Genomic DNA, 57,671 nt, shown 5'->3' with positions numbered 1-57,671 from the left:
TGCCATTAACCAAATTATCACTCAATGCAACGCATTACTAGCCTCACCTTTAGGGAAAGCAATTGGCAGACCCAGTACATTTTCACCCGAACCTGCTGTTAAGTTTTTTGCCATGAGCGACCTGGGCAACGAACAAGACCAATATTTAATGGCAATTAACGCCCACGCTGCTTGCATTCGCAACGCACTTTCTCACCCTAAAAGCTTATTTATCGGAGACGAACTTTCGATTTTGTTTAAAAAAGATGGATTTGCTGAAGTTGTGGGCGAGCTCTGTGCAGTGGGCAGAAAGAATGGCATTTCAGTGCTCTTGCTATCCCAAGATATCGACAGTATTTGTGACTGTAGTGCGGGAACCATGATTATGCAAAACATGGTGTACCGAATTACCGGAAGATTGACATCAAATGGAGCTAATTCTTGGGTCAAACGTTTGGGATATCCGGCTGAAATTATCAGTCAAAATGCTACAGAAGCTTTCCTCCCTAGAGCGGCTGAGCTTTATTCCAATTGGCTAATTGAAAAAGGAGGTCGTTTCTGGCAAACCCGATACTATCCAGGCGAGATGATTTTAGCAAGTGTGGCTAACAATCAAGCTGAATTAATGGCTCGTGCGCGAGTGATGGCTCAATACCCCAATACATTAAAAGGGCAATTGCTAGCACTCAAACAATTTGCATCTGAATATGTACAAGCTATTAAAGAAGGGCGTTCACTAGCCAATATTGGCAAGAATTCAGTCACAGATATCAAGGAACACAAATCCCATCAAAACTTGATAGTTAGCTAGAACGTTTGAAGCACTAAAAAAGTCAATTACTAATTACCACTCCTCGAATTACTGCACAACGGAGAAACACATGAAATCATCGAAATTTATCGTTAAAATTGCCCTCAGTATTCCTGCACTTGGGCTGAGTTTAATACTAAATTCTGTAGAAGCCAAGGCTCAAACTTCTAACAGCAATCGAACTGCCACACAGATTCCCATATCAAACAATCCTAACAGCAGCACTTTCAACCGCTCCAGCTTCACAGTTCCCAGTCAACAAATAGAAAGCCAAATTCAAGAATCAGCTAACAACTTCTTGAGCAACCCAAAACAAATAGGAGGTTTAGACAACACAATTAGCGGCATAACAGACGAAATTTCAGATAGCATCTCTACCATCTCCGACAGCATCTCTGGCATCTGGGATAATTTGTTAAATAAAGTCGAAAAAATTACCAGTGAAATAGAGTCAACTCTCTCTTCATTCCAGGGAGAACTCAAAGTTCCCGACCTAAAAGAAGCAGTTAAAAGCATAATGGACGGCAACGCATCTGAAAGCGAAGGAACCAAACTATCCGCTGCTTTAGAGAAGAAGCCAGAAAACTCTTACAGCCTCAGAGAAAATACCGCAGAACTAGCAGAAAGAGAAACTGCTGTCAGTGAAGCTAACAAAGCTACTCTGAGCAAAGAAGCTCAACAAAACCAAGCTCAAATGAAAGAAATTGTTCAGCAAAACGTAGAGCAAACTGGTCGCGAAAGCGAAAAATCGATGGAATTGGGTGCTGATTCGGCCAGTCAAGATGTCACTCAGAACATTATGAGAAACATATCTCAACAAAGTGCGATCGCATCTCAACAAGCAGCCTTATCAGCAGAAAATCAAAGTGCCTTAGTCATGCAGGGCCAGCAAGCTCAAATCGATCGCAGTCTTGGCAACATTCTCAACGCTCAACAGGCTGAAGAACTCAACGAAGTTAACACAGCCCAGAGACGGCAGGATGCTGCGGCTGCTACCGCTTCTTCTACTCAAGCCGGACTGTTCCAAATGCCGGGAGGCATCACTCTGGGCGTAACCGAAGACTGAAATCATAATAAGGAAATACCGCGATGCTCATGCAATTTATTGCCCAAACTAGCACAGCAGGACAAGCCCTCGACACTCTATCTGACGCAGTAGAAGTATCTCAAAAAACTGTCGAATCGTGGAATTTAGTTTGGTTTAATACCTTCAACACTCAAGAATCCTCTCTCTGGATTGCCTTAGTCAAACTCGGACTAATTTTAGCTGGAATATCTGTTAGTTACCTCGCTGTCACTACCGGAAAAGAAGTAATTGAAAAACAGTCTTGGTCTGAGTTAGCAGCCATGTTTATCTGGCCGCTCGTAATTGTAATTTTTCTCAGTAACAACGGCAAAGTCTTAGCTGAAAGCGTCAAATTTATCAAAGCTGTAGGCAGCACTCAAGTTCAAGAAATTATGAAGATTCAAGTCGGAGAAATGACCTTCAGAACTGCCCTGAGCGATGTTAACCTCACCAGTGCTGGCAAAGAAGAAATTGAAAAACTCTACAGCGAATGTCAGGGCAAAGTTGGAGAAGCTTTAGTAGAATGTTGGAACAGCAAAAAACAGCCAGCTCAACAAATCCTTCAGGCAGCCGAACAGCAAAATGGAGGCACTCTCAAAAGCTTGCAGCGATTTGTCGAAAACTTAGGCAATGCAACCAATCTTCAAGACATAGGAAATGGCGATTTTGCAGGGCAAGTTTTTAGGTCTACTGTTTTGCCGATCATTCGCTTAATTCTTAGATCGGTACAGTGGGCATTTGTCAACATTTTAGAAGCAGCGTTATTACTAACAGCTTTATTTGGGCCTCTGGCAATGGGCTTGTCGCTGCTGCCGTTGCAAGGAAAACCCATCTGGGCTTGGCTTGTAGGATTTATGTCCTTATTTGGAGTGCAATTGGGCTACAACATTGTTGTTGGATTAGTGGCTGTAGTGATTGTCAAATCCGATGCAGAGTTAGTTACAGATATCGCCTTTTTATTCTTTTTAGCTGTGTTTTCTCCCGTTCTAGCCGTGTTAATAGCCAAGGGAGGAGGAACAGCTTTGTACAGTGCGATCGCCAATAGCACCAAACAGCTTACAGATATTGCCAGTAATGCGATCGGTGTTATGGCCGGAAAGCTCATTTAGAAGTCATTTGTTGAGCCCGAAAATCCCCAAATCAACCAACACTAAACAGTTCAATTATGAATTTTAAATTTCAAAAAACCCAACCTTTACTCCCGGAATCAAAAAACACATTAGCTCTGTGTTTTGTCCTGTTAACAAGCTTTGTTAGCCTCCTAACAATTGCTGTTTTGGTTAACACAGTTAGCTTGAGAGCCTTATCTCAAAAAAAAGTCACCTTTGTCCAGTTAAAAGACGGAACAACAGCCCGAATTGCCGAAGAAGACGGACTGTACAGAGAACCTAAAAATATCCAAACTTTTGTCTCAAGTTGGGTCAACCTAACCTGGGCTTGGTCGGGTAAAATTCCCGGCACAAATGAGCCTGACCTTGGCATAAAAGTTAAAGGTAGTGCCAAAGTTCCTACAACTGCTTGGATGGCTTCTTTGATGATGGAGTCAGAATTTGGTAAAGCTTCACTTATCGAACTGGCCCCACTCGTTCCCAACACCATCTATTCAGGAAAAACCCGCTCAGGAGTCTATATTTCTCATATCTCAGAACCGAGAGAAATCAAAAGAGGAACTTGGGAAATAGATGTCATTGCTACTCGCGTAGTGCTAGAGCAAGGCATTGGAGAAAGCCGAGAACAGTTTAATCGAACTTTCACCGTCAAAGCCGTAGAAATTCCCAAATCCCCTCTCAAAGAAAACGCTAATGAATTAGAGAAAACTGTTCACTCTTTGAGAGCAGCCGGATTAGAAATTTCCCGCATTGTCCAATTCAAACCTTAAAAAGGGAAGGGTTCGGGTTCGGGGAAGGATAAATAGGGTAAAGCGAAGAGATACCGCCCCTACAAAAACCGATTTATTTGTACTTCACTTACCTGAAAAGTGCTGTAGCTGAACTTCAAGCTGTTGTATTTCAACCAACAAATCAGTCCGAATTTTCTGCTATTTCCCACTCACATAAAAGCCAATCATTTGTTAGTCCACCATCGTAATAAACAACAATAGAGGTAGCCATGAGTAATAGACAAGAATCTTCCCAAAATTCTCATCAAACAAAGTTGATATCAGCAGGATTTGAGCAAAATAATTCACTCCCTCTTGAGAGCAAGAGTATCGTTAATAACGATAGTAGCAAGATATCAGAAGATAACTTTTCCCCGAACCCTTCCAAAGATGATAACTTTTTTCCTTCCCCGAACCCGAACCCGAACCCTTCCGAAGAAGAAGATGATGATATTGACGAGAACTTCATTGCCAACTTTGACCCCAATGCACCTCTAACACTTGAAACTCAATATCAACTCGCTCAAGATGACGAAAAACCACTGCCGCCACCTGTTTCCGAAAGAGGCGTTCCTAGAGCAGTGACAATATTGCTGCTGACTGGAGGGATATTATTGCTAGGGCTGCTAATTTGGCAATTTATCAAGCCCAAATCACCTCGCGAGTCGATCGCACAATCAAAATCAAATATTACCCCATCTCCCACCATTAAAGATGAAAAGCCAGAATTGCTGGCGAGATTGGCCTACCAAGACCAGCAAAAACTGCTGACCGAGAAACCGCAAAAAACTGCCAAACCCAAAGTAGAACCATCGCCCAAATCATCACTCGCGAACGCGCGAACTCCCCGCCCCGTGGCTACCCGTCCAACTACACGGCCACCTATTCCCCGAAGCGAACCCCGAAACGAACCCCGAACAGTAGTGCGGACAATAACTGTACCCGCACCCGTACCCTCAAGAACACCTGAAAGAATACCCTCAAGAACACCCGCACCCGCACCCGTTCCCATATCTAAACCGTTTGCACCCTCAACTCGGAATGCAATTCCAACTCCGACATCCGAAAAAATTGATCCGTTTGAGCGGTGGAACCAACTTGCCCAACTCGGACAAGTCAGGGGGAATTTTGACCCTAACCAAATAGCGAATGCCGCTTTTGCAACACCGAACACTCCAGCGACAACAACTGCTACCGCCGCCACTGTGACAAAGCCAACTCCAACAACTGAATTCCTAACAGTGAATATCGGCAACCAAAAGTCGCAACCCTCATACGTTCCTTTCGAGCAAATCCCACAAGAACGAGATAGCCACCCAAATAACACCAGCGGGGAAAGGCTACACCGGGAGTTTCACTACGGAGAGGACAACCTCGAAACCACTGACAACTTCCCAAATCCCACTAACCAATTAACGGAGGCTACCCTTTCCCCACAAACAATTTCCGATTCTACCAATAACCCAATCGAGACTGCGACTCGCCCAACGTCTCGCCAAACATTTTTGCCCGATACAGAATTTCCAACCCTTTCCCCAGAAACCACTTCCATGCTCTCTCCCTTAACAAATTCCCAAACTCTGGAACCAGTAAACTCCCCAGGAGCAAAGGGCATTCTCAACCGCACGCCCCAAACGGACTCCACCTCCCAAACAATTCAAGTTCCCCTTGGAACAAATTTTTCTGGCGTAGTTTCGGTTCCGCTGCTGTGGGATGAAGGCTCAGGCAAACAGCTTTACAACAAATTTGCTGTCACCCTCACGTCGGACGTGACAGTAGATGACGGTTCTATTGCATTTCCGGCAGGGACAGTTGTAATTGCCAAAGCCAACACTGTAAGCATTGCGAATCGCCTGGTGCAAGCTACTGCTGTCGCAATCGTCTACTCAGATAGTTCTGGGCAGATTAAACAGCAGGCTATTCCAGAAAGTGCAATTTTGATTACAGGAGAGGGCGGAGGGCCGCTAATTGCTTCAGGCTACTTTGACCCAGGTTCCGATATTGCTTCGCAGGATATCCTCACCGCACTGCTGTCGGGAGTTGGACGAGTCGGTCAAGTGTTCGCAGAGCCTAAAGTTAGGAGTTCTAGCAATATTAACGGCCGGTTTGGGGGCAGTACAACCACGGTTGAAAGTCGCGACCCCCAAATTTGGTCAGCCGTCCTCGATGGCTTTTTCAGCCCCTTGGCAAAACGGATGGAAAGCCGCTCTGATAGAGCAACTGAGGAACTTTTAAAACGCCCCAATGTAGCTGTGGTTAACAAGGGAACTCCGGTTTCTATTACTGTTAACAGCTTTCTCAACATCCACCGATAACCGAGCCGTGGTGAGCGGGCGAGAGTAGCGTCCCTCCTCCTGACGAGTGTAGGTTTTTTGGTTAAAGCCTTATCCCATAAGAGTTTGAGATTTTCGTGCCAAAGCCTAAAACCGTTGCACTGTCGATTGTTTGCAGGGTTTTACCGAAACTTACACCTGTCAGCGTCCCTCTTCTCCCCCTCTTCCTTGTTTCTACCGCCAACAGCTTTTTTACCATCCACGGATAACAATTATGAATGCTATAATGGTCTTCCCAAAAATTAAAATTTTCAGTTGGTCAATCCTTGTGGCAGTGTTGGCTGCTGCGAGCTGCCCGAACTATGCTTTTTCTCAGTCAGCAGCAACAGGCTATCAAACGGTAGGCCGAGATATTGCGGTTAATAGTGCGATCGATCTTTTAGTGTACCCCGGTCGTGCAACTGCGATCGACTTTAGCTCTACCGACGAGGCTCTCGCCTACGTTTTAATTGCCGACCCCTCAAAAGTAGTTTTCACCACCGACGCACAGTTAGCAAGCGGCCTTGCCAAGACTGTTTTCTTGCGTCCCATTCAAACGCTTAATTTTCCAGGGGCTACCACAGCTACCATCACCAACATCTCAATCAAAACTGTAGATTCAAAAGGCAAGCAGCGACTTTACAACTTCAACATCGTCCCTACCAACAAAAAACCAGAAAACCTAGGAATTCGCATCGCTCCTCTAACCCCTGAAAAATCGCCGACTTTAAACGTTGGTAGAGGCGGCACATTTACAGCATCAGATGTGGAAAAAGGTTTGCTTATTGCCATTCAAAAAGGCTACACAGCAGCCAACGACCCAGTAGTTTACAGCGTGCGGCAATTTTTAGCTCTTGTTAGAAATCAGAATTTATCTGTTACTGAGGCTGCTGCAAAGGCGGGAGTAGATTTGTCAGTGATTGTCGAACTCGGCAAAATACCTCTTGAAGCATCAAACGACTCTGGAACAAAATTGCAGTAGCGACAGACCCCAACAGCTAGAACTACTCGGATTCGTAAGTCGTGACATACTCCTACCTTCATAACCGATTTTTTTACCATTACTGCGGGCTGCAACCTGTGTATTTTCGTTCATCAAACCCGGTGTCTAGCCATCGGTGCGTCTAGGACTGTTCGTGTAGCAGCGGGATAATGAATATTAGACTTGCATTGCATTCATTCGTTCGCTCTTCTTGAAAGGCATCTGCGTTAAGAAGCGTTAAGAAGCGGTTTCCTGTTGTTGTATCAAATATTTATGCAATGCAAGTCTATTGGAAACCTGCTAATTCTGAGGACTTATCCCTTTTGAATGATTCTGATTAGTATGTGGCTGCGCTAGTAATGTCGATACAGTCCTGGACGCACTCACCACCCCCCCCGGTTTTTTTATCCTTCCCCACTCGCTTGAAGAGTCAGCCAATGCTCCCCCCAAAAAACTCTTTTCAGAAAAAGCCTCCCCTCCCGCTGCGCGTTGTCCTCACAGTCCCCAACGCTCTGCTAATTTCGACTTTACTGGGTCTAATGGGATGGCTTTCCTTTCAAACAGGGCGGCAGACAATGAACGACTTAGTTGGACAGCTATTAGGGGAAGCTACCAGCCGCATCTCTGACCGCCTTGACAACTATTTGAGTGAGGGGGAAGGGGAAGGGGAAGGGGAAGGGGAAGGGGAAGGTGTTAACAAGAAAATTCTGATTCCTTCGGTGAACCAAGTTCCCTCCAATCAAACAGCCTCCGTGAGAATCAAACCAAATACGGAAAGAAATGGGCAATCTTCTCCAAAAACAATACTTCCTCAACAAAAAACCAATTCTTCTTTTCCAACCTCAACATTCAAATTGGAAGATTTCCGCATTAGCCCTAACTGTCAGACCTTGATTTTAGACAGTTCGGGACAATTAGTTGCTTTTTCACCAGTAACACAAACAGACGGTTCTGGTTATGTTGACAGCCATTCGCGAGAAACTACCTCGCGTCAACAACAACAAGTAATCCAGCTTTCAACAGAGTATTTGGTTAAACATTTTGGCAATCTCACTGCTATTAACAGCAGCGAAAATCTTAACTTTATCAAGAGTGGCTCCCGATACTTATTGCAAGTCAGACCTTTTGACAACTCCCAAGGCTTAAACTGGCTAATTGTGGCAGTTGTCCCCGAAGCCGACTTCATGGACAAAGTTAATACCAACACCCGCAACAATATGGGGCTCGTGCTGCTGGCACTGATTTTATCAATTGCCTTTTTGCTGTTCATTTCTCTCAGAATAGAACTGCGACTGCGACAGTTCATCTCGGCAACAGAGGCGATAGCTGGCGGCGATTTCGACTCAACAATTTCAGGCAGCGGCGTTGCCGAACTCGAAGCCCTAGCTAGAGCTTTCGAGGGTATGAATCGCCAGTTAAAAGCATCTCGCAAGCGCTTAGAAGAATATTCTGGCGATTTACAGCGCCAAGTCGCACAGAAAACAAAGGAACTAAAACAAGCTAAAATTGTCGCCGTTCGTGCCAATCGCGCTAAAAGTACATTTTTGGCGAATATGAGCCACGAATTGAGAACGCCTCTGAATGCGATTATCGGCTTTGCCCATCTCCTTGTGAACTCTAAAAAAACTGCACCGGAACAGCAGTCGAGTTTAGATATTATCAATCGCAGTGGTGAGCATTTGTTGAAACTAATCAACGATATTTTGTCGCTGTCTAAGATTGAAGCGGGTCAAATTACCCTCGAATCAAATGCTTTTGACTTGTATAGCTTGCTCGATGACTTAGAACGGATGTTCCAACTCAAAGCTCAATCTAAAGCTTTGCAACTTGTTTTTGAACGCAGTTCTGATGTACCGCAATACGTGCGAACTGATGAAAGTAAGCTGCGCCAAGTTTTAATTAATCTGTTGGATAATGCTGTAAAGTTTGCGGAAGTTGGTAGGGTGAAGCTGACTGTCAAACTCCTTCAGTCTATGACTAACAAACGGCTACCCAAATTCTTTCTCCAGTTCTCTGTGAAGGATACAGGTCGAGGCATTGCGCCTGACGAGGTTAGCAGTTTGTTCAAGCCGTTCGTGCAAACTGAAACTGGCCGGAAATCACAAATGGGGACGGGTTTGGGATTGCCAATCAGCCGTTCCTTCGTCAAGTTGATGGGTGGCGATATTCAGGTCAAAAGCCAATTAGGGAAAGGAACGGTTTTTAGTTTTTACATTAAAGTCACTCGTGCAACTAAGAGCGAAGTTTATGGCCAACTGCCCCAAAAACAAGTCAAGGGGTTGGCATCCCACCAACAAAAGTATCGCATTCTGGTAGCGGACGATGAGCCGGCCAATCGGTTGCTGTTAACTCAGATATTGAAGTCGGCTGGCTTTGTTGTGTGGTTCGCGGATAACGGAATTGAAGCTGTTAAGTTGTGGCAAAAGTACAAGCCGCATTTAATTTGGATGGATTTGAGGATGCCGCTTTTAGACGGTTTTCAAGCCGCCCAAAAAATTAGAGCTCTGCCTAACGGTTCTAATACTAAAATTATTGCTTTGAGCGCTAATGCTTTTGTTAAAACCCAGGAACTCGCCATGTCGAACGGCTTCGATGACTTTGTTGCCAAACCGTTCCGAGAGGCAGTAATTTTTGAGAAGATGGCGCTTCACCTGGGTGTTCGTTATATCTATGAGGAGGAGTCGCCGAGGAAGTCCAGAGAGGATGAGCCGGCCCAGCAACTGACTCCTGAATCGCTGTCTGTGCTGCCGAGGGAGTTGATTCACAAGCTTTACAAAGCTGCGGCGTGTGGAGACGAGCAAGTTGTAAGGCTGTTAATTGAGCAGATTCCCCGCTCCCAGAAACAAATTGCTGGGGCTTTGACCAAGTTAGTTGACAGTATGAGCTTAGATATCATCAGCGATTTGACTCAACACTACCTTTGAATGCTAACTGCTGGAGGCTAACTGCGATCGCAGTTATAAAAGGCGGTTCTCAAAGTTCTTTCAAGGATTAGTCTACAATAAGCCGCAGTCCACTAAGATTGTTAAATCAACACGTTGAGTGAGCGTGCTTAAAAATAGATGAGCAAAATTATTGCGCTGTTCAACCAGTCAGGCGGTGTCTCCAAAACCAGTTTGACAATGAATTTAGGCTACCATTTGGCGAAGCGGCAGCAAAAAGTCTTGTTAGTAGATATGGACCCCCAAGCCTCACTTACCGCCTTCATGGGCTTGGAACCATCTGAGTTACAGGAGACTGTCTACGAGTCCATTATGAACGGTTCTGACGCGGCGCTCCGCAAAAACATTCACAACATGGACTTGCTCCCTTCTAATATTAATTTGAGCGGAGCAGAGCTGGAATTGGTGGTGGCTGACATGAGAGATAGTCGGCTAAAAGAAGTCATTGACCCCCTTAGCTCGAACTATGACTTCATATTGATAGACTGCCCTCCTTCGCTAGGCATCCTATCCTATATCAGTCTAGTTGCCTCCACTCACGTCTTAATTCCGATTCAGACTGAATATAAAGCTCTCAAAGGAACCGAATTGCTGTTGCAAACCATTGCTCGCGTCAGGAAACGCGCTAATCGGAAATTGCAGATTGCTGGAGTGATTCCGACGCTGTACGATCCCCGTACTGTACAGGCGTTTCAAAGTTTGCAGTCAATTACTACTTCTCTGGAGAAGATTGCTGCGATTTACCCCGCCGTGCCTCGGACTGTCGCTTTCGCCGATGCGTCACAGCAACACGTACCTCTGACCGTGTACAATCCAAAACATCCAGCCGTCACCGTACTCGATACTATTGCACAAGGACTCTTAGCTCTGCGATGAATCAAAAGCGCGACAATCAGCCTTATCAAATCAAAGGGGTTGAGGCTCTGTTAGGAACCAGCGACAGCGAAGATGCCGCATCCTCCCTAGTCTCCATAGACAAAATTGTCTTGCCCCCGCAGCAACCGCGCCGCTATTTCGATCCGACAGCCATGCAAGAACTGGTGGAGTCAGTCAAGCAGCTAGGGATTCTGCAACCGCTCCTGGTACGCCCAATAGATGGCAACAAGTACGAATTGGTGGCTGGAGAACGGCGCTATCGAGCCGCTTCATCGTTAGGTTTGACTGAGATTCCTGTTGTGATTCGGGAACTGACAGACACAGAGGCTCTGCAAATTGCACTGCTGGAGAACTTGCAGCGGGAAGATTTGAATGCGATTGAGGAAACCGAGGGGATTCTGCAATTGCTGGCAATGAAATTGAACTCTACTTCATCGTCAGTTATTGCTTTGCTCGGAGCGGCCGCACACCCAGAACGCGCCGGTGTGGATAACGTTATCCACAGCTCGGAGTGGCAAATAGTAAGCGATATATTTGCACTCGTCGGGAAGTACACTCCAGAGAGTTTCCGAACCAATCGCCTCCCCTTGCTGAACCTGCCAGATGATGTGATTGGAGCGCTGCGGAAAGGACGGATTGAGTATACCAAAGCCAGAGCGATCGCCCGAATTAAGGATAGCTCAGAGCGCTCCCAATTGTTAGAAGAGGCGATCGCTCTCGACCTCTCTCTGACCCAAATCAAACAGCGAATTGCAGATTTAAAAGCTAAAAGTATAGGTCCGGCGACTGCACCGGATCACTCGCTTAAAAGCCGCGTAGATGCAGCTTATGGCAGAGTGAAAAAGTCTAAAGTTTGGGATGATCCCAAAAAGCAAAAGAAACTAGAGAAGCTGTTAGCTGAACTGGAAGCATTGGTGGGTGAGGGATTGGAAAAATGAAGCGGATCTTAAATTAAAGCTACTGACGATGCAAATTGGTAGATATCCGGCGAGCGTCATCATTTAGGGAGAAGCTTGGCAAAAAGGCAGTCCAAATAGCAATGAGGAATTTAGCCGCTACATGGCCGTGAGTGGCTATTGTGTTAGCAATTGATTACCGCCACGCTTCCCAGTAGCGGTTTCGGACTCAGTTGGAGGACGTAGAAGCCGCTCTGTCGTATATCAAAACCCATGCCGATGAGTGGGAAATTGATATACGACAGGATTGCTCTGATGGGAAGGTCAGCCGGTGCCCATTTAGCATCGCTTTATGCTTATCGTCCAACTACAGTTCCAGTTAGAACAGTAGTGAATTACTACGGGCAAAATAACTTGCTCGGAGGATATTACGATCCACCTTTTCCCGACCCCCTAAACGTCCGAGCCATTCTTCGTGACTTTCTGGGAGGAACCCCCAGCAAATTAGGAGAGCTTTACCGTCAAGCTTCTCCTATCAATTAGGTTAAACCCAACCTTCCCCCTTCTCTACTGGTTTATGCAGGTCGCGACCATATAGTTGAAGCCAAGTTTGGACGATCTCTCTACGAACAATTACGAGCCACTGGAAAACGTGCGGTAATGCTCGAAATTCCTTGGGCTGAAAACGCCTTTAATGCGGTTTTATAATGGTCTGAGCAATCAACTGGCGTAAGGATTCAGGTCTAAAAACTTGCGGCTCCAACGCTTGTCTGGTAAGGGTTTTAGGGCAAAATAATGGTTTTTGTCTTTCGTGGTTAATTGTCAATAAACGAGGAAAAGTGACAGTTTTTCGCGGTTTATTGAGAATAGAGATTGATTTAGTATCAAGCTCCAGATCTAAAGTCTTTGCCCAGCAAGGAGTTCAGTGACCTGAATCCTTACCAACTGGCTTTGTATTACACAGAACGCTTTTTGGCTTGGGCACTGAAGTCTTCTGATTACCAACCAAAATAAAGAAAAATCATCAAAAACTAGCCTAAAAACCTGCTCGACTAAAGTTCAGGGATGAAAGGCACCAGTAGACTTTAAATTATGGCTGCGTAAATTTTTAGCAGGGAGCTGATACGTAAATGAACACGTAACAGCCGTGAGGCTCCCAAAGCTTTATGTCCCCAGCTTCAAGACGCAACAAGAGACGCCAACTTCTGCAACTGTACGGAAACCGCTGCCACTGGTGCAACAAGTCGATGCAGAAATCAGAAAGAACTATCGAACACTTACTCCCGAAAAGCCGAGGCGGGTCTAACGCACTCTCCAACCTGCGTTTAGCCTGCTTCAGTTGCAATAATTCGCGTGGAAATAGCCTGTTCCCTCCTCCCGGCAAGAATTTACGCACACAAGGATCTCAACCACATGAGAAAATAGCTTAGGATTTTCGCACGATCGCGAATTTTCCTAGCTAATAAACAAACTAACTTGCTCCTCAAAAAAGTCGCATGGATGACCTAGATGGACGGTTAAGCGCTCTAATTGCAGAGGTGCGTCAAAATCCAGCTAACAGTAGAAAATGGCGAACAGCCATGCACAAGCTGTTATTGGAAATTCAACAACTACCAGGACTCAAAAAATCAGCCCATCAAGATTATCCTGAAGCCCTCAATCGTACTTTTGAATGGGTTAGTCGCGAACTTGCTAAATTTGAGCCGCCCCAATCTTCTGTTTCAAAAAGTTTGGTTAACTGGATTAACGGCTACCTGGGTTGGCGAATTCAAGATTTGTATTCTCCTGACAAAGATGCTCCTCTTAGTTTAGATGCTCCGCTCGCAGCAGATATTGGGGAAACAACTCGGCTCCAACTATTAGCCGATTTTACGCTCAGTGGGTTGGATGGCATGATCGAAAATGCTCAGAAAGAAACCACTCAGCGAATTGGTCTCGAACTAGAACTTTACATAGAGCAAGATCCAGAAGGCAAGCTAAAAAATAGCTACCCTCGTTCTTACCCGGAGTGCAACTGCCAATTTCTCAGTAAAAGAAGAGTGGTAAAAGACCCTCCCGATAAGTTTCAAGACTTAGCAAAAGAGTTAAACGTTAAGTACACAACCCTGAATTCTCACTGGAAGAGAAAATGCGAACCATCGTTGCAAGAAATAGCCCGCACTCTAGGATATAAACAGGAACCACAACCATGAACATCGCAGAACTACCTCTGTTAACCGTACCGCTAGACTTAAAAGCTCATGAAATGGCGCGACAGTTGGCAGCCGTTCAAAGTACAGTCCAAAAAGGAAAACGAGTTTACTTAAATGCACTGGCAGTTTACGCAGTTCACAGCTATTTAAAATGGCTGCAAATTGAAACAGATTTGAATGGTTCCGATAGCTTCAATCCCGCCAAAACGGCGCTAGCTAATGTCGCTGACTTGGTAATGCCTGGCATTGGCTCCTTAGAATGCCGCCCAGTTTTACCTGGTGAAACAACCATCTTCTTACCCGAAGAAGTAATAGAAAATCGGATTGGATATGTGGGAGTACAGTTTAGCGATCGCCTTGACTCCGTGCAGTTATTGGGATTCGCTCCGATTTTAGATAGCTCAAACCCACTCCAACAAATAGCAGTAGCAGAACTGATGCAGATCGACACTTTAATTGAACAGATTACTCGTTTAGAAGAAGCGATCGCCTTCTTAGAAACTGACGATCCAGTGGCGGTACAGGTGCGATCTCAGATAGAAACTCAATCGCGGAGCAATATTGTTGCCCAATTAGAGCGTATTTATCGAACTTGCGAGGAGTACGAGTGGCGGTATGCAGCGGGAGAGATGTTAGCTGGGAGTACCGCAGCAGGGGAGTTTACTCGTGAAAGTGCAGACAGCGCCGACACTGATTTACAAGATTTAGCGGAAGCACTGCTGGAGAAGTTAGCAGAAATATGGAGAGATGCTGCGTAATTTTGGAATGGATAGCTGATGTGTATATGTAGTCTCCCCTTCGTAACCTGTAAAGAATATGGCAAAAGGATTCGGCCCGAAGACAACTCCCCAAGCGACCAAACGCCAGAAAGCTTATTTCAAGCTGATTCAAGCGCTCCTCAACTGTCCTCGCGGTCGAGAACTCAAAATTTTAAGAAAACACCCGCACTTGCTTGATGTTGGCTTGGTGGAAATGATGGAAATGGTAGCCACAATTCGTGTAGCACAGCGGGAGTTTTCGGGTGCTAATTTGTTGATCGAGCTTGCTGATTTTTTAACGGATAACCTGGAATTGGACAGGAATTTTTACACAGGAAGTGATGGCTCACCAGTAACAGGCACTTTTGTAAAAGCTCCGGCCTTCTTGTGGGAAGTATTGCGAACAATTCTGCTAAACCCAAGTGACCAATTAGCTGCTTACCAAATACTAGCAATTAACTCAGACCAACTGAATGAATATTTTTTGCTGCAATTTGGCCTCTGGATAGATTGTACGCTTCTAAAGTCTGAGCCAAAAATAAAAAAAGCGATCGCGATCGGTATTGTATCTTTCTGCAAAATGCTCTGGCTGTTTCCACTGGGCAATAGGGCAATTAACCTGGAAATTGCGATCGCAGGTTTTGAAGGATCTGCCAAAATTTTCACTCGTGAGGCTTACCCACAAGTTTGGTTGCACATCCAAAGTGATTTAGCCCCTGCTTACCGCAACCGGATTTTGGGCGATCGCTCCGAAAACTTTGAAAAAGCCCTAACGGCTTGTACTAATGCTTTGCAAGTTTTCACTCGCGACACTTCTCCTCAAGAGTGGGCGATGGTGCAAAATAATCTCGGTCTTGTTTACAGTGACAGAATCGTCGGAGATAAAGCTGAGAATTTAGAAAAGGCGATCGCCTGTTTTGAAACAGCCTTGCAAGTTATTAGCCGCGATCGAGATCCTGAACTTTGGGGAACGCTGCAAAATAACCTCGCACTTGCTTACACTCGCCGAGTTGAAGGAGAGCGATCGCAAAATTTCGAGCAAGCGATCGCTTGTTATCAAGTTGCCTTAAAAGTTCGCACTGATTCTGATTGGGCTAGTAGCCAATTTCACCTCGGTCTTGCTTATAGCGAAAGGATTTTAGGGGACAAAATCCAGAACCAGGAACGGGCGATCGCAGCCTACCAAGCCGCATTACAAATTTATACTCCCGAAACCTATCCAGAAAGATGGGCTAAAACCCAGTTAGATTTGGGTTTTGCTTACCGCAAATTGGCACAAATTGCTAATGCTTTAACCTGTTTTCAAGCGGCCTTAAAAGTCTTTACACCTGCTTCCTTCCCTAGAGAGTGCATCGAAACCGGACTTGAGTTAGGAAAGGTAGCATTAGCTACTCGCAAAAAGGCAGAAGCTTTTGAAGGTTTTGAGATTGTAATTGAAGCTGTAGAGATGCTCAGCCGTTGGGGTGATTCTGAATCTTTACATCAAGAAATTCCTGCAAAGATTTCTGCTTACACAAAAATAGTAGCGCTTTGCATGGACTGTGGAGAACTAGAAAAAGCTAGAGAATATGCTGAACGCTCAAGTTCTCCTGTTATTTTAGACATCCTAGAAAATGTTCATATCCAGCAAATAACTTCAACTTCACAGTTTCTTATTAAAGTTTTAGACACCGTTGCCAAAAGCGAAAATAATCCGCAAGCTTTGTACGAGATTCTCGAAGCAAACCTAGATAAACTGGACAACAGTTTTGTAGAACGATTAAGTATAATAAAGTTTGATATATCTCAATTAGGGCCAGGGGAAGCAATCAATTTAGCGGCAAGAGTTCTCAACTTTAGCAGTCTGATTGAAGATTTCCCCAAAGGCAATGCAGAAAACAACCGGAAGATTGCTAAGACAGGCTACGAAGTTGCTGCTACTGTTTTTACCGAAGAAGACTTCCCCGAACAATGGAATTTTATTCAACATAAAATCCGCCCTAATTTACCAGTGGAATTATTGGAACTTATTTCCGAAAATCAAGGTAAAATTCGAGTTGATACTTTACTTGAACACGAGCGAGATAAAATTGAGAAGTATTTTGTTAAAACAGCGCAAAAACTTATATCGTTGACAGCTAACCCAGAACCCATAGACGAACTTTTTATCAAGTGGGTACAGAAAATATTTCTTGATGCTAACCCAGAGCAACTTGACGAAATTTTTGTTGACGAGATGCCAGATGAAGACGATGCTATGCTATCCGAAGTTCTACCTGAAAAAAGAAAAGAAATTGCTTTGGGTATTTGGGTTTTAAGCCGGCGCATAAGCGAATTCAAAAAAGGTAATGAGGCTAATAATTTAGAAATTGCGATCGCAGGTTACAAAATTGCTGCCACAGCCTTAACCCGCGAATCTACTCCTGAAGAGTGGGCGCTTTGTCAGATGCTTCTCGGCATGGCTTATCGTCGCCGTTTTAAGGGCGATCGCGCCGAAAATCAAGAACAAGCCATCGCTTACTGTCAAGATGCCCTACAAGTATATACCCGCGAAGCTTTTCCGATAAAGTGGGCAACGATTCAAAATACATTGACTCTTGCCTATGACCACCGAATTTGGGGAGATCAGTTAGAGAATGCAGAATTGGCGATCGCGGCTGGCGAAGCTGCAATGGAAGTTCGCACCCGCGAAGCAATGCCTGAAGAATGGGCTGAAGTGCAAAACAATTTGGGCATCGTTTACTGCGATCGCATCTGCGGCGACAAGGCGGAAAACTTGGAAAAAGCGATCGCCTGTTATGAAAATGCCCTATTATTCCGCACCCGCGAAGAATTTCCTCAACTTTGGGCGCAAACTCAAATGAATCTTGCCTCTGCTTACCGCCATCGACTTCATGGCGATCCGGTAGAAAATGTTGAGAAGGCGATCGCAGTTAACCTCGAAGCATTGCAAGTTTACACTCAAGACGAGTTTCCCGTAGATTGGGCTAGAGTAAAAATGAATCTGGCTAATGCTTATTTGGCTAATGCTTATTTGCATCGACTTAAGGGCGATCGAAATGAGAATTTGGAAATGGCTATCGCACCCCATAAAGCTGCTTTAGAAATCTTTAACCAGGAGGATTTTCCTAGAGAGTGGGCTATGGGTCAAATGAATCTAGGCAGTTGCTACCTCAACCTCGATCGAACAGAAGAGGCGATCGCTTGTTATCAATCAGCAATGGCCGTCTTCACGCCAACTGCTTTCCCATTTGAATGCTTGAAGGTTGGAGAAATGCTGGGAAACAGAGCATTTGTAATGGGAAATTGGAAATTAGCCATTGAGGGATATAGTATCGCGATTGAAGCTGTAGAAACCAGCCGTACTTGGGCCACTTCTGAATCTCGCCGCCAAGAAATTCTATCAGACGCGATCGACATTTATGCAAACATCGTGCAAGCTTGTATCAATAATAAGCAATTAGATAAAGCTGTTGAATATGTAGAGCGATCGCGCTCTAAACGCCTCGTAGACTTGATGGCAAGTAATGATCTCTACTCAAGTGCAGAAATTCCGGCTGAAATTCAACAGTATTTACAGGAGTTTGAACGACTACAGCAGCAAATTGACAAGGAACGAGGGCGCAATCAACCTAGCAAAGATTTTGATAATAGTAAACTTGATAACAGCCGTGCTGCTGTCAAAGCTTACAATCAAACAATAGCTAATCTGGAAGCTGAAAAACTCCTAATTTGGGAACAACTTCGCCGCCTAGATCCGGTGCTGGCTGGTCAAATTCGAGTCAATCCTCTCAACTTCCCATCCATCCAGCAACTTATCGATAAACCCACTACTGCAATTCTCAGCTTTTACACCACTGTTAGCGACACCTTTATCTTCGTGGTGCGGCAAAACCAAATTACCCTGCAAAGTTGCGCCGATTTAGGATTGGAGGCTTTACACGGGTGGATTTTCCAGCAGTGGTTAGAGCAATACGTTGAGGATAAAATTTACTGGCAAGAGCAATTGAGTAGGATGCTAGCTGAAATCGCCAACTTTTTAAATTTGAATGATTTAATAGTATGGCATTTAGAGGGAATTCATGAACTCATTATAATTCCTCATGTCGCCCTTCACCACATTCCCTTTGCTGCGCTGCCCATCGGAGATAACCGCTATTTAGGAGACAAATTTCTCATTCGTTACGCGCCCAGTTGCCAGGTGTTAGAATTCTGCCAGCAGCGTCCCTCATTCGACAGTAACCTTAATTGTGGCACTGTTGAAGATGCGACGGGCGACTTGCCTTGTGCCAGCTTTGAAGGAGAGCAACTCGCAGTTCTTTATAGAATCCCAGACAATCAACGCTTAAAAGGTCGCCATCAAGCTACAGTTAGTAACTATCGAGAACTGGCGCGAACCGTCCAAATCCTTCACTCTAGCCACCACGCCCAGTCCCGCCTCGACAATCCCTTAGAATCGACATTAATTTTAGGAGATGGCTGCATTACTTTAGGTCAGCTAATGACTCCTGGATGGCGTCTCCCTCTGTTGTCGGATGTATTTCTTTCCTGCTGCGAAACAGGATTGGGATTGACTGAAATTACTGGTGACAGCCTCACCTTTTCTACAGCTTTTTTATCAGCGGGAGCTAGAAGTGTTATCAGTACGCTGTGGGCTGTCGATGATTTAGCTACAGCACTTTTTTCGATTTTTTACTATCAAGAGTGGCACCAGGGAAAGAATCGCCCAGAAGCTATTAGACAAGCTCAAGTTAAATTGCGCTCGCTTACTGGCGATACCCTAGCTGCTAGTTATAAACCCCAACTCACAGAATTTTTGAAACAGAAACTTAAAGAAACCGAGGTACTCCGCAAAAAAACTAAGGCCAATCGAGATGCTTGTTCTGTAGATTCCTCAGACTATCAGCAATACGATGAAGAATACAAAAAGTATAATATAATTGGTAAACAAATTTATCTCTTTCTCAAAAATTCATTAGATAAATCTTGTCAAGAATCAAAGCCTTTTTCTCACCCTTTTTACTGGGCCGCTTTTACCTGCACTGGGATTCGGTAAAATAGACTATTCATTTTGATTCCTAGATACTGTATCGCAGTATTTAAACCATATTTCCTTGGACTAGGAGTGTCAGACGAAAGTTAACAGTTTCGGTGAGTTTCCCCATTGTCTTGTATTCGATTACCATCCGAACAGATTTACAGCGGGAACCGCTGTAATGCGGTACACTTAATGAATCCTCAACATTTAAGAAATTAGTTTGTTAATTGTTGCTACTGTACCTCATAAAAGCGGGAACCGCTGTATCTAAACTTAGCGCACCAAATCAGCCAGCAGCCCCGACGCTTCTCGCTGCAAGCTCTGCCGATTGTCATCGTAGCAATTAAGGACGTTCGAGCTCGTATGGCGGCTCAACTTCTGCGCCATTCGCGTATTGCCGTTGCTTGCATCTAACAGCGTCGTAATTGCAGCGTGGCGTATTCTGTGCGGGCTGATTCTTTTAGGAATTCCCGCAGCGGAGCAAGTTGAGAAAACAAGCTTATAAATAGCGTACCCGCTCAACCTCAACCCGTATTCCCGCTTTGTCAAAGCGATAAATAAAGGCTCTTGGGGCATTGCAGCTCCCCGCACGCTCAGCCAATCAGAAATCGCGTCTGCCGTCGCGTTGTGCAAGTCAATTAGCTGCGCTTGAGTTCCCCTACCTTTGCCGTAAATGTTCAGAGTTCGGGCCAGCGGGTCAAAGTCGCCTATATTGGCACCGCCGATTTCCCCCCGGCGCAACGCATTGTCCCACAGCAGCCGGAGAACTGCATAGTCGCGCTTTCCCTGGGGTGTACTCCGGTCAGGAATGGACAACACCGACTGCATCGCCGCCACATTCTCAGAAGCAACTCGGCCAAACCCTGTAGTATCCCGGTAAGGAACCACCTTCTCTCCTTCAACATCTACTAAACTCCACTCGCACTCGCCCACCTTCCGAGCAAAATTCACCAAACTTTTGATAGCCGCCAGCCGCCGATTAATCGTCGCTTCCTTGAGTCCCTTGTCGATTAGTTTGGCTTTATATTTGAGAACCACCGCGACAGCGGCGAAGCGGTTCAGCCGTAGAAACTCGCGTACCAATGCCGGGTGCGGTTCCTGCCCTGTCATTGTCGCAAAGAAATCGTACAAGTCTTTCTCATAAGCACGCCTAGTGTTGACAGAGCGCTTGGCAGCTAACAGCTCTGCCACTAGGTCGCGCGTCGAAGCTATTTCTCCAAAGGAATTAGCAGCGTGTTCTAAGTCCATAGCCGGCCTGATAATTTGGCTTTCCAGACCAGATTACCCTCATTAGGGGTGCAAATTGACGGTGGAATTGCTTGCTCTGTCAAAAAAGAGGAGAATCGTCAATGAGGAAAGTAGGTGCGCGATCGAGCGCTACCTACGGAAAGCAGCAGGACGATCGCGCCTATCGTCCCCCAAAATACTCTGTTTCAGTTTTTAAGCCTTCGCAAAAAAGGTGTCGGCAGACAATCGCTCGCTCGGGAGCAACCAACTTCCCTGTATCGTAGGGTTTAGGGCTACCCGAATAAAAATGAGATTATTGGCATGAAGAGGCTAGGCTATGGAGTTATCTACTACCACCACGATAAACCGCGATCGCATTCAAGAGTACGCCCTTAAGCTACGCCAGGGGAATTTTTTAGAAACTTTGGCTTTGAATGTAGCAATGGGGATTCATGCCGAAATTACTAAAAGGGATGAAACATTAGAAGGCTTTAGTCCTAAGTGTGTTGATGAACTCGAAATTTTTCTCAAACAGCAAATAGTTGATGATGCTTTCTACTTGACAACAGCCGAAGAGATATTGAATCATCAGAACCCCTGGCTTCAGACAGGTAGAACTGAGGAAAGTTTATGGAAAAAAGTGGCTCTTGATTCAGCTTTAAGTTTTCTAGAACCGTTAGATTTATCTAATAGAACACTAGATGAATTAACGGCTATGCTGGGGCTGGCTTCAAAAACAGTTCCCGCAACAGAACCTCAGCTATTTATCAGCAACACAATCACTCAAGTGCTCACTTCAGCCCCTCCAAGAACGGCTTGTAAATCATTACTACGAATCTGGGATTGGCAGGAAGATGCCCATAAAAATGTGTTTTTTCGGGATAATTACAGCAAGGGTTTTGTCGAGTTAGCATTAAAGGATAAAGACCCGGTTACTAAAGAATATTTTTACTTTACAGGCAAGGCAGCCTGGGGAATTATTGAGGAATTTGGCAGTTTGGGGAAAGATACCGCCAAACTCCATTGTTTACTATCTGCCTATATTTTTCGGCAACCTGCGGCCTGGAGAACTGAAATTAAGTTAGCTGGAACCGGGAAAAATGGCGGTACTAACTTAATAGACTTAATGGGTTGGGGTGAGCGTAAAGATATGACCACTTCCCAGAAGTTACTCAGGATAGAGCAATGTCTGAAGCTTCTGAGAAGGCTGGACGCTACCATTAAATGGAATATCGGGAAGCTAGGATGCGATATGAATTCCCTCATTTGGGACGTTGCTGTGGAGCGCTATGGGCAGCGTAACATTTTCACAGATGAAATTGATGAACCAACAGAAATAGTAGCCTTCATTCGGGCGGGGAGATGGACTGAGTTTTTTTTTAATAAACCTGGAAAGAATGCCACGCCTCCAGTTGCCTTATATGAGTTTGGTTGGATTTCAGAATCGACGCTGAAAATGAACCCGTATCATGATGAGCTAGCGTTCTTAATCGCCATCAATATAACAACAGAAAGCGCCATTCATACCAATGGGAAATACAAGGTTAAGACCGTGCTAGAGATGGCGATGCCGAAAAATGAGATTGAATCGGCCCGTAAGGATCATCGCTACGCTGGCAAGCTGAAGCAACGTTGGGATAAAGCCTTAATGCGACTAGCCGAGTTAGATTGGCAGATTATATATGACTCTGAAACCTACCCAGAATGGTTGCATCCCGGAAGTACAACAGGTAAACCCAAAGATTGCAAAAAAAGAATTATTGATTTACTCCTAGAAGCTGGCGTCACCATCAAGCCTCCCGGTAAAATTCCAGCCCTGATAGCTGCTAAAAAATCAGAATCTTTGCCCCTGAAACGGAAATCAGCATCTGCTGCCCCGTTAGAGTGGGAACCGATACAGAAGGCTTGTGAAGCAAAGGGGTGGACGAAGCAAAGTATCATTGCCGAAAAGCTGGGCATATCTCAGCCGCTAGTCTGCCAACTTCAGAAGGGAAAGCGGATCAGCCCCCAAACAGCAGCCAAACTCAGGAAAATCCTGCCTAAAGTGCTACCGGAACTCTCGATCTAAAACATCATCATCAGTTCAAATCACAGCCCAGCCCGTAATAAAGGCTGGGCCTTTGCGTAATAAGGAAAAAATTAGCTCTAAACAAGCCTCAATTCCTTACAGGGCAAGGCTTAGAAAATTATTACAAACACACCCGGATCTGGTGACAAAAACACCCGGATCTGGTGACAAAAACACCCGGATCTAGTGACAACTAAAATTTGAAACCTATTATCAGCAACCATTTCAGCGTTTTATTACGCCCTGATTAACCTAATTATCTTTGATCGGCGTGCAAGCAGGGATTTTCAGAGCATGAGAAAAAGAATGGTTAGTCTCATGCAAGAAATAGCCCGATGAAGATTTCGATCGACAGAGCAAGTATTGGGGTGAGCTATGCTAAATTCTGAACTAGCCCTCAATGAATGGCTCAACAGTGGCGTAGACCCCCACATTTTCGCCCTCAACGTCCGCCCCCTTAGTGGCGACGCCCCCTACGCCTACCTCCTCTACGAAATTAACGCCGCCTCCGGCAGAGTCCACCCCGATGCCCAATGGCGGTGGGCCAGAAAGCACTACAGCCATATCGAAGCTGGTGGGTGGTGGTGTTCGGGACTTGACCCCATCAACGACTGGCAACCCATGCTGTGGGGCTGCTTCAAACCCGATCGACCCCGCAACAGCTTCGACCCGAACGGTAAAACCAAGCCCGTAAAATACGAACACCCCCCCAAAACCCCTACCAGAGCCTTCTTCCTGCAAGTCCCGGACCGCATCTGGGCAAAAGTCGCAAAACGCTACGGCGTCCCCATCAACCCCATAAACCATGAGGACTTAGAGATGGGGAACACAGGAGCGGGGGAGACGGAAGACAAAAATCCCCCTTCTGCCCCTGTGCCCCCCTGCAACCTCATGAACCCGCTTCTATTCTGGCAATGGGTTTGGCTCAACAACATCCCCGTCATCATCGTCGAAGGCGTAAAAAAAGCCGCCTGCCTGCTCACAATGGGCTACGCGGCCATTGCCCTCCCCGGCGTCACGATGGGCGTCAGAACCAAGAACGCGCTAGGGGAGAAGTGCAGCCCCTATCTCATCCCCGAACTCCATCACTTCGCCACCCCTGGGCGGGAAATCTGCATCGGCTTCGATCGCGACAGCAAGCGCTCTACCGTCCTCAACGTCAACCGCGAGATTGACAAACTCGGCCGCCTGTTCACCGCCGCCAAATGCTCCGCCAGCGTCATCACCCTGCCGGGACCAGAGAAAGGCATCGACGATTTCGTGGTAGCCAGAGGCGAGGACGCGCTCATTGCCCTCAAAAACGCAGCACAAGGCTTCCATTTTTGGCAGGATAGGGAATCATGGGTGCTGACCTATCCCGCTTCTTACAGGCTAAATTCTCGGTATCTGGGAGAACTCCCCTATCCAGAGACTGGCTTAGCCTGCATCAAATCCCCCAAAGGCACCGGCAAAACCCGCTCCCTCGCCCACCTGGTTTCCCACGCCCTCAACACAGGCGAACGCCGCGTGCTAGTCATCACCCACAGGATTCAACTCGGCCGCGCCATCTGCGCCGGGCTGGGAATCAACTACATCGACGAAACCAAGGACTCGCCGGAAGGCAAATTGTTCGGGTACGGCTTGTGCGTGGACAGCCTCCACCCCCACTCAAGGGCCCGTTTCAACCCCGAAGACTGGGAAGGAGCGATCGTCCTCATTGATGAGTGCGAACAAGTCCTCTGGCACGCCTTGAACTCCAGCACCTGCCGCGAAAACCGCGTCGCCATCTTGCAAACCCTGCACGAACTCATTCGCACCGTCTTAACCACCGGTGGCCTGATCGTTGCCCAGGATGCTGATTTATCCGATTGCGCGATCGACTACTTGAAAGCGCTTGCTGGCATCCCCCTCGAACCTTGGATTGCCGTCAACGAATGGAAACCTAAAAAAGAGCGGGACGCGATCTTCTACACCACTCAAAGTCCCGCACCACTATTCGCTCAAATGGAGCAAATTCTCTCGGGAGAAATCACCAGTTGCGACCTTGAAAGCCACGCCTTATGCTGCCCGCTCGATCGAGAAAACCCCCACATTATGGTTGTTGAAGACTCCCAAAAAGTCAAAGGAAAATGGTCGTGTCGCAACCTAGAAACACAATTGCAAAAACAATTTCCTGACAAGCGCATTCTCAGGATTGATAGCGAGTCAGTAGCCGACCCCAACCACTCCGCTTATGGCTGCGTTGAGAAACTTAATGCCACCATTCAAAACTACGACATCATCATCGCTAGCCCCACCATTGGCACAGGAGTTAGCATCGACATTCGCGGTTATTTTACAGCCGTATTCGGCATTTTCAAAGGAGCAATTGCCGTCAACGATGCCCTGCAAGGTCTCGCTCGCGTCAGGGATGAAAATGTTCCAATCTTTGTCTGGACAGCGCCCTTTGGCATTGGCAAAATTGGCAACGGCAACGCTTCTTACCGAGCTCTCCTCGCTTCCCAGCAGAAGGTTATCAAAACCAACATCCGCTTGCTGCAAAGCGTTGACTTCGACATCGACGCGGCCCACGACCCAGTTCACCTGCGGACTTGGGCAAAAATGGCTGCTAGAATCAATGCCGGAATGTGGCATTACAGGGAGGCAATTAAGTACAGCTTAAAAGCTGAAGGATTTCAGGTAAAACTGTGCCGAGAAAATCAGCTAGAACAACTCCTTTTAGAGGGATTAACGCAGCAAATAGCAGCCAGCGCGGTCAAAAACTGGAAGCTATTGCAGCAGCTTGCCCAGAAGGTTGATGCTCAGTTAAATGAATTAACTCTCCGAAATGTTGGAGCTGCTCTGGTTAAGAAAGAGGCTGAGTCAATTCAGCGAGAGAACCGCAGGGTAGAAGCGGATGCTGTTGCTGATGCTCCTGATATTACTCTGTCTGAGTATCTGAAGTTGAAGGACAAGCGCTCCAAGACAAACGGCGAACTCAATCAAGAACGCAAGTACCAACTGCAAGAGACTTATGGTGTACCACTAACGCCTGAGCTGAAATTGAAGGACGACGACGGCTGGCTGCCTCAAATTCGCCTGCATTACTATTTGACCCATGACCCAGAGTTTGTCAGGAAACGAGATAAAAATCACTTGGCGGGGCATAAAGAAAGAGGTCAAGGGAAGGTTTGCCCGCAAGATTTGCGCTTCCTGAAAGCTTCTGTGGAAGCTCTCAAGAAGTTGGGGCTGATGGAGTTCTTTGACTCAGACAGGGAGTATCGAGGGACTGACCCGGAGGTGATAGCCTTTGCTCAAAGGGTCAAGCAGTATTCTGCGGACGTGAAGGATTTTCTGGGTATCAACGTCCACCCTAATGCCCAGCCAATGGAGGTGGTTCAGTACGTTTTGAAGGGGAAGCTAGGCTTTACCCTGCGACGGGTTCGCCAAGAAAGGTCGGAGGAACGAGATGCTTTGGGCAAGTCCAAGCGCATTCGAGTTTATCAGTTCCAGTTCCCCAACGACGGCCGAGCGGCGATTTTTGCAGCTTGGCAGCAGCGGGATGAGAAGGCTATCTCTTTGGCAGAAGCCGTGGCTCCCTGTTTGGAAGGGGTTCCTGGCGGCACAGGGTCGGATAAAGATATAAAGATATCGGGGGGTGTGCCACCAATTGATGAAGCTGCGAACGCAGGACACTCATTAAAGGTGGGCGCGCTTGTGCGGTTTCTTGGTGAGGTTCAAAAATATGTGGTTAAAGCTGTCTCAGGCGCTCGAGTGATGGTGGAATCGTTGCTTTCGGGTGCGATCGTCCACACTTGCGATCGCCGCTTGGAGCTGGCGGATTGAGGAGCAAGGTGAGAACGCTGCCAAAAAGTGCGATTAGTTTAGTCCCAGTGCGACCTGAAAAGGATCGTCTGTTCCGCAGAGCCTACTCTGCTAAGGACTTCACAGCCTTTACCCTCATGTAAAAGACTCATCTGAGTCCGGCCGCGTCTCAGTACAGTATTAGACGCTCGCGGCGCCGGCTCGCCGAAAAAATACTTTTCAAACGCGATCTCGACGGGAACTCGCGGATGGAACGATCGCGCTCGCCTATGTGTGCGGTTTCAGACTATATTGCCTCGAAAGACGGCTATACCCCTGTCGCAGGAGTTCTGTGGAGGGCGCAGATCCCGATCTTCAAAGCAAGTAATGCTGCGAGCGATCGCCAATAAACATATCTCAAGCCAATAAATAATAACTCCGACAGGTATCCGGTAAAAACTTGAAAGATTCCAATCCCTCACAAGTTAAATTAGAGATTTGTTTGATAGAGGATATCGTCTTTCCAAACGCTTCATCTCTGTTGGCATATCTGTCAGTTGTCGCGCGAGCAGCAATCGCTGCTAGCTAGCCTCCCATCATATCTTTGAAGTGCGTGAATATCAGACGATTGTGCTTGCATCCGCTTGCAATTAATGCAGGCTCTAATATTAGAGATTTTAATTTATTAATTTAAAGAAATGTCGCTCTGCAATTTCTCTATCGAGAAATTGGTCTGAAAATTTATCAAAACAAATCAGGTGCAATAGATGCACAGTTAAAAACTCATGTCAATCCCAAAAGGAAAGCGAGATTTGATTTCGACCCTGCCCCTAAAACAGTTGAAGGATATGCCGCCTGCAATTGAATTTCCTGTAAACTTTGCCAAAATTCATCCCCCGCGCTTTAACTGTGGCGAAATGGTGCGCTGGACGGGTGTTAGCGAAGAAGCTGACAGAGGAATGGTTATCGGCAAATTTTACAACTACGAACAGTGTCAATGCTGTTGGATGTGGTGCTACATCATTTGCCTTACTCCTGATTCCAAAAGCGCAACGTGGTGTCAGTTTGATACTGCCTGGGAGGAAGATTTGGAGAAGTTTGAGGATGATAAAAAAGCAGCAGAATTTGACCGATAGAGAACGCAATTTGATTGCAGCTTACAGTCAATGCCAATTGCGAATGACACCGAGGCAGTTTTATGCAAAGTGGGGAGTGAGTTATGAGGAAATCGCTTTTATTTGTTCTCGTTCTGATTCTACAGTGCGGCGTTGGTTTAAAACGGGTAAAAATCGCAGATTTCCTACTGCTGTCGATTTGCGTCATTTGGCTTTAATGGATTTTTTGCTGGAGCATTTTGAGGAAATTCCAGAGACATTGGTGGCTTTCCTGTGTCCGCCTTGCGAAGAGAATAGCCTGGATTAATAGTGGCGCGTATAACGGAAAGACTGTTTAGGGCAACGACTGTATACGTTGTCGCAATCATATACTGCTGACTTGTTTTAACAGTTTTGGTGGCTGCTATACATCAAGCTTTTTCAGCATCAAAAGATAATTTGAGCTGGTTATAGCACAAACCTCGTCAAATATCAATGTCACCGTGACCTGTCTTTGACAAGATTATTCAATTACTGTCTTGGCAAGCAATCAAACAAGAGCACAATCTGTTACTTTTACTGCTGAGGTACTAAAATGACCTACTCTGAAAAATTGCACCCGTGGTGTATCATTAGCCTGCTTCCTAATTGTCAGCGTGTTATTGTGGCACGATTTCGTAAGAGAAACGATGCAGATGATCATCTACGGGTTTTGCAGCGATTAGTGAAAACGCGCACATTTGTGATTATTTTTGACATGCAACCAAAGCCTACTGTGCCTAAAGAATAACGGCGAATGCAGCGAAGGTTTGAAATCGAATTAATCGAGATACCTGCGTTAGTTGAATCAACCGACTTTCCAGCGATTTCTCCCAGCGACAGAACCTACTGATAGCTGGGAGAATTTTTTATATATTTTACTGATTATCTACTAACTACAACTTTTTATCATAGTGTTGATTTACGCTCTAGAGCGATCGCATTTGTACGGAGAGTTACAATTGCCTAAGTAAATATGCTCTGATTGATAGCTGTGCAATCGTAACTGCTCAAAAACCGCTGAAAAAACACAATAACCGCTGGTAAATTAGTGAATAGCAAGGCTAGAACAACCTAAACTCGCTGGCTCTCGTTCAGATTCTCTAAAATCACCAGCGGTTATTGAGTAGTTACGTGCAATCGTAGATGTGGCTAATAGTAATATAGCTTGCGAGCGCAATAGATATTCCTTCTCTATCAATACTTCTGAATTTTTGCTAGTTTTTTTGGGAGATGGCTCTGGCGCAAGGTTCGTAGGTGGCTAATGTTGCGCTGAGTTTTTCGATTTCTTGCCATAGCTCTACTATCAAGGCTTCTTTTGCCTCGTTCGATAGTTGCTTTAAGTCCGGGAGTTTTTCCATTCCTTTATCTAATGTCTATCTCGTCTTCTTGTCAAGGGGGTTGAGCAATTACAATCAAAGAATCAATAGAGACAAGTGCGACCGCATCTTGTCGGACAGATAATTAATGGGAATTAATTAAGGAATTTCTTGGGAAACACGCTTACCGTTAAAAATTTACAAAAAATAGATCGTTAAAAGCAAGGCCGCGATCGCGGCAATTTTTGAGAATAAGCTGCACTTGCTTGTACTGCGAATCCAGCCATGACCCAAATAGAACCAAATTCCGAACCAACTGGAGAGGAGATTCCACTTTCAGCTACTCAAAAAGTGGGTGAAACCATCAACAAAACTGAGAACACTTCACAGAGTCCTGACTTACTTGATGAAGGAGAATCAGAACCTTATGAATTCAATCAAAGCACAATCAAAATCCACATAGTTATGCGACCAGACGATGGGCATCCAGAAGGGCGAATCGTAGAAATTACAGCAACGAGCCATGATGACTTACCACTATTAGTACAAGTTAGAGAAAACTCGATTGGAGCTTGGCCAAACCATTTACAAGAATTGCTCCAGCGGTTAGCCTCTAACCTACCTAACCGAAAAGTGAGCGCTCAAATTCGTTCTTCTGTTGGTCAACCCCGGAAACAAGCCAAACCAAATCTTCAAAATCCTGCTAACCACCCCGTCAACAAAGGTGAAGCTGGAGTACAAATCCCCCTGTTTTAAAGAGGTAACAATGAGTCTAATAGAATATGAAGGCAGGCAAATCGAACTGCCCAACGAAATTACTGCAAATGATGAAAAATTGCTAGAAGTCCTACTTCCTTACTTCCCTGAATTAAGCGAAGCTACAATTGAACGAAAAACAGGTCAACCCATTAAAATCATCAAACAAGCCAAGACAAAGGGTGTAGAAGAAGATTGGAAAAAAGAACTATGCGTACTGCCCACTCCCCATTCCCCACTCCCCTCACTTGTCTCCGCACCGGAAGAACCGAATCAAGCTGTCCAACTCACTTGGGCTCTGCAATGCGACTCTATCAGCGGTTGTGTTACTCCGCTAACCTTGGCAAGTCGGGCTCAAGAACTCTCTGACGCGATCGCTCTGGGTGAGCAAGAACTACAGCGATTTAGAGACACTCTCAAAAAACTCAAACTTGCGCCAGCTATTGCTTGTCTCCAAATTCCTCTTAATTTTTAATGCCTGCAACCATTTTGTCTGTGTCGCAAGCCATTGCCGCTTTGCGACACTCCTACCCAGTAACTAAGCCACTTGAAGCGATTGAATTTCTCAGACAAACGCTCAATAGCGCTCAAATTCTCAATCTTTACCAGCACTTTTTTTCAACTGAATTTGCTACCAGTACCAGTTCTATTTACTCGGATACTCCTGATAATCATAGCCCCCGCGAATTAGAATTTTTCCGTCTTCTTGACAAAACAGAACTTATCCCGATCAGCCCCTGGCAATTAGAAATAGCACAAGAAGAACGCCTCGACCAACTCCTGATTGAGTCTTGGGGGTTGGATTGGTTGAGCTATGAAGATATTGATTCCTTAGCTCCTGAATGGCAAATCCTGCTGTCTCTAAGTTTTGAAGGACTAAATTGGCTCACTGAAAATGATGTGAAAGATTGGTATGAACAAGAATTTGAAGTTTCATTTTCTCAGATTTTACCACCAGATAGTATCAATCATCAGCAATTTCAACAGTTTTGCTCTCTGGCTGAATTTCCCGTAAAAGGGGTGCCAATTGTACTGAGTTTTCTCAATTACTCAACTGATAATATTTGGCTTGACTGCTGCGTTCAACACGAGTATCAATTTGGAGAATGGACAGTCGAAAACTTGATATTTTTATCAGAACAATGGCAAAGTGCTAAAGAATTAATAACCCAGGCTCAACAGGTCATTGACTGGCTGGCTACTGACCGCCATCGACATTTTCAGCAAATTATTGAACTCTGGAACAAAAGCGCTTTGTAAATTTGAATTACCCCTGAATCCGAATAATTACGAGTGAACCAGCAACCGCTAGTGCGGTTGTAGTTGTTGGAAATTGAGGTCTTAATTATGACTGAAACTCTAACAGCAACCGAAAGAATTGCACGTCTTAATGACCAATTACGTCAAGGAGATACCAAAATTGGTGAAATTCGGATTACTCAAGCTGTAAAAGCTCTTATTCCCGAACAGCAACAAAAGTTACTGCAATTACTAAGAGATTTTAACAGTTTTGAAGCTGGCAACAACCCCTACGGAGAACGAGATTTTCTTAGCATTCAACTTGACAGTAAAAGCTATTTTTTCAAAATTGATTATTTTGACAGGAAAGCATGGCTGGAAAATCAGGAAGTTAGTTCAGAATGTCCAGAAGACCCCGACAAAACTTGGAGAGTTGCTACCCTAATGCAGTCGAACGAATATTAATTTTCAAGCATGAGCTAACCTTACCTATCGGGTTAGCTCCATAACCTCTATCGATTTCAAGTTATTATGCAACATTTGTCAGGAGAAGTCTTTCGTGAAATTCTGCAAACAGCTCCTCGACAGCTAGCAGAAATTGATGCTGAATTACTGTTCATCAAAGAACAATATCTGTTCCATTATCGAGAAGGAACAAAGGAACGCTACAAACTACTCTCCTCTGTCAGTTTGAGAACTGCATTTTGTCACGAGCCGATTGATACGGATTGGATGCCTCCAGGAGTCATAAGGTGGGGAACTAACTCTCAAGGAAATTGGGTAGTAAAATTCATATCTCCTGCCCAATATAACCTCCAATTTGATGATAGTAAACCCATTACTATTCCACTAACTGCCTTGGTATTTGTAGGACACAACACTCAATATTGGGTATTTGCAACTGATTTGGCTACTTTCAACCCAGAGTCGAAAGCTTACCACACTCCTTTACCAAACATCCATCCAAACGGTTTAATTTGCTGGGGGGAAAATACTCCACCTGTTGCTTCAACTCAAACCATTGACATTGCTTGGCAGAGCTTCATAACCACTCCTTTCAATGCTGACTTATCCAGCCAAAAAAGCCGAAAGTTTCCCCAAGATGTCAGAGAATATCTGAAAAGTTTAGCCTTGAGAAAAAGGCGTACCTATCCTGTTAAAGATTTAGTTGAAGTGAGGTACAGTCCTTCAATTGACTCTTTAGTGCAACACCTCCTATTGATTGCTAACCCTACCTAAATCAAAACTTCTATGTAGGGACTGCACTCAACATTTATTGTTCAACACAAAGTTTAAGTTAATGCTAAAACTTTTTAACCACATTCATGCCTCTATTCCCTTGCCTCCCATTGCTACTGGGGTATTCTGCGAATACGTTACAGCCTCTAACGGCGTGTTTGTGCGTTCAGTTCGCCCCGGACTAGAGGCCATGATTCCTGTTGCAAATTCAACGCCCAATACTATCAAAGGGTTGCCACCTATAGAACCCTACTTGCACCTTGAGACTCGTTTAGTACCATCAGAACTGCTACTTTCTATATTGACAAAAGCTGTATTCACCAAAGATAGCAGTGGCAATCTCACAGAGATTTTATTTCACCTATCCCTTGACAGTAGTAATCAATGGCAACTGACAATTCCACTCCAATTGACTACCCGAACGAGCTGCCAGCCTTTTGACAATTCATCCTACTCAACTGCTTTAATTGAGTGCCACTCTCACGCAGAAATGCCTGCTTTCTTTAGCAGCACAGATGATGCTGACGAGCGGGGTTTTCGCCTCTATGCAGTCTTGGGTAAAGTTAATACCTTGACTCCTGAGATTTTAGTGAGAATCGGAATTTTCGGACACTATAGCTTAATTAAAGCTAATTCTGTATTTGAAGAGCCACATTTGATCACTGATGCTTACCAAAACTCCCTTAAACCTCGACTTTGAGTACGCAAATTCCACACCTCTCCTTCTCAAAGATTACTCTCACCTTCACTTATGGCTCGTTGGCTGTGGCGGCACTGGCTCTTATGTGGCTGAAAGTTTAGCGAGATTAGCTTACGTTTTCAAACAAGTTGGGAAAAATGTCAATATTACCTTTGTAGATCCCGATATTGTGGAAGGGAAAAATTTGGGGAGGCAGAGATTTGGTCAATCTGAACTTGGATTGAATAAAGCCACTACTCTTGCCTTACGTTACAATCTTACCTGGGGGCTAGAAATTAGTGCAATTCCTGACTATTTTGACCCCAAATTGGTAAAATCATACTGGAATGATTTGGTAATTATCATTGGCTGCGTTGACAATAGTGCTGCTCGCCGTTCCTTGGGCAAAACGCTAGAGAATAACCGCCACGCTGAGATTCCGAGAATCTGGTATCTTGATGCTGGCAATAACTTTGATAGCGGTCAAATTCTACTGGGCAGCCATAATAGCCTTGAAGAGCTAACTACGCACCTGGATAAGTTTAAGAAGATAGGCATTATGGGAGCGCTTCCCTCTCCTGTTTTACAATGCCCCAATTTGATAGAATTGCGACCTGAAGAATTGGAAAATACCCATTTATCTTGTGCTGAGTTGGCTAATCTTAACGCTCAGAGTCTCACAATTAATCAAACGATTGCCTCAATCGTTACTGACTATCTATTCCGCCTCACTTTGACAAAGGACTTGCGTAAGTTTGCCACTTTCCTTAACCTTAAATCTGGTTCTATGCGCTCAGAATTTATCAGTTGTTCATCTCTCATAAAGTTTAGTCGTACTTGATACAAATCCTGGTTAGCTACAACTAACGGGATAACAACCCCGTCAAAAGCTTGATAAAATTAAGGACATAGCCCTCATACCCATCTGAAAAATATGAGAGAGTAGAGGGGAGGGTAAAGGTTTAACAATACACCTTTACCCTCCCCTTCCCTTTATTTTGCTAACTTTATTAAGTTTTTTTTTGTTTAATACTGTGTCGAGTTGTAGAGTTTCGTGTAGGCTTCGTCGGCAAAGGATTGAATCAGCTCAATCTGACTAGGATTGACTGTAATTTCCCATACCTTGATTCACTCAGGCACTGTCCAAGTTGCTTTCTTGGCGATATATTTAGCGGGACTTAAACAAATTTTAAGCCTAAATAAAGCCTAAATTTGCTTTATATGCACCAAAGATGCTAGCGAAAACTAGAAAGTTTTAGGCTTCTGTTTGAGAAGATACCCCCTAACGGGAGAAGTTGAAAAAAAATTAACTTCTCAAAGGTTATGGACTCTAACACCGCTTTAATCGATATCTCAACTATTTGCTCTAAATCTGACAACACTCCCCCTAGTGAAGTTAAAGAAGTGGTAGCGGTAATTTTCCCTTTTCTCACTCCGCATCCTTCCGATCAACTTCCCTTTAAAGTAGGCGATATCATCAAAACTGGTGAGCATTACGGTACTGTCACTTCTCTAAATCAAACCGATCGACCTATAAGAATTACCTGGGATGCTAATAACAGCGAAGACAGCTTTTCTTGGGATTATACACTTGATGAAATCTGTGTCCTCAAAATCTCCCTTGTGCCTCAGTTTACTCCTCAAAAAACTACTGGAGAACTTCCCGCTTGCACAACCATCGTACTTGCTAATTCGCAACAGGTACAATTCAGTAACACAACTATTTTCCAAGTAGAATCGCTAACTGAACACCACATTTTTATCTCGACTCTCGGCCAATTTTATCTCTTTCCCATTAACTTGTTTCCAGGCTTCCCGACAAGTTGTACCATAGATATTCCTGCGCCTCAGCAGTTAAAAGCCGCTCGCAGTTTGTCTGTTGCTGACCTCAAAATCCGAGCTAAGACGTATTTAGCTCTCGAAATACCCGACAACTTCTTAGAATTCGCTATGCCAATTCAAAAACAGCAGTTCAAAGAAAAACTGGCTCGACAATTGAGCGAAGAAAATTACGAGCTTCTCGACTTTAACATAGCTTGGGAAGAAACCTGGAAGCAGTACCTAGAAAACCTAGCCAAGAAACAAGGATTATACGGATTTAAAGAGGGAGATTACATTTTAAAATGCCGAGAAGGAGTTCAACAAAGGGGGATAGTCCAACGCTTGAACGTTGAAAATATACGTCCATTCCAAATCGAGTGGAACAGCGGAGAAATCCAAAATTACAGTTTAAACGAACTCAAAGGTTTGGGTATTGCCCGTATCGAAGCTATTGTTAAATTATCCCCCAATGTGGCTTACCAGATTAGCGAAGACGGCTCCTACTTTAGAGCTTGGATTGGGTTCCGTACAAAAGCGTTAGCTAAAGCTTGGCTAATACCTATCAAAAAGCTAGTCGGCTACCTTAGCAACTTAATTGATTGCCAAGTTCCAGATATTCAACATACAGGCTCTAAATACGAATACGCTGTAGAATGTCCCCGGCATAAAACATTAAAGAAGCGTTTAGAAGCTTTGGCAAAAGTTGCTGAACTTGATTTAGAAGGGATGCCTTTTAGAAGATGAGCCGGAAAATGCGATCGCTCCAAACGTTTAAGGTACACAGGGCTAGGGCTACTGTACGCAGGTGGTTACAACAAATCGAGTTCTCTGGACTGGCGATCGCTCTCTGGACTGGCGATCGCACATTCATATTTCCTCCAACCCTAACTAATCTATGTTAAAATCTAACAACCCTACCTTTGACAACTTGATGAGCCTAATCATTCTTAATAAAATATAAAAAAATGGTGGTCGATCAAAATTGGCTAAGGTTAAGCTAGTGCTTTGTGCTGGAGCAGCAAAATTATGATCCAAGTAGTGATTAGCCCACAATCCTTGCTGGAAACGGGCATTAAAGTTGATAAAATTGATAACCTTCGACTCTTCAAATTTACCGACGAGTTGCAATCTCGCCTCGAAGACCTGCTAGAAAAGAACAAGACAGGTTCGCTGATCCTAGAAGAAGAGGCAGAACTCAATGCCATAGGGGAACTAGACCGCATCTTTACCTACCTCAATTCACTCTTGGTTGCCCAGCAATGACTATTAATGAGTTGACAAGGCAATTGGTGCGGAAACGCGCAGGCTACCTGTGCGAATATTGCCACTCTCCAGAAAAAATCAGCACTTCTCGTTTCACCATCGATCACATCCAGCCGCGCTCTCTAGGAGGCTCCGACAATTCTGATAACCTAGCTCTGGCTTGCAGCCGTTGTAACCAGCATCGTTATAATTTCATTGTGGGTCGGGATGTCGAAACCTCAGCAATTCTGCCCTTATTTAATCCCCGTCAACAGCAGTGGTCTGACCACTTCATCTGGAACGCATACGGCACAAAGATTGTCGGCACAACTCCCATCGGTCGAGCTACTTGTGAGCGTCTTGACCTCAACGACGAACGCTATAGAGGAGAACGTTCTATCCAAGAAGCCCGTGCGCTATGGGTTCAGGCTGGTTGGCATCCTCCCTCAGAAGATCCCCGGCAGCTTGAGTAAGCGGATGTGTCCGCATTAAATATTAAAAGATAGACTCAATTTACCCCACTGCAAAATCAGTAAATTGACGTACATAAGGAGCTTTAAAAGCTAAAACAATATCTTCTTTAGGAACTCCAGCAGCTACCAACTCATTCGCTACTCCTGCTTCGGTTCTATCCCTTTGAATCCAAATTTTTCCATCTTTTAAATCAACGTGAATTACACAGCCGTAAACCCGTTTTTGCTCGTACCAGCCCAAATGAAGCACTTGATAATGCTCCCGTTCCGTATCAAAAACTAATTGTACTTCTGTTTCAGTATCTAGGTCATTCCCTGAGTGTTGAGATAGAATTGTTTGGACTAATTCTCCGTAATTTATTCTTTCCATAAAACTATCTCCTCTTTAATAGCTTCAAAAATGAGTAACTTGAGTTGATGTTCAGCGATTAATTTTTGAATAAATCGATTTGGATGAAGAACCCCAGACCAGCAGTGCTAGCTACCTTCCGTCTCCACAGCTAACAAGCGCGGGTGCAGCAGCTATAAATGATAGAAAGACTCAAGTTTAAAGACTTAATATGCTGTGAATCCGACTCATTAGGTGATAAATAAATCAAAAAGCTAACGCTTATTAAGAGAATGATAAAATTAGCACCAGGCACTAATAATGATTCAAACCTTACTAGAACGACCGCAGGAATTTAAACAATTTTCCTTCGCACTCAAACCGCAACAACAGCAAGCTATCGATAAATTGAGAGTCTTTCTAACCAGTACCGAGTCATTCTTCTTGCTCGGAGGTTACGCAGGCACAGGAAAAAGCACAATCGTCTTCCAAATTATCAAAGAACTCTTGAGTAAAAGCAAGCGAATTGCCCTCACCGCCCCCACCAACAAAGCAGTCGGCATCCTCAGAAAAATGGCAGCGTCTCAAGGCATTTTCGGAGTAGATTTTATGACGATACACCAACTTTTAGGACTAGGCATGGTTCAAAAAGAACAAGAGAAAACTTTGGAGCAGACAAGTTTGAGTACCCTGCACCTATATGATATAATCTTCCTCGACGAATGTTCAATGGTTGGGACTCAACTGTGGGATTGGATCGATCGCAGATTTGAACGTACCCTGTTCAACCACCGCAAATTAATTCTCATGGGCGACCCAGCTCAGCTTAACCCCGTCGGAGAAAAACGCTCGCCTGTCTTCAGCATTACCAATAAAACTATGCTAACCGAAGTTGTCAGGCAAGCTGGAGAAAGTCCCGTCCTCGACTTCATCACCGAATGCCGTTCTTGTGTCAAGAATAAAACCGATATGTTCTTGCCACATTCTACCTACACTCAAGGGAACAAATCTAACGGTGCATTCAAAGTTAAGTCAGAAACACTCCTGCAATATGCCCTCAAAACCATCAAGCGCGAATTCACTTTTAACCCAGACTGCTTTCGGATTCTGTGCTGGACAAACAAGCAAGTCAACTATTACAATCAGGCCCTCCGAGAACAAGTTTACGGTCAAACAGCCCCCAGATTCATACCGGGAGAAAGGCTGATTACTAAGAAACCAGTCATGGCCCCTGATGGTAAGACCGTTATTTTGCCCACTTCAACTGAATTTACCATTAAAGAAGTTGAAACGATCCAACACTACGGCTATCGAGTATGGCTTTTAAAGATTATGACCGATGACGGTTTATTTCGGCAAATCTTTGCGCTGCATGAATCCGAAAATAAACGCTACCAGGCTGAACTTAAGGAAAAACTCAAGAGTGCCAAGCGCAGCGGATTTTTATGGCGCAAGTATTATTGGTTTAAGGACGACATATTTGCCGAAATTGACAATTGCTTTGCCCTGACTATTCACAATTCTCAAGGCAGCACTTTTGATGAAGTGGGTTTGGACATTAATGACATTTTGACTAGGCTATTGGTGGGAAAAGAAATGAGCATCAAACAGAAACTTAAAGAATACCACCGCCTCTTGTATGTCGGAACGAGTCGCTGCCGCCAACGGATACTATTTGTCCCTCCAATTTCATCCAGAGTTCAACTTGTATTAGGATACTTAACTAAATCTGGTTCAAGTAACTTTTGATGATAGGCAGTAGAAAGTAGGGATAAAATAGCAATAAATCGGTTTGTGAAAAAGGGGACATCTCACTTAGAATAATATATCAGTAGGGCGAAGCATGACATCCGTAAATATGAGACGTTCACCAATAACTTATATGCCGGAATGCTTCGCTCTCCTTTTTTCGACAAGATGCACTCCCAAAAACTGCTACTTAGATTACGATTTTATTAATCAACAAGCTCAAATTTATCATCCTAAAATAAAGGTTGATTATTACCTTTAATTGTTAAAATTTAATTTCAATAATCAACCTGCTCTCAACCATATTGGTTCCACTCTTTCCACACTTCGACTCTCTTTTTTCAGCCACCGCTCGCGAGTGCTGCTACCGCAGCGGCAAATCGAACTTCTGACACACAACTAATTATGGCAAAATCTAGACTTACAGAAGCACCCCCTCAACAAGAAGTAGTACAGAGAGCAACCAAGAAAAAACGCTCTCCCGCAACAGCGACTAATTCCGCTAAATCTGGAAAATCGGTCAAAGGAATAACAAATATTTCTTCAAATTCTGAGCCTAAGACAGCACTTTCCGAACAAGTAGAAGCCTCTGAAAATTCCACAGACTATGCACCAATTTCAGCAGCCGATGCTTCTGATTTAGGAGCTAAATCAAACGATGCGACATTACCGGAGCCTTCTCCTTCCCCTTCAATCGTTGAATTCGCCTGTGATACCAGAGAATTCAATGATTACATACAGACTCTCAAAAGCAGCATTTATAGCAATAACAGCCATCTCATTTTATCCAATGTTCTAATAGAAGCTAATGCCAAAACTCAACAATTGCATTTAACTGCTTATAACCTGGAATTTGGAATGCAAGTGAGCTTTGATGCTAATGTCAATCAATCTGGAAAGCTCACTCTCCCTGCAACCATACTCGCGGATATTCTCGGAAAATTTCCGAAAAGTCGCCTTACCTTAAAGAGTTCTTGGGAAATTATCAAAGGAAGTGACGTTCCATCAGTCAGTGCCACTCTGACTGCATCAAGGAGCAAGCACGTCATTCGTGGGCTAACTGCGGACGAATTCCCTGCTATCAAGAGCCTTAAACAAAAACTTGTGACCATTCCTGCTAGTGTGTTAATTGCTGTCCTCAAAGCCAGCTTATTTGCTGTAAGTTCTGAAGAAACCAAACGTATCTTAACTGGAGCTAATTTTCAACTAAGCCACGACGCAGAAAGGGGACTTTCTCAATTGAGAGTTTGGACAACAGACGGGCATCGGATAGCAATGGTTGTAGGATTCAGTGAAAGCAGTGATTCCGATATTTTGAACACTCGAAACGTGGAATTTACAGTACCCACTAAGGTACTCCGGGTATTAGAGCGGACTTTGAATCCCACTGACAGAGTAGCTATTTACTATGAAACTGAGCCTGACAATAGCAGTAATTTTGTTGCTTTTGAGTGGAACAATTGGCGGCTGACAGCGCAGTTATTAGAAGGAAAATACCCGAATTGCGACCAGATCATTGCTCCTTATCGGCATGAACTTAGCCATCAAATTGTGGTAGAGAAGCTCAGCTTTTTGAAAGCCTTAGAGCGGTTAGCTTCTCACAGCGATAAGTCCCATGTTACAGCAATTTTTGAATTCGATTTAGATAGTCAACAAGTGCGAATTTCACTCAATAATACTCTCAGTTCTGGTACTGAGATAGTTGATGCCAAACTATTCGGTTGTGACTTTCGGCTCAAGTGTGACATCCGCTATTTAATTGATACAGTTAAAGCTGTTTCTAGTTCCGATTTGCGGATGTTAATGGCAACTCCTACGGCTCCCATGCTGATTGCACCGTTTGGAATACCAGCGTCGGGTACAGAGGCTTTAGAGTGCGAATACATTATCGCTCCGCAAGAATAGTATAAAGGTGGGGAGTGGCATCTAAATTTGATGCCCTCTTCTGCCCCAATTCGGAGCCTATTACTGTATGAATCAGAATAATTTTAATTGCTCTTTTAACATAGACAATTATCTAAAAAGGTGTTCAGGACGCTCGCCAGCGGCGACAACTGATCTTAATACTAATTATCAAGATTTATGCAATAGTACCCGTAGGGTGTGTCGCAGTTGAAAACCCTAACTAAATTCGACAAACAATCTCACAGATCCGCACCTGACAAACAGATCCCACAAACAAACCTAACAATTGTGTAACAAGAGTTTTGAGAAATGGCATAACTTCAGGCACGGCTCCCCTATCGGGGAATAGTGATTAGAAGTATTCTAACAACTCAAAATGTACCAACCACTGCACCTCAAATACCGACCAAAAAACCTACAAGAATTAGTAGGTCAAGATACCATCAAAACAACCTTGACCAATGCCATCGCCTCCTCCAAAATTGCTCAAGCTTACCTGTTTACTGGACCCAGAGGAACAGGCAAAACCTCAACCGCTCGCATCCTCGCTAAATCCCTCAATTGCTTGAATAGCAAAAAGTCAACCGCCACTCCTTGCGAAGAATGTTCAAGCTGCAAAACCATTGATTCTAGTTCCAGCTTAGACGTGACTGAAATCGACGCTGCTTCACACAATGGCGTGGATGATGCCAGGGAATTAATCCAGCACAGCAACTTTGCCCCAGCGATGAGTCGCTACCGCATTTGGATTTTAGACGAATGTCACCAACTCAGTACCAGCGCTCAAAATGCTCTCCTCAAATGTTTAGAGGAACCTCCAGCTCATGTGGTGTTTATTCTATGTACGACTGAGGCACATAAAGTGCTGCCGACAATTATCTCCCGCTGCCAAACTTTTAACTTCCGATCTCTGTCAGTTGATGCTATTATCGGACAATTGGACAAAATTAGCTCCGCTGAATCTATTGCGATCGCAAATTCGGCAATGCGGGCGATCGCTCACACCTGTGACGGAGGGCTAAGAGATGCCCTGCAACTACTCTCTCAGCTTTCACTGCTAAATTCAGAGATTACGGTTTCTTCAGTTGCAGAAGTCTCTGGCAGCATCAGCGAGGAAGACTCGATCGCCCTTCTCAAAGCCATTCATTCTGGCGATACCTTAAGCGTACTGCAATCTTCGAGAACCCTCATTGACAGTGGCAAAACCCCCAAACTGATTCTCAGCAACTTGCTAGCAGCAATGAGAGATTTGCTCATTGTCAAATCAACGCGCCACTGCCAAAATTTAATTACAGGGCCCGTTGCCTACTCACAACTGCGATCGCTCGCTAGCACTTTCGATTTTGAAACAATTGATGCGGCTTGTGCACAATTGCAAAAATCAGAATTTCAATTGAGAACCAGTACGAATGCTGCTACCTGGTTAGAAGTCTGCTTGCTGAACTTGATAGGTAAGAGCGAACCCGCTGCCCCCGAAATGCGATTGCCGGCCACTTCCCAATCTAATCGATTTGACAAACTTGATAAAAGCCCTCAAGATGTTAAGGCTACTGCTCCTGCTCCTGCTCCTGCTCCTGACTTAGAGGCAACTTGGGCGCAAGTAATAGCAGCAGCGAAACCAGGCAATCGCGACCTCTTGAACCGAGCTAAAATTGCAGAACTTTCTACTGATTCATGTGTGTTAGTAGTAGAAAGAAAATACGCGACTAAGTTTAAAAGTCACCTTGAATCCGTGCAGCGTATCGTCACTAAAGCTCTAGGTCGTTCTGTTAATGTCACTGTCAAACAACAGGAGGATTTAGCAGCATGATCTATATCTTAATTGGGAATGATACCTACGCGATCGCCAGAGAAGTGGAAAAGTTCAAAACTCAAACTCACCCTCTCTGGCGAGATTTCAACATCCACCGCTTCGATGCTTCTTTCCTGGATGCAGCCCTCTCTGCTGCTGCTTCAGTTCCTTTCGGCGGAGGAAGCAAACTCATTGTCGTTGAAAATTGCGATTTCAAGCAATTTGGAGAAACTGGGCTAGAATTGCTGCAAATCTTGTCCCAGTTACCTACCACGACGCATTTAGTCTTTACTGCTGGTGCGATCGACAAGCGGCTCAAGGTGGTCAAGCATTTGTTGCAGTTTGGTCAACTTAAGGAATTTACTTTGATTCCCCCTTGGCGTACCGATTTAATTGAAAGTGCGATCGCTACTACTGCTAAACAGATGAATCTCTCAATTGCCAGAGATGCTGTCAGTTATCTAGCGGTAGCCATTGGCAACGATTCTGCTAGAAGAGTCAGTGAACTAGAGAAATTAGCCATTTATACCGACGGCGAGGGTATTACGAAAGAGGCAGCAAAAGCCCTCGTTCCCGCTACCACAGCCAGTAGCTTTCAACTTGCCGAAGCCCTTTTAAAAGGTCAAGCAGTGGCGGCAATTAAGGTGCTTGACGAATTGCTCTCAAGGGCAGAGTTTCCTTTAGCAATTATTGCTACTCTTCAAACCCAGTTTAAAACTTGGCTGTGGGTAAAAGCTACTCTCAATTCCTGCCAACAACGTTCTGATAGCGAAATTGCTAGTATGTGCGGAATTAGTAACCCCAAACGGCTGTATTTCCTTAAGCAGGAGGTTAAGGAAGTATCTGCGAACTTCTTAAGTCGAGCGCTCTCCATTTTGTTTGATTTGGAAATTGCCCTCAAAACTGGAGATAAGCCTGACTCCATGTTACCTGCTTTGCTCAGAATCACTCAACTCACTCACTTTAAATAACAGGAAAGCGCTGCCGTATTAACTCGGCAGCCTTTCATTAACTGCCTTGTTAAAAAAGCGGTTTTTCATTTTACTTATCAAGCTTTTTTTTTACATTTAGGGCGTAAAATAATGTACAATAAGTCCAGATTTATTACAAACTTTTACCGGGACTAAAGTCTAAGAGAGTCGCTTGCATCAAGCGGACTAAATAAAGTTTCGCTCGCTTTCCGCTTACCATATTTTTTCTGTAAGGTAATTTCGTTAATGGGAGTTACAACCGACACACCAGGTAGAGTTGTATTCTTGACCCGGATGGTGCAAGTCGTAGCTGTATGATGTGACGTTCCCAAATACATCTGTCATCGATTTGACCTGTTCCAAGGCATCATAAACTACTGATTGACTGTTACCTTGGGAGGTTCTGATAGCGACGATTAGGCCCTCCGAATCCTCGTCGTATTCCATCGTTTAGGTGTGAGTTTGACAGTTTAGTCTAAATGTAGTTGTGGCGACTTCTATTTGACCGTATTGAGTCGGAATATTCGGAACATTCAGTGTCGAATTAGACCTGAAAATTAACTCAAAACCCTGCATCGCACCAGTCGCTTCTGTTACAACTTATTAATTATCACTCATAGCGATAGCTTTTTGCCTGCATATTCAGGTATGCTGAGGAAATCAATAGCTATAAAAACTGACAATGAAATTGTGTTAAAATGTAAAGGTGTGAGGGCATGATTCCAGAATTTGATGAGAACGGCAACTTGCCACCAGGAGTGTATTGGACCGAATGGGAAGAATTCAAAGAGCGATTTGGAATAACACCACTTCGCACTCGCATGATAGATGGATTGCAAATGGCAATGGAACAGCTAAAGGCAGCAGGATGCAGAACAATTTATATCAATGGTAGTTTTATTACTAGCAAACTAGCTCCTCAAGATTTTGATGCTTGTTGGGATCGAGAAGAGGTTGATATGAATTATCTGAAAACTCATGCTCCTAGACTGAGAAATTATGCAGATAGAGCCGCGCAGAAAGCTCTTTATCGCGGTGAAATCTTTCCGTCCGACCAGCCAGTCGGTAGTTACGATCTAACTTCCTATGAACTATTTCAACGGGACAGAGAGCTGCATCCTAAAGGAATTATTGCTATAGATTTAGTAAGGTGGTCGCCATGATTAGAAATAAAAAGCAATATGAGTATACCCAAGAGTTAGCGAAAAGATGTGAGTCTACGCTAGCCCAGTATGACGCCCAAGATGAAGAGGTAAAAAATAACGATCCTTGGTGGTTAGTAATGCGTGAATCTATCCAAAGTCATCTGGATACTTTCAGGGCAGAAATAGCTGAGTATGAAAGATTGGTGGGGTGCGATCGCACTCAAGACCTCAAAATTGAAGTAGATTCGATTTTAGAACTGCCAAGAGTCTTAATTAAAGCTCGAATTGCTGCGAAAATGACTCAAAAAGAACTTGCGGATAGACTGGGGCTGGAAGAAAATCGAATTAAGCAATACGAAGACTCAGATTATCAATGTGCGAGTTGGGTGGAAATTATCGATATTACTGAAGCTTTAGCGGTTGAGCTGAAAACAGCTAGTTTTGTGGTGGATTTTCAGGAGATGGAAGGGAGGAAAAGTTCTCTGGCTGAGTTGGTGGAACGACAGCGAAAGCAGTTAGAAATTAAAGCTCAGAGAGTTGAAAAATAGTCATTAGTTATTATCTAGATATCGCAGCAGTTTTTGAGGGTACGAACGCACTCTCATATTTGAAAATCAGTTAACTGACATACCCAAAAACCGTTTAAAAGCAGCTCATCTTTCCTGCATCATCCAAACCAGAAAGCCCAAGATTTGCTCAACCGGAGGAAGCGGATAATCTGTAAGGTCAATGGACGCGCATTGCTCTTCTAATTTAAGAAAACGCCAAACTGTACCGCTAGTCACCGTTCCATAAATCGTCGATATCGGCTGTTGCTTTTGTTGGTTAAAGCGTTGAGCTGCCACCATTTCTGCAAGACATTGCCCAAGAGCAGGTTTAAGGTCTTCTTTCTTGGCTTCCACCAGTATAACCGCAGGAGCTTTGATAAATAGTTGCTCCGGGGAACGACTCAGGAGAAAGTCAACATAGCCCGTGAGTTCAGCCTCCGGTTCTACATTGAATTCTTCGCCAGAGAAAACGCTAATCTGTCCTTGAAGTTGGCGTTTTACTTCCAGTAATACGGGATTGATAATACCCTCAGAACGAGCTTTTTCGCTACTCACCGCGATCGCCCATGGAATCGTTTCTTTAAGAGTATCTTGTAGTAAAAGACTAGGAGTCACTGGGAGTATTTCTGGTAAAAAACGCGCTCCTTCAATGATTGTGAGATGAAAATCTTCTACAGCTTTGCTGAGAGTAAATTTACTGTAAGGCATAGGTTTATTATTCTCAATCACATACTATAACATTTCTGGGTTAAATGAGGTACATCTAGTAATTGGTAAAGTGTACTGTACTAATTATATAGCCAGTCTAAATAAGTTGTGAAAAAAACAAGTTTTAAACGAACCGCGAAGACACGTTAGCGAAGCGGCGCGTTAGCGCTAGCACGCGAAGGTCGGAAAGAGAAGAGAGTTTCACGACTTCTGCAAGACTCATTATAGTGCCTCACGAGGCGGGGCGTGAGCGCAGTGAGCCAGAGGCCTACCGTTTCCCTAGTTCCTGAATTAAAACCCATAATTGCCACCAATTTCAGTCAGACTCCCAGTGGGTTTTTTTGGAATTTCCTCTCTCGTTCTTTTTCCTACCTATCGGTAGTAAGAGAGAAAAGATTCATTCTTAGAGTGACCAATGCCTCCCAATTATATCAACCTTCTTTCACAACTAATAGCCAGACATGATTTTCACCAAAATAACTTCCCAGAAGCAAGCCACTTGCAGCCAACTGCAACAGCCGATTTGTGTGAATTTTTAGGCGAAGAGGTTATTTATCATACAATCGCGACCGCTACAACTCCTAAGCTCTACAAAATTCCTCAAGACTTGCCGCCTTCAATAATTTCTGCTTTGCACCGCCAAGGCATTCAACAGCTTTATTCGCACCAAATTAAAACACTCAAAGCCGTGCGCCAGGGCAAAGATGTCATCCTCAGCACAGCAACAGCTTCTGGCAAATCTTTAAGTGCGTACTTGCCTATTTTAGAGGGCATTCTCCAACATCAATTTACTGCACTCTCTATTTATGGATTGAAAGCTTTAACAGCCGACCAAAGTCAAAAACTTGCCGATTTGCTCGAATTGATTCCTGAGCCTGCGCGCCCGCGCCTTGCACTTCTAACTGGAGATACTCCTCCCCAAACCAGAGAACAATTATTGGCGGCAAATCCTAGCATAATCAGCGCAACACCAGAGTTAATTCACTATGCGCTGAAAGGCGTTCACTGGAGTCAGCCTTGGCAGCACTTTTTAAGTCGTCTCCGCTATATTGTCCTAGATGAAGCTCACACTTTTAACGGAGTTTACGGAGCTAACATGGCTAGCTTAATTCGCCGCTTAAAATTGGCAGTAGACGAGCGCGGAGGTTGTTCTCAAAAACTGCAATTCCTGATGTTGAGTGCTACCGTTGGCAATCCCGTTCAATTAGCGAAGTTACTATCTGGTAGAAGTCGAAAGCGAAATATCAATAAATCAGAGCGGTTAGTTTGGATTAACTCTAGCGGAGCTGCTGTCCCAGAACGGCAATTAATTGTTACTAAACCGACTCATGATGCTAATTCCGATGTTGCACGCATCATTATGTTTTTGTTGCAGCAAGGGCAAAGCGGAATTTGCTTCGGTAACGGCAGACAAGCAATAAAAAACTTGTGGGCAACTTTTAAGCAAGAAGCTGTAACTCAAACTAACTCTGGAATTGAGTCGCAAGTAGCAATTTTCTACGGCAGTTTAACCAGCGAGCGCCGCATGGGAATTATTAACTCTTTGAAGTCAGGAACAGTTAAGTGTATCCTCAGCACCAGCGCTCTCGAAGCGGGAATTGATTTGCCTCAACTTGACTTTGCTATTATTAGGGGATGGCCGGGAAGCTTGCAAGCTTTCAGGCAGAGGGCTGGCCGGGCCGGTCGCACAAACTCCGGTTTAATTATCTTCATTCCCATTGCACAATCACCTTTGGATAACTATTTTGCCGCTCGCCCTGAATTGTTGCTGTCGGCAGAATCTGAATTAGTGAGCTTTAATGCCAATTATCCCATAGATATTGCCAAACATTTGATGTGCGCGGCTGTCGAAACAGGCATTCCTGCCAGTAAGCTCAAGCACTACTTTGGCAAGAGCGCTCCTCAAATTGCAACGGCTTTAATTGAGCAAGGTGTTCTTCACAAAAGCCGGGATAAATTATGGGCTAAGGGCTTTCCGCATAAAGATGTAAACTTTCGAGGGGGAACGGGTGCTAGCACGATACAACTGGTGGATGCGGATACTCAAGAAGAGATTGAACTCCTCAGTGCGGAGATTGCTTATCGAGAGGTATTTCCTGGTGCTATTTACCGCACGCAAAACTCAGACGGCTGTTTGGTGACTTATACTTCGCGCTCGCTCTTGAATGGCAAAGCTATTTTGCAAAACACCCCTGAAACTCGACTGTTTACTCTAGCGATTAGCCACACTGATACCAGCCTCAAGCAGAATTTGAGTTTGCCTCAACAAATCCCGTTGGTTATTCCAGAAGTTGAAGGAAATGTTCAAACCAATTCAACGGATAGTAATGCAATTCCAGCTCAAGCTATTCTGGAACTGGCTTGGGGAGAAATTAGCCAACTTGTCACGGGTTATCAATTATTGACTCGCAATTACCAGTTAACTTGTCTCAATAGAAAATGCGTCAATTACCGAGAGCCTTTATCAAAATGTACTGTCTGTCCTGTTTGTGGCAAGAGAACTCGCTCGGCTGAGCTAACATCGGTTCTTAATGAGGTAAACTTTGAGCAAGCTTACGAAATAAAATTTGCGACTCCTGTACTGCAAATTAGTTTGAATTCCCCGGTTGAATGTTACCTGCAACACGTAGTAACAGCTACTCGCCAGGAATTGCTTCAGTCTCAACAGCCGATTCCTCCCGGATATCAGCAGTTGTGGGAGTACCCCGCGAATTTGTTGGCTATTCACAGTTTTGGTCATCAAATTTTAGCAGCTCTACCTCTGACTATTTTGGCTTCAGCTAATGATGTGAATTTTGTGGTAGAAAAGAGAGGTGCAAATGACTATGCAGGACTCTTTTACGATTTAGCAGAAGGGGGTTCGGGAACCTCGGAAGCTATTTTTCGTTCTCTCCCTCAATTAGCTCATGCGGCTGCTGAGTTAGCCCGCAGTTGTCCTTGCAGTTCTGGCTGTCCTCAATGTTTGATTCAGTCGGGATGCCCTGATGGTAACAAAGCTTTACTCAAGCAGGTGGGGCTGCTGCTGTGCGAAGCATTTTCTACTCCTCAAATATCAAAATAATTGGTGGAATAGACGGCTGAGAAAGGGCAATGGGGAGAAAGAAATAGGGAAGAGGGGAGTGGGGAATAGAGTGTAGCTTTTTCGTTTAAAAAAAGCTACGCTCTATTCCATTTTTTTTCTATTTTTATTAAAGACGATGCTTGCATCAACATAGAATTGTGCGAACCGCTACTGCGGTTTTTAGGGGCGCATTTTTCAGATTTCTACTCATGAAAAACAAGCTTGTCTTACCAGTTATTGACTCCCAAACTAGAGAGTCAACGCTGTTACATTTCAGAAAGCAACCCTATAAACTAAAGAAAAAGACAGCTTTAATCCCTAACCTAAAACGAGATTTAAAGCCGGGCTGGCTTTTGACAATTCTCGCACAAATAGACCGATATTTATGGGGAAGGTGGGATTATTGGGCTTTGTGTCAAGCTGTCCCCGCTCATGCCTGGATGCGGTGGAAGATGGAGCCAATGCTAGCTATTCTGGAGAACAGAAAACCAGAAATTTTACCCAAATTTGTAATTGAGGAAACTTTGCCAGCAGAACCGATTCCCCAAATCGAATGGCAGCATTCTCCTACCGCAGAAGCCATGCTAGATAACACTCTCAATTGCATTCCTCAACATGGAGAATGGAAAACTTGGTCAGCTTGGGACTATTTGGAATTTTTCTTGGACTGGGTTTTGTTCGCATTCGGACATCCAGCTTACAAGATTTTACCCAAAGAACCCGCCGGCTGTGAAGGTGCATCAATGCGTCTTTATCAGATGTTTGACCTGTCAATTCTCATGCTGTATCCTGAAGATTATATGGGCAGACTGCTACCCCAAATTTGCGGAAAGACTGCTCAAAAAAGTTCAGGGTTTTATCCGACACCCTTAGCTTTGTGTCAGTTGATATCTAAGTTAGTCAGGGGTGATAAGACAGAGCGAATTTCCAGCTTCAATGAACCTGCGTGCGGTACGGGAGCTTTAATGTTAACACAGTCAAATTACTGTTTGAGCGGTATCGGTCAAGATATAGACCCTACTCTGTTAAAATGCGCTTTGTTTCAGTTTTATATGTTTTCACCTTGGTTGGCTGTTCCGATTTGGTGGTTGGGTCAAACTGACTTGCTCCTCGGCAATAGTTTAAGTAGCGATCGACCTCAATCAATGAACGCTGCTTATTGGTATAATGAGTGGTTTGAGCCAGTCGAGTCCCCGGCTGAAAATGATACTGATTGTCCAGTCGAACGTGAAATAAATTCAGGAGAAAGCTCAGAAGTTATTGACTTGAATGAGAAGACATCAATTCACTCTAATCCAGTAGTTCAAGAAGTTGTTAAGGGCAAACGCCGACCCAGAAATAAGACAACATCGCCTCACCAATTTTCGCTGTTTAATTTGGACGATTTTTAGCCCAATATTTACCTATCGAACGATTTTTGTGGTGCAGGTGAAGAGGTGAGTAAAAACGTTATTCTCCTTGTCAGAGACTGATGTAGTTGCGAATTACACAGAAAACAATAGCGCGATTGCATATCCTCAAGTGGCTGCTGTTGGTTCTGGCTTCTGAGCTACATCAACACCACTACTGGTTTGACCTTGAACCGACTTGGGAATCAAAACATGATTCTCACTTGTGGCGGCGGGCGTAATGTTATGAGTAGGCTGGACTTCACAAGCGAAACTGATTGTAGAAACTGCTCCTTTGAGGACTTGTGCAGCCCAATCTGCTACAGCCAGCCCTTGAGTTTTAGCCGCATCTTGCATCTGGGCTTGCAGGTGTATCGGGAGCTGTAAACTTAAGGTAAAAGTATCTCGTTGAGCTCGTGTTGCCTTTTTGACTAACTCTGGTTGGATCCATCGATCGACCCACAATTTACATTCCGCTCCCCGTTCGTCACCATCCTTTTCAATAAAGCTTAGTTTGCCTAGCTTTTGACAATAAAAACTGTGGGGGTTGCCTTGAATTGGCTCAAAACTACAATGGTAACAGTTCCAGCAACTTCGGCATTGAGTTTCTGTCTGACTGGATGTTGCTCCCAATGCCCCAGCATTCTCTTGAGTAGCTGCTGAAATCTTACCGTCTGATGATGGATGATTGGTTGAAAGAGTTCGTTGGTTTTTGGAACTGTTCTCGTTGTTAGACTTATTCGTCGAAATTTTCTTCTGGTGTTCTTCAACAACTCGGGCAACGTGAAAAGCCGTAAGTTTGCCGTTAGGAGCCGTAGCAACAGCTTGGGCCCAAGCCCTAGGCTGCTCTTGGGAGGGTAGTGCAGCGAGAGGGCGAACTTGGCGCTCATTGGCGGGAAGGATTTGTGCGCCATGGCGCACATTTTCATAGACGGTTGCCGCGTCAATCAATTGGTAGGCCCAGCGACGAGACATTTCCCACCGATTAGTGCAATAGTCTTCAAAAGTCGAGAAGTCTTGTCGGTAGAGGCGCCGATCCCGGATCTGGCGCAAAGCTTGCCCTATTTCCCAGAAAGCTTTCAAGCTCCGTTCGACTGTAGATTCCAAGCTGCTTAATTCTAATGCTTCAGCATCAGTGAGCGTACTGATCTGGGCAGACAAATTTTTAGCGTCGGCTTTGTTTGGCTGGCAGTCCTGTGCAACTCTCGCAGTGAGTTCAGCGCGGAGAACAACAGAGAAGTTATGTGCATCAGAACCGGGAACTGTGTTGGAGGATGACATTGATGTTCCGTCTCTCTTGCGCGGTGCAATATTAAGTATTGCATAATGCAAGGGTGGTTGCGTAATCGATTTAGGCTTTGATTGCTCAAATTTTGTATAAAAGGGGTAAAATACAGCAGGGGCAGTCAAAAATGCGATCGTCAAAAAATTGCTCAAACCTTGCAAATACAAGGACTTTACCGTTAAATAGATGTATAGTGCCAGGTAATTTATCTGATCCGAGGTAATTTATCTGATTCTCGAAAGGTCTTGTCTCAATCCCTCCCTTTTGTAGCGGAGAGGTTTCTCTGCTACAGAAAGTAAAATAATGTACGGTAATAGCGTCAGGTAAGCACTTGTGACTGTTAGCTCTGTGTCTTCTCTTATACTCGATCGCCAAAAGCGGCTGACTCAGTTGATCGAGCTGCTGCTGAAAGAAGGCTGGACTCAAAGCGCTTTAGCAGAAGCTATCGGAGTAGATTTTTCAACAGTATATCGGTGGTTAAAGGGGAAAACGATACCCGAATCCGATTCTAAGAACTTTCGGCAACTGGCAAAGTTAAGCGGTGGCAGTACCACGACTCTGCAACTTTATTTGGACGGAGATATATCCCTATCAGTTTATCAACGCGGTTTGGATGAGGTGGCGATAGGTCAAGTGAGTGGCAGCAAGAAGATAGGCTCTGAAAAAATTAAAAAAGAAGTTTTAGCAAAGATTTATTCCCTCGATCCCGATGATATTGCCGATATCATTTCTTCATCAGTAGCATTTTTAGCCAAACTTGTATAGTTAAGTAACGAGCAGCCAGCCCCTCACGGTTTTCTGTTGAGAAACCGTCCAAGTCACCGTCTCATCCCTACTCCCCCCAATTGGTGACAACTTAAGCGGCAGAAGCATTTGTCAATCAGCAATTACGCTCGGAATTGACTCGGATTTTGGCTAGAAAACTCAAATCGGGGCGATCGAGGAATCGTTAAGTATCCGAATCCTGACTCTTGACTCCAGCGATCGGTCTTAAGTTGTCAGCAAAGACTCTCCCTTACTTCTGGCGATCGCCGCTATTGCTCAGCCTTTTATCCTCTGAGCAATGTACCTCCTTACTCTATCAGACCTCAATCAAACTATTCATACTAGCCCACTACAAGAACCACCTCTTGTTCCTTCCTATCTGCAAGAACACTTGCAACTGCTCGTCAAGCAAATTTTAATGGGATTACCTGTCGAGCCAATTCTCAACAGTCACCCCCAGTTCCAGCAGTGGGTTTTCCAGCTCAAAGAACTATCGCCATCACTGTTTTTACCGCAGCGAAAAATGTTTGTTGACATTCCAATTCAAACAAAACTAGACCGAAAAAAAAGGGGAGTGACAGAAGAAAATTCTTCCCCTTCTTCTCCATTTAAAGTGATACAAGTCCGTACAAATGTGGGTTTAGTCAAAGGAACACCCAGACTATTTGAGTGGGCGATTCGCCATCCTGTACTGACTTGGCAAGACCGAGTTAAGTTATGGGTAGCTGCTGAATTCTTCGAGATGGAGCCTCACAAGCTGCAACTAATTATTTTGGCACTGCATCCGACTCAACCAGCAAAAAAAGTTCAGTTTGCCTGGGACAGCAAGCAACACCGACAAACTCAAAATTGGCTTTTGACTACCATTGAACGAGAGAGAGAACAAACAGTTATCAAGCTCAATGGTTATCTAACACCTCAACCGAAGGAAGTAGCAACAGCTATCAATTTGGATGAAATCAACGAAGTATCGATATAATCAGTTTACATTTTATTGCCATCCTCCTATCGAGAGATATGCACCCTATTCCCGACGCAATCGCCAAAATATTAATACGTTTCTTCTATCCATAGGAGGATGGCACTCTTTAAGATGAGGAAAAACAATAGGTATGGATAAATGTAGTAGGAATGTTAGCCGTGACTGCAACTACCGCCACCCAACCAACAATAAGCCAACTAAAAACCATCCTAATAGTTGAAGATGACCCGATGATGCAGATCGGGCTACAGCATATCCTCAATCGCCAACCCCATTTAACAGTAGTCGCACAAGCTGTTAACGGTAACGAAGCCGTCAGTGCCACACTGCAACACCAACCAGACATCGTGCTGATGGACATTGACTTGCCCGGAATCGACGGTGTTGCAGCCGCGCAGCAAATTAGAGCCGCACTGCCGCATACTCGCATCCTGATGCTCACCCACCACAGCAATCCAACTCAGGTAATGGCGGCTTTGTCAAGCGGCGGTCATGGCTACTGCGTTAAAGGCACTAACGCAGAACAACTTTTAGTAGCGATTACGGCTGTGCAGGAAGGTGGGAGCTACCTAGACCCTAAGATTGCTGACTGCGTACTGCAAAATCTCAAAACGCCGCCGCCCGATAGCTATGCGAATGACGACATCAAGCTGACTGAACGGGAAATGCAGGTTTTGCAGCAGCTAGTTGAGGGTAAAAGCAATAAACAAATCGCTGCTCAACTAGGAATGAGCGTCCACACCGCCAAAGGTCATGTAGAGATGATTATAGCTAAATTTGAAGCGAGCGATCGCACCCATGCAGCCGTTAAAGCACTGCGCTTGGGGCTGGTTTAGCCGTTGGAAGGCAGCTTCTAATTGTTCTAAAAAAAGTGGTTTTTGAGGCGTAGCTATCGCGTAGCAAATTATGGCATCTTGTTAATCTTCAAACTTTGGCAAGGTCAACCAAAACCTAGCTCCTTTTCCCAATTCGCTATCAACGCCAATCTCTCCGCCGTGAGCCTCAACAATTTGCCTGCAAATGTAAAGTCCCAATCCCAACCCTTGCCTTAAACTAACTCCAACTCCCCTCGTATAAGGCTCGAATAATCTTGCACATTGCTGAGGAGAAATTCCTGCCCCATTGTCTGCAACCGTACAGCGAACCATCTCACCTTCCTTTTTAGCTTCTACAGTCAAAATAAACTCAGACTGATTGTATTTAACAGCATTGTCAATCAGATTGCCAAACACCCGCCAGAGCTGCTGGGCATCAGCATTGACTAAAGGCAAATCTGCTGCAAAAAGCTGCTTAACCTTGACTCGATGCTGGTTGAGAATTGGTAATCTTTCAATAAGAATATTTTGGACTAAAGCGGGCAGCGACAGCGGCTTCATTGCTAAAGAAGCACTTTTCACATCAAACTGTTGTGTTGCTGTTAGTGACTCAATCAACTGAAGTTGGCGCGAACAACTTTGCACCATAACCTCCACAGTCCGCCTATCAATAGCAATGTTACTGGCAGCATTATTGAGGCAACTCCGCAGCAGCAGCGACATTCCCGATATAGGCGATCGCAAATCGTGCGAAACAGCGTGCAACAGCATTTTTAAATTGGCTTCTGCTTGCTGTCTTTCTTGAATTTCCTGGCTGAGCTGAGCATTTTGTGCAGCCAATTGCACGTTAGCGCAGCGAAGTTGCTGCTGTAAACGCTGCATTTTAAGTTGAGCAGATACCCGCGCCAACACTTCAACAGGCTCAAAAGGTTTGATAATGTAGTCAGCACCGCCCACCTCAAACCCTTTTACTTTGTCAAATATGTCATCTAAAGCACTGATAAAAATTACAGGAATGTCACAAGTAATTTCCGATGCTTTTAGTTGACGGCAGACTTCATAGCCATTCATACCGGGCATTTTTATGTCGAGCAAAATCAAATCCGGCTTTTGCAAATTTATGGCTGTTAAAGCTCGCTTTGGGTCAATAATTTTGCGGACTTTATAGCCATTTTCAATGAGCATCATAGAAAGTAATTGAACGTTGGCGGGAATATCGTCAACAATCAAAATATCAGCCAAAAATTGTTTAGTTTGCTCCATTATCTATCGCCACCAAATGACAAATTTTTAAGTTTTTTGCGAATATTGCTAACTGCTATTTCCCCAGCCACGCTGTTCGCGTCAGGAGCGTCAACCCGCAACTCAACATCAGCCACAGTCACGGGTTCTTCTGGATCGTTGGGATGCGGCAATAATTGGTAAGCTGCTTTAATCCGATTGTCCAGCTCTTCATCAATATTAATCGATCGACCAGTCTCCCGTTCCACAGACAGTGCCGAGGCTCTGCGTTCGAGCTGCGGGCAAATGCTACTATCCCAAAGAGCCTCAGAATCTTTGACTCGCTTGATGTCGCCGGAGCGCACTGGAATCTTGATCAGATAGGGAAACAGAGCTTCCGCACCCGTTCCGTAACCAGGATTCGTAATGACACACTTGCCTTGAGGAAACCGCAAAATCTCGTCAGCACTGATTAGGGGTTTCTTTTGCAATTGTTCGCTCCAATTGACAGAGCGGCTCGTCTGCTGTCCCGTCGAACTGCCTGTAGAACGATTCTTCACCAGCACTTCCACTTCTCCGTAGCGCTTGGAATATTTTTCGGCTGTGTCAAAGTCACCGGGGTTGAACAAGACGTGAGTTGACAGAGCACTGGCGATCGCAGCCCCTTTTTTATCTCCATAGAGATTGTACAATTGGTTTAAACTTTGAATGCCAACAATCGGCACACCCCCTGCGGAACGGTATTCGTTAGCCCACTGATCCATTCTGTCGAATTTGAGAGACGGAAATTCGTCTAAACAGTACACAAATGGGTCAGAACGCACCCGACTCAAATTAGACACCACGCACAAGTGAATAGCAGCAGCCAATAGAGGCCCAACTACAGCTCGTCTTTGGTCATCTAATTTAAAAATAATGCACTTTTTGCCTTCTAGAACAACCGGAATAGTGCTGCGACCAATAAACGCTCGTAGCAAATCTTTTTGAATAAAACTCGAATAAGTTGCCTCTGCTGTTGCCTTAATACCGGCCACAGTTTTTTCCGCATCTTTTGAACTTAATAACTGCGAAAAACTAGAAGCAATCCACCTGTCCATCTTCAGCGGATGACCGTCGGGACGGTGAACGGCGTGGTCGATGCGCTTGACTAAATCTGGCAGTTGAATAATTGCATAAACCATTGCCAAATCCGGGTATAGACTGCTCTTTGCTAACTGCACTAATCCCTTAGCCATCAATTCCCCTGCTTTCTCGAAAAACTCGTTACCTTTGCTCTCCCCCAAATTTGCATTTCGAGCAATAACTTGTCCAATTTCTGCGGCCATTACTGCATCTTGTGCATCTCTCATAAAATCAAGAGGGTTGATAACGCCGCTGTAAGCTTCCCCCGGTGCAAACACCTGTACATCGTAGCCGTAGCGCACTGCTAAGGGCGCGTTCAGCTTCATTTGGTCTCCTTTTTTGTCATAAATAATCACAGGAAAGCCTTGGTGAAATGCGCTTTCAACCATGCGGTCAATCACGCTGAATGTTTTACCAGAGCCAGGGGCACCAATAACTAAAGTGCCGCGTTCGGCGTGAGGAAACCAAATCGTCGGACTTGCACCCAATAGCGTTTGCAATCTAGCGCTCAACCCCTTAACGCTCTTAAACCAATAAGTCGGCGTGCCGCTCCATAAAGTAACGGGCTGCCGTTTTTTCTCTTTTATTTGTTTGAGAGACAAGCCCGTCGCTGTCATCTTTTCTGCCGTCCCGCACAACCGACCGGAGGTAATTTTTCCCTTGCCAATTCCGATGATTTTAGAGATGACAGCCAGAGCTAGTAATAACCCTAACATTGAAAGTCCTTCAGGATTCATGAACTGACCCAACAACCCGGAAAAATCAATGCTAGTTAACGAACGTTTAGGAGGTTGAACTGCCATTGGTACTAAGGTATGTTTGTTAGTATTAGGCAAAATTTGCAAATTCTTCATGTTAATTAGTTGGCTTGTTAGTTTATTGTTTAATTGTTCTCGATCAAAACAATTGGATTAATTCAGCTTGATTGGCTTGATTCAGCTTGATTAATTAGTAGCTAATACGGTTCAGTTAACCTTTAAGACGAATTTGATACCATGAATTTACGGGAGATATAGGCATCTATTAAAAGTCAGATTGCTAACCTAAGTGTATTGGGTTACTCCCTATAAAATAAGTCGATATTTCACAGAACGGCTATCGCCTTTAGGGGGAGACCATGACACAAATAGGTAAACAATGGGGCTCTCCTGAACTTGTGGTGATAATTTTATCTAATCAGAAAAACAAGCTAATACGCGATTTCTGAAATTATGAAAA

47 protein-coding genes (1 of these 47 running past the window's edge) are annotated in these 57,671 nt (G+C 44.5%); 39 read left to right on the top strand and 8 right to left on the bottom strand.

Annotated features, from left to right (window positions below):
- From QUB70_RS11100 to QUB70_RS11035, 14 genes are all read left to right on the top strand, one after another.
- Window positions 1–790 carry part of the coding region annotated (locus QUB70_RS11100; protein ID WP_332980300.1) for a hypothetical protein on the top strand (this coding region is incomplete at its 5' end). 1,790 nt of the annotated region lie to the left of the window's left edge, so 790 of the 2,580 annotated nt are shown.
- 70 nt (window positions 791–860) lie between these two features.
- A complete protein-coding gene (locus QUB70_RS11095) occupies window positions 861–1,856 on the top strand; it encodes a hypothetical protein (RefSeq protein ID WP_332980299.1) in 996 nt (331 codons plus the stop codon).
- Between the two features lie 23 nt (window positions 1,857–1,879).
- A complete protein-coding gene (locus tag QUB70_RS11090; RefSeq protein ID WP_332980297.1) occupies window positions 1,880–2,965 on the top strand; it encodes a hypothetical protein in 1,086 nt (361 codons plus the stop codon).
- Between the two features lie 56 nt (window positions 2,966–3,021).
- A complete protein-coding gene (locus tag QUB70_RS11085) occupies window positions 3,022–3,735 on the top strand; it encodes a hypothetical protein (RefSeq protein WP_332980295.1) in 714 nt (237 codons plus the stop codon).
- 230 nt (window positions 3,736–3,965) lie between these two features.
- Window positions 3,966–6,050 (top strand): hypothetical protein, encoded by a 2,085-nt coding sequence (locus tag QUB70_RS11080; protein ID WP_332980293.1) that lies wholly within the window; start codon window positions 3,966–3,968, stop codon window positions 6,048–6,050.
- 232 nt (window positions 6,051–6,282) lie between these two features.
- Window positions 6,283–7,029 (top strand): hypothetical protein, encoded by a 747-nt coding sequence (locus tag QUB70_RS11075; protein ID WP_332980292.1) that lies wholly within the window; start codon window positions 6,283–6,285, stop codon window positions 7,027–7,029.
- A gap of 437 nt (window positions 7,030–7,466) precedes the next feature.
- Window positions 7,467–9,953, top strand: a complete 2,487-nt coding sequence (locus QUB70_RS11070) for an ATP-binding protein (RefSeq protein WP_332980291.1) — start codon at window positions 7,467–7,469, stop codon at window positions 9,951–9,953.
- Between the two features lie 138 nt (window positions 9,954–10,091).
- Window positions 10,092–10,847: a ParA family protein gene (locus QUB70_RS11065; RefSeq protein ID WP_332980290.1), complete on the top strand. Its 756-nt coding sequence runs from the start codon at window positions 10,092–10,094 to the stop codon at window positions 10,845–10,847.
- Entirely contained in the window at window positions 10,844–11,785 is a 942-nt protein-coding gene (locus tag QUB70_RS11060) for a ParB/RepB/Spo0J family partition protein (protein ID WP_332980289.1), read from the top strand. Before QUB70_RS11065 ends, QUB70_RS11060 begins: the two co-directional genes overlap by 4 nt.
- Before the next feature lie 237 nt (window positions 11,786–12,022).
- The gene (locus tag QUB70_RS11055; RefSeq protein WP_332980287.1) at window positions 12,023–12,286 is read left to right on the top strand and encodes a hypothetical protein; all 264 of its coding nucleotides are present in this window, start codon (window positions 12,023–12,025) and stop codon (window positions 12,284–12,286) included.
- 623 nt (window positions 12,287–12,909) lie between these two features.
- Window positions 12,910–13,173: an HNH endonuclease gene (locus QUB70_RS11050; protein ID WP_332980286.1), complete on the top strand. Its 264-nt coding sequence runs from the start codon at window positions 12,910–12,912 to the stop codon at window positions 13,171–13,173.
- A 66-nt stretch (window positions 13,174–13,239) separates the two neighbouring features.
- Window positions 13,240–13,935, top strand: a complete 696-nt coding sequence (locus QUB70_RS11045) for a hypothetical protein (RefSeq protein ID WP_332980284.1) — start codon at window positions 13,240–13,242, stop codon at window positions 13,933–13,935.
- Window positions 13,932–14,693 (top strand): DUF1822 family protein, encoded by a 762-nt coding sequence (locus tag QUB70_RS11040; protein WP_332980283.1) that lies wholly within the window; start codon window positions 13,932–13,934, stop codon window positions 14,691–14,693. The genes QUB70_RS11045 and QUB70_RS11040 overlap by 4 nt, the downstream gene beginning before the upstream one ends.
- Before the next feature lie 58 nt (window positions 14,694–14,751).
- Window positions 14,752–19,728: a CHAT domain-containing protein gene (locus QUB70_RS11035; protein ID WP_332980282.1), complete on the top strand. Its 4,977-nt coding sequence runs from the start codon at window positions 14,752–14,754 to the stop codon at window positions 19,726–19,728.
- Window positions 19,729–19,983: 255 nt separating this feature from the next.
- On the opposite strand, the gene QUB70_RS11030 is transcribed toward QUB70_RS11035, so the two are convergent.
- A complete protein-coding gene (locus tag QUB70_RS11030; protein ID WP_332980280.1) occupies window positions 19,984–20,958 on the bottom strand; it encodes a tyrosine-type recombinase/integrase in 975 nt (324 codons plus the stop codon).
- Between the two features lie 409 nt (window positions 20,959–21,367).
- Here QUB70_RS11030 and QUB70_RS11025 point away from each other — a divergent pair, with 409 nt between their 5' ends.
- From QUB70_RS11025 to QUB70_RS11010, 4 genes are all read left to right on the top strand, one after another.
- On the top strand, window positions 21,368–23,005 hold the full coding sequence (locus tag QUB70_RS11025) for a hypothetical protein (protein ID WP_332980279.1): 1,638 nt from the start codon (window positions 21,368–21,370) through the stop codon (window positions 23,003–23,005).
- Window positions 23,006–23,380: 375 nt separating this feature from the next.
- Window positions 23,381–26,809 (top strand): plasmid replication protein, CyRepA1 family, encoded by a 3,429-nt coding sequence (locus QUB70_RS11020; protein ID WP_332980278.1) that lies wholly within the window; start codon window positions 23,381–23,383, stop codon window positions 26,807–26,809.
- 743 nt (window positions 26,810–27,552) lie between these two features.
- A complete protein-coding gene (locus QUB70_RS11015; RefSeq protein WP_332980276.1) occupies window positions 27,553–27,903 on the top strand; it encodes a hypothetical protein in 351 nt (116 codons plus the stop codon).
- A complete protein-coding gene (locus QUB70_RS11010; protein WP_332980275.1) occupies window positions 27,872–28,189 on the top strand; it encodes a helix-turn-helix domain-containing protein in 318 nt (105 codons plus the stop codon). The genes QUB70_RS11015 and QUB70_RS11010 overlap by 32 nt, the downstream gene beginning before the upstream one ends.
- A 928-nt stretch (window positions 28,190–29,117) precedes the next feature.
- Here the strand turns inward: QUB70_RS11010 and QUB70_RS11005 are convergent.
- Window positions 29,118–29,261: a hypothetical protein gene (locus QUB70_RS11005; protein ID WP_332980273.1), complete on the bottom strand. Its 144-nt coding sequence runs from the start codon at window positions 29,259–29,261 to the stop codon at window positions 29,118–29,120.
- A 243-nt stretch (window positions 29,262–29,504) separates the two neighbouring features.
- Here QUB70_RS11005 and QUB70_RS11000 point away from each other — a divergent pair, with 243 nt between their 5' ends.
- The 10 genes from QUB70_RS11000 to QUB70_RS10955 all read left to right on the top strand — a co-directional run bounded on the left by QUB70_RS11000 (window position 29,505) and on the right by QUB70_RS10955 (window position 36,668).
- Window positions 29,505–29,975, top strand: a complete 471-nt coding sequence (locus QUB70_RS11000) for a hypothetical protein (RefSeq protein WP_332980271.1) — start codon at window positions 29,505–29,507, stop codon at window positions 29,973–29,975.
- 10 nt (window positions 29,976–29,985) lie between these two features.
- Complete coding sequence (locus QUB70_RS10995; RefSeq protein WP_332980269.1) at window positions 29,986–30,450, top strand: hypothetical protein; 465 nt, start codon at window positions 29,986–29,988, stop codon at window positions 30,448–30,450.
- The gene (locus tag QUB70_RS10990; RefSeq protein ID WP_332980268.1) at window positions 30,450–31,235 is read left to right on the top strand and encodes a hypothetical protein; all 786 of its coding nucleotides are present in this window, start codon (window positions 30,450–30,452) and stop codon (window positions 31,233–31,235) included. The genes QUB70_RS10995 and QUB70_RS10990 overlap by 1 nt, the downstream gene beginning before the upstream one ends.
- An 87-nt stretch (window positions 31,236–31,322) precedes the next feature.
- A complete protein-coding gene (locus QUB70_RS10985) occupies window positions 31,323–31,679 on the top strand; it encodes a DUF3768 domain-containing protein (RefSeq protein ID WP_332980267.1) in 357 nt (118 codons plus the stop codon).
- Window positions 31,680–31,745: 66 nt separating this feature from the next.
- Entirely contained in the window at window positions 31,746–32,453 is a 708-nt protein-coding gene (locus QUB70_RS10980) for a hypothetical protein (protein WP_332980265.1), read from the top strand.
- A 61-nt stretch (window positions 32,454–32,514) separates the two neighbouring features.
- Window positions 32,515–33,153 (top strand): hypothetical protein, encoded by a 639-nt coding sequence (locus QUB70_RS10975; RefSeq protein ID WP_332980264.1) that lies wholly within the window; start codon window positions 32,515–32,517, stop codon window positions 33,151–33,153.
- Entirely contained in the window at window positions 33,119–33,973 is an 855-nt protein-coding gene (locus QUB70_RS10970; protein ID WP_332980262.1) for a PRTRC system ThiF family protein, read from the top strand. The genes QUB70_RS10975 and QUB70_RS10970 overlap by 35 nt, the downstream gene beginning before the upstream one ends.
- A 482-nt stretch (window positions 33,974–34,455) precedes the next feature.
- Window positions 34,456–35,697: a hypothetical protein gene (locus QUB70_RS10965; protein ID WP_332980261.1), complete on the top strand. Its 1,242-nt coding sequence runs from the start codon at window positions 34,456–34,458 to the stop codon at window positions 35,695–35,697.
- Window positions 35,698–35,979: 282 nt separating this feature from the next.
- A complete protein-coding gene (locus QUB70_RS10960; RefSeq protein ID WP_265239291.1) occupies window positions 35,980–36,216 on the top strand; it encodes a hypothetical protein in 237 nt (78 codons plus the stop codon).
- The gene (locus tag QUB70_RS10955; RefSeq protein ID WP_332980259.1) at window positions 36,213–36,668 is read left to right on the top strand and encodes an HNH endonuclease; all 456 of its coding nucleotides are present in this window, start codon (window positions 36,213–36,215) and stop codon (window positions 36,666–36,668) included. The genes QUB70_RS10960 and QUB70_RS10955 overlap by 4 nt, the downstream gene beginning before the upstream one ends.
- A 40-nt stretch (window positions 36,669–36,708) precedes the next feature.
- On the opposite strand, the gene QUB70_RS10950 is transcribed toward QUB70_RS10955, so the two are convergent.
- A complete protein-coding gene (locus QUB70_RS10950) occupies window positions 36,709–37,038 on the bottom strand; it encodes a XisI protein (RefSeq protein WP_332980257.1) in 330 nt (109 codons plus the stop codon).
- 279 nt (window positions 37,039–37,317) lie between these two features.
- Between QUB70_RS10950 and QUB70_RS10945 the strand changes: the two genes are divergently transcribed.
- From QUB70_RS10945 to holA, 4 genes are all read left to right on the top strand, one after another.
- Window positions 37,318–38,745, top strand: coding sequence for an ATP-dependent DNA helicase (locus QUB70_RS10945; protein ID WP_332980255.1), 1,428 nt, complete (start codon window positions 37,318–37,320; stop codon window positions 38,743–38,745).
- A gap of 405 nt (window positions 38,746–39,150) precedes the next feature.
- Window positions 39,151–40,650 (top strand): DNA polymerase III subunit beta, encoded by a 1,500-nt coding sequence (gene dnaN, locus QUB70_RS10940; RefSeq protein ID WP_332980253.1) that lies wholly within the window; start codon window positions 39,151–39,153, stop codon window positions 40,648–40,650.
- Window positions 40,651–41,026: 376 nt separating this feature from the next.
- Window positions 41,027–42,460: a DNA polymerase III subunit gamma/tau gene (gene dnaX, locus QUB70_RS10935; protein WP_332980252.1), complete on the top strand. Its 1,434-nt coding sequence runs from the start codon at window positions 41,027–41,029 to the stop codon at window positions 42,458–42,460.
- The gene (gene holA, locus QUB70_RS10930) at window positions 42,457–43,413 is read left to right on the top strand and encodes a DNA polymerase III subunit delta (protein ID WP_332980250.1); all 957 of its coding nucleotides are present in this window, start codon (window positions 42,457–42,459) and stop codon (window positions 43,411–43,413) included. The genes dnaX and holA overlap by 4 nt, the downstream gene beginning before the upstream one ends.
- 243 nt (window positions 43,414–43,656) lie before the next feature.
- On the opposite strand, the gene QUB70_RS10925 is transcribed toward holA, so the two are convergent.
- Window positions 43,657–43,860 (bottom strand): RHS repeat domain-containing protein, encoded by a 204-nt coding sequence (locus QUB70_RS10925; protein ID WP_332980248.1) that lies wholly within the window; start codon window positions 43,858–43,860, stop codon window positions 43,657–43,659.
- Between the two features lie 269 nt (window positions 43,861–44,129).
- On the opposite strand from QUB70_RS10925, the gene QUB70_RS10920 reads away from it, so the two are divergent.
- Together QUB70_RS10920 and QUB70_RS10915 are read left to right on the top strand one after the other, a co-directional pair.
- Window positions 44,130–44,576 carry a DUF6932 family protein gene (locus QUB70_RS10920; RefSeq protein ID WP_332980247.1) on the top strand — a complete coding sequence of 149 codons (447 nt, stop codon included), beginning with the start codon at window positions 44,130–44,132 and terminating at the stop codon, window positions 44,574–44,576.
- On the top strand, window positions 44,573–45,106 hold the full coding sequence (locus QUB70_RS10915) for a helix-turn-helix transcriptional regulator (protein ID WP_332980246.1): 534 nt from the start codon (window positions 44,573–44,575) through the stop codon (window positions 45,104–45,106). The genes QUB70_RS10920 and QUB70_RS10915 overlap by 4 nt, the downstream gene beginning before the upstream one ends.
- Before the next feature lie 105 nt (window positions 45,107–45,211).
- Here QUB70_RS10915 and QUB70_RS10910 read toward each other — a convergent pair whose 3' ends face one another.
- Window positions 45,212–45,814 (bottom strand): hypothetical protein, encoded by a 603-nt coding sequence (locus QUB70_RS10910; RefSeq protein WP_332980245.1) that lies wholly within the window; start codon window positions 45,812–45,814, stop codon window positions 45,212–45,214.
- 415 nt (window positions 45,815–46,229) lie between these two features.
- Between QUB70_RS10910 and QUB70_RS10905 the strand changes: the two genes are divergently transcribed.
- Both QUB70_RS10905 and QUB70_RS10900 read left to right on the top strand, forming a co-directional pair.
- Window positions 46,230–48,875, top strand: a complete 2,646-nt coding sequence (locus QUB70_RS10905; protein WP_332980244.1) for a DEAD/DEAH box helicase — start codon at window positions 46,230–46,232, stop codon at window positions 48,873–48,875.
- A 209-nt stretch (window positions 48,876–49,084) separates the two neighbouring features.
- Window positions 49,085–50,266 (top strand): hypothetical protein, encoded by a 1,182-nt coding sequence (locus QUB70_RS10900; RefSeq protein WP_332980243.1) that lies wholly within the window; start codon window positions 49,085–49,087, stop codon window positions 50,264–50,266.
- Window positions 50,267–50,392: 126 nt separating this feature from the next.
- Here QUB70_RS10900 and QUB70_RS10895 read toward each other — a convergent pair whose 3' ends face one another.
- The gene (locus QUB70_RS10895) at window positions 50,393–51,544 is read right to left on the bottom strand and encodes a hypothetical protein (RefSeq protein ID WP_332980242.1); all 1,152 of its coding nucleotides are present in this window, start codon (window positions 51,542–51,544) and stop codon (window positions 50,393–50,395) included.
- 337 nt (window positions 51,545–51,881) lie between these two features.
- On the opposite strand from QUB70_RS10895, the gene QUB70_RS10890 reads away from it, so the two are divergent.
- From QUB70_RS10890 to QUB70_RS10880, 3 genes are all read left to right on the top strand, one after another.
- The gene (locus tag QUB70_RS10890) at window positions 51,882–52,313 is read left to right on the top strand and encodes a helix-turn-helix transcriptional regulator (protein ID WP_332980241.1); all 432 of its coding nucleotides are present in this window, start codon (window positions 51,882–51,884) and stop codon (window positions 52,311–52,313) included.
- A 298-nt stretch (window positions 52,314–52,611) separates the two neighbouring features.
- On the top strand, window positions 52,612–53,292 hold the full coding sequence (locus QUB70_RS10885; RefSeq protein ID WP_332980240.1) for a hypothetical protein: 681 nt from the start codon (window positions 52,612–52,614) through the stop codon (window positions 53,290–53,292).
- Window positions 53,293–53,453: 161 nt separating this feature from the next.
- Entirely contained in the window at window positions 53,454–54,131 is a 678-nt protein-coding gene (locus QUB70_RS10880; protein ID WP_332980239.1) for a response regulator transcription factor, read from the top strand.
- Window positions 54,132–54,212: 81 nt separating this feature from the next.
- Here QUB70_RS10880 and QUB70_RS10875 read toward each other — a convergent pair whose 3' ends face one another.
- Together QUB70_RS10875 and QUB70_RS10870 are read right to left on the bottom strand one after the other, a co-directional pair.
- Window positions 54,213–55,373 carry a hybrid sensor histidine kinase/response regulator gene (locus tag QUB70_RS10875; RefSeq protein WP_332980238.1) on the bottom strand — a complete coding sequence of 387 codons (1,161 nt, stop codon included), beginning with the start codon at window positions 55,371–55,373 and terminating at the stop codon, window positions 54,213–54,215.
- Window positions 55,373–57,307: a type IV secretory system conjugative DNA transfer family protein gene (locus QUB70_RS10870; protein ID WP_332980236.1), complete on the bottom strand. Its 1,935-nt coding sequence runs from the start codon at window positions 57,305–57,307 to the stop codon at window positions 55,373–55,375. The genes QUB70_RS10875 and QUB70_RS10870 overlap by 1 nt, the downstream gene beginning before the upstream one ends.
- Between the last annotated feature and the right edge of the window lie 364 nt (window positions 57,308–57,671).

Origin of the sequence: Microcoleus sp. A003_D6 (genome assembly GCF_036702825.1) — a bacterium.
Classification (GTDB): Bacteria; Cyanobacteriota; Cyanobacteriia; order Cyanobacteriales; family Microcoleaceae; genus Microcoleus.
This window is presented reverse-complemented; position numbering and strand designations above follow the sequence as displayed.

What these genes read in the sequence shown, in the direction of transcription:
- QUB70_RS11095 (WP_332980299.1), top strand. Translation starts at nt 861, where the DNA reads ATGAAATCATCGAAATTTATCGTTAAAATTGCCCTCAGTATTCCTGCA.
- QUB70_RS11090 (WP_332980297.1), top strand. Translation starts at nt 1,880, where the DNA reads ATGCTCATGCAATTTATTGCCCAAACTAGCACAGCAGGACAAGCCCTC.
- QUB70_RS11085 (WP_332980295.1), top strand. Translation starts at nt 3,022, where the DNA reads ATGAATTTTAAATTTCAAAAAACCCAACCTTTACTCCCGGAATCAAAA.
- QUB70_RS11080 (WP_332980293.1), top strand. Translation starts at nt 3,966, where the DNA reads ATGAGTAATAGACAAGAATCTTCCCAAAATTCTCATCAAACAAAGTTG.
- QUB70_RS11075 (WP_332980292.1), top strand. Translation starts at nt 6,283, where the DNA reads ATGAATGCTATAATGGTCTTCCCAAAAATTAAAATTTTCAGTTGGTCA.
- QUB70_RS11070 (WP_332980291.1), top strand. Translation starts at nt 7,467, where the DNA reads ATGCTCCCCCCAAAAAACTCTTTTCAGAAAAAGCCTCCCCTCCCGCTG.
- QUB70_RS11065 (WP_332980290.1), top strand. Translation starts at nt 10,092, where the DNA reads ATGAGCAAAATTATTGCGCTGTTCAACCAGTCAGGCGGTGTCTCCAAA.
- QUB70_RS11060 (WP_332980289.1), top strand. Translation starts at nt 10,844, where the DNA reads ATGAATCAAAAGCGCGACAATCAGCCTTATCAAATCAAAGGGGTTGAG.
- QUB70_RS11055 (WP_332980287.1), top strand. Translation starts at nt 12,023, where the DNA reads ATGAGTGGGAAATTGATATACGACAGGATTGCTCTGATGGGAAGGTCA.
- QUB70_RS11050 (WP_332980286.1), top strand. Translation starts at nt 12,910, where the DNA reads ATGTCCCCAGCTTCAAGACGCAACAAGAGACGCCAACTTCTGCAACTG.
- QUB70_RS11045 (WP_332980284.1), top strand. Translation starts at nt 13,240, where the DNA reads ATGGATGACCTAGATGGACGGTTAAGCGCTCTAATTGCAGAGGTGCGT.
- QUB70_RS11040 (WP_332980283.1), top strand. Translation starts at nt 13,932, where the DNA reads ATGAACATCGCAGAACTACCTCTGTTAACCGTACCGCTAGACTTAAAA.
- QUB70_RS11035 (WP_332980282.1), top strand. Translation starts at nt 14,752, where the DNA reads ATGGCAAAAGGATTCGGCCCGAAGACAACTCCCCAAGCGACCAAACGC.
- QUB70_RS11030 (WP_332980280.1), bottom strand. Translation starts at nt 20,958, where the DNA reads ATGGACTTAGAACACGCTGCTAATTCCTTTGGAGAAATAGCTTCGACG.
- QUB70_RS11020 (WP_332980278.1), top strand. Translation starts at nt 23,381, where the DNA reads ATGCTAAATTCTGAACTAGCCCTCAATGAATGGCTCAACAGTGGCGTA.
- QUB70_RS11015 (WP_332980276.1), top strand. Translation starts at nt 27,553, where the DNA reads ATGTCAATCCCAAAAGGAAAGCGAGATTTGATTTCGACCCTGCCCCTA.
- QUB70_RS11010 (WP_332980275.1), top strand. Translation starts at nt 27,872, where the DNA reads ATGATAAAAAAGCAGCAGAATTTGACCGATAGAGAACGCAATTTGATT.
- QUB70_RS11005 (WP_332980273.1), bottom strand. Translation starts at nt 29,261, where the DNA reads ATGGAAAAACTCCCGGACTTAAAGCAACTATCGAACGAGGCAAAAGAA.
- QUB70_RS11000 (WP_332980271.1), top strand. Translation starts at nt 29,505, where the DNA reads ATGACCCAAATAGAACCAAATTCCGAACCAACTGGAGAGGAGATTCCA.
- QUB70_RS10995 (WP_332980269.1), top strand. Translation starts at nt 29,986, where the DNA reads ATGAGTCTAATAGAATATGAAGGCAGGCAAATCGAACTGCCCAACGAA.
- QUB70_RS10990 (WP_332980268.1), top strand. Translation starts at nt 30,450, where the DNA reads ATGCCTGCAACCATTTTGTCTGTGTCGCAAGCCATTGCCGCTTTGCGA.
- QUB70_RS10985 (WP_332980267.1), top strand. Translation starts at nt 31,323, where the DNA reads ATGACTGAAACTCTAACAGCAACCGAAAGAATTGCACGTCTTAATGAC.
- QUB70_RS10980 (WP_332980265.1), top strand. Translation starts at nt 31,746, where the DNA reads ATGCAACATTTGTCAGGAGAAGTCTTTCGTGAAATTCTGCAAACAGCT.
- QUB70_RS10975 (WP_332980264.1), top strand. Translation starts at nt 32,515, where the DNA reads ATGCTAAAACTTTTTAACCACATTCATGCCTCTATTCCCTTGCCTCCC.
- QUB70_RS10970 (WP_332980262.1), top strand. Translation starts at nt 33,119, where the DNA reads ATGCTTACCAAAACTCCCTTAAACCTCGACTTTGAGTACGCAAATTCC.
- QUB70_RS10965 (WP_332980261.1), top strand. Translation starts at nt 34,456, where the DNA reads ATGGACTCTAACACCGCTTTAATCGATATCTCAACTATTTGCTCTAAA.
- QUB70_RS10960 (WP_265239291.1), top strand. Translation starts at nt 35,980, where the DNA reads ATGATCCAAGTAGTGATTAGCCCACAATCCTTGCTGGAAACGGGCATT.
- QUB70_RS10955 (WP_332980259.1), top strand. Translation starts at nt 36,213, where the DNA reads ATGACTATTAATGAGTTGACAAGGCAATTGGTGCGGAAACGCGCAGGC.
- QUB70_RS10950 (WP_332980257.1), bottom strand. Translation starts at nt 37,038, where the DNA reads ATGGAAAGAATAAATTACGGAGAATTAGTCCAAACAATTCTATCTCAA.
- QUB70_RS10945 (WP_332980255.1), top strand. Translation starts at nt 37,318, where the DNA reads ATGATTCAAACCTTACTAGAACGACCGCAGGAATTTAAACAATTTTCC.
- dnaN (WP_332980253.1), top strand. Translation starts at nt 39,151, where the DNA reads ATGGCAAAATCTAGACTTACAGAAGCACCCCCTCAACAAGAAGTAGTA.
- dnaX (WP_332980252.1), top strand. Translation starts at nt 41,027, where the DNA reads ATGTACCAACCACTGCACCTCAAATACCGACCAAAAAACCTACAAGAA.
- holA (WP_332980250.1), top strand. Translation starts at nt 42,457, where the DNA reads ATGATCTATATCTTAATTGGGAATGATACCTACGCGATCGCCAGAGAA.
- QUB70_RS10925 (WP_332980248.1), bottom strand. Translation starts at nt 43,860, where the DNA reads ATGGAATACGACGAGGATTCGGAGGGCCTAATCGTCGCTATCAGAACC.
- QUB70_RS10920 (WP_332980247.1), top strand. Translation starts at nt 44,130, where the DNA reads ATGATTCCAGAATTTGATGAGAACGGCAACTTGCCACCAGGAGTGTAT.
- QUB70_RS10915 (WP_332980246.1), top strand. Translation starts at nt 44,573, where the DNA reads ATGATTAGAAATAAAAAGCAATATGAGTATACCCAAGAGTTAGCGAAA.
- QUB70_RS10910 (WP_332980245.1), bottom strand. Translation starts at nt 45,814, where the DNA reads ATGCCTTACAGTAAATTTACTCTCAGCAAAGCTGTAGAAGATTTTCAT.
- QUB70_RS10905 (WP_332980244.1), top strand. Translation starts at nt 46,230, where the DNA reads ATGCCTCCCAATTATATCAACCTTCTTTCACAACTAATAGCCAGACAT.
- QUB70_RS10900 (WP_332980243.1), top strand. Translation starts at nt 49,085, where the DNA reads ATGAAAAACAAGCTTGTCTTACCAGTTATTGACTCCCAAACTAGAGAG.
- QUB70_RS10895 (WP_332980242.1), bottom strand. Translation starts at nt 51,544, where the DNA reads ATGTCATCCTCCAACACAGTTCCCGGTTCTGATGCACATAACTTCTCT.
- QUB70_RS10885 (WP_332980240.1), top strand. Translation starts at nt 52,612, where the DNA reads ATGTACCTCCTTACTCTATCAGACCTCAATCAAACTATTCATACTAGC.
- QUB70_RS10875 (WP_332980238.1), bottom strand. Translation starts at nt 55,373, where the DNA reads ATGGAGCAAACTAAACAATTTTTGGCTGATATTTTGATTGTTGACGAT.
- QUB70_RS10870 (WP_332980236.1), bottom strand. Translation starts at nt 57,307, where the DNA reads ATGAAGAATTTGCAAATTTTGCCTAATACTAACAAACATACCTTAGTA.